At 43.5% G+C, this 57,671-nt stretch carries 47 protein-coding genes (2 of these 47 running past the window's edge); 23 read left to right on the forward strand and 24 right to left on the reverse strand.

Annotated features, from left to right (window positions below):
• Together LEP1GSC058_RS18015 and LEP1GSC058_RS18020 are read right to left on the reverse strand one after the other, a co-directional pair.
• On the reverse strand, nt 1-250 hold the start of the coding sequence (locus LEP1GSC058_RS18015; RefSeq protein WP_016551283.1) for a polysaccharide deacetylase family protein. Its footprint begins 1,184 nt before the window's first position; 250 of the gene's 1,434 nt are visible here — the first part of the coding sequence; its start codon is at nt 248-250; its stop codon lies beyond the left edge, outside the window.
• A gap of 212 nt (nt 251-462) precedes the next feature.
• Nucleotides 463-975: an LB099 family protein gene (locus LEP1GSC058_RS18020; RefSeq protein WP_010568553.1), complete on the reverse strand. Its 513-nt coding sequence runs from the start codon at nt 973-975 to the stop codon at nt 463-465.
• 1,069 nt (nt 976-2,044) lie between these two features.
• On the opposite strand from LEP1GSC058_RS18020, the gene LEP1GSC058_RS18025 reads away from it, so the two are divergent.
• The 5 genes from LEP1GSC058_RS18025 to LEP1GSC058_RS18045 all read left to right on the forward strand — a co-directional run bounded on the left by LEP1GSC058_RS18025 (nt 2,045) and on the right by LEP1GSC058_RS18045 (nt 6,415).
• Nucleotides 2,045-2,884: an SDR family oxidoreductase gene (locus LEP1GSC058_RS18025; RefSeq protein ID WP_016551292.1), complete on the forward strand. Its 840-nt coding sequence runs from the start codon at nt 2,045-2,047 to the stop codon at nt 2,882-2,884.
• Between the two features lie 106 nt (nt 2,885-2,990).
• Nucleotides 2,991-3,416: an RrF2 family transcriptional regulator gene (locus LEP1GSC058_RS18030; RefSeq protein WP_016551209.1), complete on the forward strand. Its 426-nt coding sequence runs from the start codon at nt 2,991-2,993 to the stop codon at nt 3,414-3,416.
• Between the two features lie 170 nt (nt 3,417-3,586).
• Nucleotides 3,587-3,946 (forward strand): YciI family protein, encoded by a 360-nt coding sequence (locus LEP1GSC058_RS18035; RefSeq protein ID WP_016551351.1) that lies wholly within the window; start codon nt 3,587-3,589, stop codon nt 3,944-3,946.
• Between the two features lie 76 nt (nt 3,947-4,022).
• Complete coding sequence (locus tag LEP1GSC058_RS18040) at nt 4,023-5,303, forward strand: RNA polymerase sigma factor (protein WP_016551342.1); 1,281 nt, start codon at nt 4,023-4,025, stop codon at nt 5,301-5,303.
• A gap of 278 nt (nt 5,304-5,581) precedes the next feature.
• Entirely contained in the window at nt 5,582-6,415 is an 834-nt protein-coding gene (locus LEP1GSC058_RS18045) for an AraC family transcriptional regulator (RefSeq protein ID WP_016551074.1), read from the forward strand.
• A gap of 61 nt (nt 6,416-6,476) precedes the next feature.
• Here LEP1GSC058_RS18045 and LEP1GSC058_RS18050 read toward each other — a convergent pair whose 3' ends face one another.
• Genes LEP1GSC058_RS18050 through LEP1GSC058_RS18065 form a run of 4 tightly spaced genes read right to left on the reverse strand, consistent with a single transcriptional unit; the run spans nt 6,477 to nt 11,559 of the window.
• Nucleotides 6,477-8,528, reverse strand: coding sequence for an ATP-binding response regulator (locus LEP1GSC058_RS18050; RefSeq protein WP_016551325.1), 2,052 nt, complete (start codon nt 8,526-8,528; stop codon nt 6,477-6,479).
• 2 nt (nt 8,529-8,530) lie between these two features.
• On the reverse strand, nt 8,531-8,947 hold the full coding sequence (locus tag LEP1GSC058_RS18055) for a response regulator (RefSeq protein WP_016551188.1): 417 nt from the start codon (nt 8,945-8,947) through the stop codon (nt 8,531-8,533).
• Nucleotides 8,948-8,989: 42 nt separating this feature from the next.
• Nucleotides 8,990-9,370, reverse strand: a complete 381-nt coding sequence (locus tag LEP1GSC058_RS18060) for a response regulator (RefSeq protein WP_016551094.1) — start codon at nt 9,368-9,370, stop codon at nt 8,990-8,992.
• Entirely contained in the window at nt 9,367-11,559 is a 2,193-nt protein-coding gene (locus LEP1GSC058_RS18065) for a PAS domain-containing protein (protein WP_016551317.1), read from the reverse strand. The genes LEP1GSC058_RS18060 and LEP1GSC058_RS18065 overlap by 4 nt, the downstream gene beginning before the upstream one ends.
• Before the next feature lie 528 nt (nt 11,560-12,087).
• Between LEP1GSC058_RS18065 and LEP1GSC058_RS18070 the strand changes: the two genes are divergently transcribed.
• Nucleotides 12,088-13,071 carry a sodium-dependent bicarbonate transport family permease gene (locus LEP1GSC058_RS18070; RefSeq protein ID WP_016551319.1) on the forward strand — a complete coding sequence of 328 codons (984 nt, stop codon included), beginning with the start codon at nt 12,088-12,090 and terminating at the stop codon, nt 13,069-13,071.
• Nucleotides 13,072-13,097: 26 nt separating this feature from the next.
• Here the strand turns inward: LEP1GSC058_RS18070 and LEP1GSC058_RS18075 are convergent, their stop codons facing one another.
• On the reverse strand, nt 13,098-14,345 hold the full coding sequence (locus tag LEP1GSC058_RS18075) for an NHL repeat-containing protein (RefSeq protein ID WP_232224745.1): 1,248 nt from the start codon (nt 14,343-14,345) through the stop codon (nt 13,098-13,100).
• Between the two features lie 270 nt (nt 14,346-14,615).
• Here LEP1GSC058_RS18075 and LEP1GSC058_RS18080 point away from each other — a divergent pair, with 270 nt between their 5' ends.
• Genes LEP1GSC058_RS18080 through LEP1GSC058_RS18090 form a run of 3 tightly spaced genes read left to right on the forward strand, consistent with a single transcriptional unit; the run spans nt 14,616 to nt 17,279 of the window.
• Complete coding sequence (locus LEP1GSC058_RS18080; protein WP_016551374.1) at nt 14,616-15,017, forward strand: YciI family protein; 402 nt, start codon at nt 14,616-14,618, stop codon at nt 15,015-15,017.
• A gap of 24 nt (nt 15,018-15,041) precedes the next feature.
• A complete protein-coding gene (locus LEP1GSC058_RS18085; protein WP_016551197.1) occupies nt 15,042-16,022 on the forward strand; it encodes an alpha/beta hydrolase in 981 nt (326 codons plus the stop codon).
• A 3-nt stretch (nt 16,023-16,025) separates the two neighbouring features.
• Entirely contained in the window at nt 16,026-17,279 is a 1,254-nt protein-coding gene (locus tag LEP1GSC058_RS18090) for an RNA polymerase sigma factor (protein WP_016551241.1), read from the forward strand.
• Between the two features lie 19 nt (nt 17,280-17,298).
• Here the strand turns inward: LEP1GSC058_RS18090 and LEP1GSC058_RS18095 are convergent, their stop codons facing one another.
• The gene (locus tag LEP1GSC058_RS18095) at nt 17,299-17,658 is read right to left on the reverse strand and encodes a hypothetical protein (RefSeq protein WP_016551363.1); all 360 of its coding nucleotides are present in this window, start codon (nt 17,656-17,658) and stop codon (nt 17,299-17,301) included.
• Nucleotides 17,659-17,949: 291 nt separating this feature from the next.
• A complete protein-coding gene (locus LEP1GSC058_RS18105; protein WP_016551095.1) occupies nt 17,950-18,948 on the reverse strand; it encodes a GlxA family transcriptional regulator in 999 nt (332 codons plus the stop codon).
• A gap of 158 nt (nt 18,949-19,106) precedes the next feature.
• On the opposite strand from LEP1GSC058_RS18105, the gene LEP1GSC058_RS18110 reads away from it, so the two are divergent.
• Nucleotides 19,107-19,493, forward strand: a complete 387-nt coding sequence (locus LEP1GSC058_RS18110) for a DUF1304 domain-containing protein (RefSeq protein WP_016551067.1) — start codon at nt 19,107-19,109, stop codon at nt 19,491-19,493.
• Between the two features lie 180 nt (nt 19,494-19,673).
• Here the strand turns inward: LEP1GSC058_RS18110 and modC are convergent, their stop codons facing one another.
• From modC to LEP1GSC058_RS18130, 4 genes are all read right to left on the reverse strand, one after another.
• Nucleotides 19,674-20,747 carry a molybdenum ABC transporter ATP-binding protein gene (modC, locus tag LEP1GSC058_RS18115; protein ID WP_016551096.1) on the reverse strand — a complete coding sequence of 358 codons (1,074 nt, stop codon included), beginning with the start codon at nt 20,745-20,747 and terminating at the stop codon, nt 19,674-19,676.
• A gap of 1 nt (nt 20,748) precedes the next feature.
• The gene (modB, locus tag LEP1GSC058_RS18120; RefSeq protein ID WP_198014434.1) at nt 20,749-21,432 is read right to left on the reverse strand and encodes a molybdate ABC transporter permease subunit; all 684 of its coding nucleotides are present in this window, start codon (nt 21,430-21,432) and stop codon (nt 20,749-20,751) included.
• Nucleotides 21,433-21,563: 131 nt separating this feature from the next.
• Entirely contained in the window at nt 21,564-22,334 is a 771-nt protein-coding gene (modA, locus tag LEP1GSC058_RS18125) for a molybdate ABC transporter substrate-binding protein (protein ID WP_016551150.1), read from the reverse strand.
• A 15-nt stretch (nt 22,335-22,349) separates the two neighbouring features.
• Nucleotides 22,350-24,227 (reverse strand): alginate export family protein, encoded by a 1,878-nt coding sequence (locus LEP1GSC058_RS18130; RefSeq protein WP_016551239.1) that lies wholly within the window; start codon nt 24,225-24,227, stop codon nt 22,350-22,352.
• A 140-nt stretch (nt 24,228-24,367) separates the two neighbouring features.
• Here LEP1GSC058_RS18130 and LEP1GSC058_RS18135 point away from each other — a divergent pair, with 140 nt between their 5' ends.
• Complete coding sequence (locus LEP1GSC058_RS18135) at nt 24,368-25,165, forward strand: TOBE domain-containing protein (RefSeq protein ID WP_016551089.1); 798 nt, start codon at nt 24,368-24,370, stop codon at nt 25,163-25,165.
• Nucleotides 25,166-25,265: 100 nt separating this feature from the next.
• Nucleotides 25,266-25,562 carry a putative quinol monooxygenase gene (locus LEP1GSC058_RS18140; RefSeq protein WP_016551154.1) on the forward strand — a complete coding sequence of 99 codons (297 nt, stop codon included), beginning with the start codon at nt 25,266-25,268 and terminating at the stop codon, nt 25,560-25,562.
• A gap of 37 nt (nt 25,563-25,599) precedes the next feature.
• Here the strand turns inward: LEP1GSC058_RS18140 and LEP1GSC058_RS18145 are convergent, their stop codons facing one another.
• The 4 genes from LEP1GSC058_RS18145 to ddlA all read right to left on the reverse strand — a co-directional run bounded on the left by LEP1GSC058_RS18145 (nt 25,600) and on the right by ddlA (nt 29,497).
• Entirely contained in the window at nt 25,600-26,544 is a 945-nt protein-coding gene (locus LEP1GSC058_RS18145) for a helix-turn-helix domain-containing protein (protein ID WP_016551175.1), read from the reverse strand.
• Between the two features lie 30 nt (nt 26,545-26,574).
• A complete protein-coding gene (locus LEP1GSC058_RS18150) occupies nt 26,575-27,288 on the reverse strand; it encodes an SDR family oxidoreductase (protein WP_016551329.1) in 714 nt (237 codons plus the stop codon).
• 261 nt (nt 27,289-27,549) lie between these two features.
• Nucleotides 27,550-27,969: an acyl-CoA thioesterase gene (locus LEP1GSC058_RS18155; RefSeq protein WP_039948855.1), complete on the reverse strand. Its 420-nt coding sequence runs from the start codon at nt 27,967-27,969 to the stop codon at nt 27,550-27,552.
• 442 nt (nt 27,970-28,411) lie between these two features.
• Nucleotides 28,412-29,497, reverse strand: a complete 1,086-nt coding sequence (gene ddlA / locus LEP1GSC058_RS18165) for a D-alanine--D-alanine ligase (RefSeq protein ID WP_039948803.1) — start codon at nt 29,495-29,497, stop codon at nt 28,412-28,414.
• A gap of 1,085 nt (nt 29,498-30,582) precedes the next feature.
• Between ddlA and LEP1GSC058_RS18170 the strand changes: the two genes are divergently transcribed.
• From LEP1GSC058_RS18170 to recD, 4 genes are all read left to right on the forward strand, one after another.
• A complete protein-coding gene (locus LEP1GSC058_RS18170; RefSeq protein ID WP_232224746.1) occupies nt 30,583-31,584 on the forward strand; it encodes a histidine kinase dimerization/phosphoacceptor domain -containing protein in 1,002 nt (333 codons plus the stop codon).
• A gap of 81 nt (nt 31,585-31,665) precedes the next feature.
• Nucleotides 31,666-35,106, forward strand: a complete 3,441-nt coding sequence (locus tag LEP1GSC058_RS18175; RefSeq protein WP_016551271.1) for an exodeoxyribonuclease V subunit gamma — start codon at nt 31,666-31,668, stop codon at nt 35,104-35,106.
• Nucleotides 35,103-38,816 (forward strand): UvrD-helicase domain-containing protein, encoded by a 3,714-nt coding sequence (locus LEP1GSC058_RS18180; RefSeq protein ID WP_016551071.1) that lies wholly within the window; start codon nt 35,103-35,105, stop codon nt 38,814-38,816. Before LEP1GSC058_RS18175 ends, LEP1GSC058_RS18180 begins: the two co-directional genes overlap by 4 nt.
• Nucleotides 38,813-40,606 carry an exodeoxyribonuclease V subunit alpha gene (gene recD, locus LEP1GSC058_RS18185; RefSeq protein ID WP_016551294.1) on the forward strand — a complete coding sequence of 598 codons (1,794 nt, stop codon included), beginning with the start codon at nt 38,813-38,815 and terminating at the stop codon, nt 40,604-40,606. Before LEP1GSC058_RS18180 ends, recD begins: the two co-directional genes overlap by 4 nt.
• 176 nt (nt 40,607-40,782) lie before the next feature.
• Here recD and LEP1GSC058_RS18190 read toward each other — a convergent pair whose 3' ends face one another.
• The 3 genes from LEP1GSC058_RS18190 to LEP1GSC058_RS18200 all read right to left on the reverse strand — a co-directional run bounded on the left by LEP1GSC058_RS18190 (nt 40,783) and on the right by LEP1GSC058_RS18200 (nt 45,439).
• The gene (locus tag LEP1GSC058_RS18190; protein WP_016551366.1) at nt 40,783-41,934 is read right to left on the reverse strand and encodes an IS481 family transposase; all 1,152 of its coding nucleotides are present in this window, start codon (nt 41,932-41,934) and stop codon (nt 40,783-40,785) included.
• A gap of 99 nt (nt 41,935-42,033) precedes the next feature.
• The gene (locus tag LEP1GSC058_RS18195; protein WP_016551099.1) at nt 42,034-44,880 is read right to left on the reverse strand and encodes an adenylate/guanylate cyclase domain-containing protein; all 2,847 of its coding nucleotides are present in this window, start codon (nt 44,878-44,880) and stop codon (nt 42,034-42,036) included.
• A 94-nt stretch (nt 44,881-44,974) separates the two neighbouring features.
• On the reverse strand, nt 44,975-45,439 hold the full coding sequence (locus tag LEP1GSC058_RS18200; RefSeq protein ID WP_039948805.1) for an STAS domain-containing protein: 465 nt from the start codon (nt 45,437-45,439) through the stop codon (nt 44,975-44,977).
• A 98-nt stretch (nt 45,440-45,537) separates the two neighbouring features.
• Between LEP1GSC058_RS18200 and LEP1GSC058_RS18205 the strand changes: the two genes are divergently transcribed.
• The 7 genes from LEP1GSC058_RS18205 to LEP1GSC058_RS18235 all read left to right on the forward strand — a co-directional run bounded on the left by LEP1GSC058_RS18205 (nt 45,538) and on the right by LEP1GSC058_RS18235 (nt 54,155).
• Entirely contained in the window at nt 45,538-47,427 is a 1,890-nt protein-coding gene (locus LEP1GSC058_RS18205) for a polysaccharide biosynthesis protein (RefSeq protein ID WP_039948856.1), read from the forward strand.
• Nucleotides 47,417-47,908, forward strand: a complete 492-nt coding sequence (locus LEP1GSC058_RS18210) for a ClpXP protease specificity-enhancing factor SspB (protein ID WP_016551162.1) — start codon at nt 47,417-47,419, stop codon at nt 47,906-47,908. Before LEP1GSC058_RS18205 ends, LEP1GSC058_RS18210 begins: the two co-directional genes overlap by 11 nt.
• The gene (locus tag LEP1GSC058_RS18215; RefSeq protein ID WP_016551087.1) at nt 47,905-49,512 is read left to right on the forward strand and encodes a membrane protein; all 1,608 of its coding nucleotides are present in this window, start codon (nt 47,905-47,907) and stop codon (nt 49,510-49,512) included. Before LEP1GSC058_RS18210 ends, LEP1GSC058_RS18215 begins: the two co-directional genes overlap by 4 nt.
• 72 nt (nt 49,513-49,584) lie before the next feature.
• Nucleotides 49,585-50,496, forward strand: a complete 912-nt coding sequence (gene htpX, locus LEP1GSC058_RS18220; RefSeq protein WP_016551117.1) for a protease HtpX — start codon at nt 49,585-49,587, stop codon at nt 50,494-50,496.
• A gap of 91 nt (nt 50,497-50,587) precedes the next feature.
• On the forward strand, nt 50,588-51,121 hold the full coding sequence (locus LEP1GSC058_RS18225) for an adenine phosphoribosyltransferase (RefSeq protein ID WP_010568512.1): 534 nt from the start codon (nt 50,588-50,590) through the stop codon (nt 51,119-51,121).
• 6 nt (nt 51,122-51,127) lie between these two features.
• Entirely contained in the window at nt 51,128-52,591 is a 1,464-nt protein-coding gene (locus LEP1GSC058_RS18230; protein ID WP_016551179.1) for a S1C family serine protease, read from the forward strand.
• Nucleotides 52,578-54,155 carry a S1C family serine protease gene (locus LEP1GSC058_RS18235; RefSeq protein ID WP_408605711.1) on the forward strand — a complete coding sequence of 526 codons (1,578 nt, stop codon included), beginning with the start codon at nt 52,578-52,580 and terminating at the stop codon, nt 54,153-54,155. Before LEP1GSC058_RS18230 ends, LEP1GSC058_RS18235 begins: the two co-directional genes overlap by 14 nt.
• Before the next feature lie 4 nt (nt 54,156-54,159).
• Here the strand turns inward: LEP1GSC058_RS18235 and LEP1GSC058_RS18240 are convergent, their stop codons facing one another.
• From LEP1GSC058_RS18240 to zigA, 4 genes are all read right to left on the reverse strand, one after another.
• Nucleotides 54,160-55,419: an AZOBR_p60025 family cell surface glycopolymer formation protein gene (locus tag LEP1GSC058_RS18240; RefSeq protein WP_016551338.1), complete on the reverse strand. Its 1,260-nt coding sequence runs from the start codon at nt 55,417-55,419 to the stop codon at nt 54,160-54,162.
• A 12-nt stretch (nt 55,420-55,431) separates the two neighbouring features.
• Nucleotides 55,432-57,000 carry a hypothetical protein gene (locus LEP1GSC058_RS18245; protein WP_039948806.1) on the reverse strand — a complete coding sequence of 523 codons (1,569 nt, stop codon included), beginning with the start codon at nt 56,998-57,000 and terminating at the stop codon, nt 55,432-55,434.
• Nucleotides 56,997-57,395 (reverse strand): Fur family transcriptional regulator, encoded by a 399-nt coding sequence (locus LEP1GSC058_RS18250; protein WP_016551288.1) that lies wholly within the window; start codon nt 57,393-57,395, stop codon nt 56,997-56,999. Before LEP1GSC058_RS18250 ends, LEP1GSC058_RS18245 begins: the two co-directional genes overlap by 4 nt.
• 83 nt (nt 57,396-57,478) lie before the next feature.
• Nucleotides 57,479-57,671, reverse strand: the final stretch of a protein-coding gene (gene zigA, locus LEP1GSC058_RS18255) for a zinc metallochaperone GTPase ZigA (protein WP_016551333.1). Its footprint extends 1,037 nt past the window's final position; the window shows 193 of its 1,230 coding nt (coding positions 1,038-1,230); its start codon lies beyond the right edge, outside the window — the gene reads right to left on this strand; it ends in the stop codon at nt 57,479-57,481.

Below are 57,671 nucleotides of genomic sequence, written 5' to 3' on the forward strand. Positions count from 1 at the left end.
CTTCTTTCTTGATCGTTGCTTTTGCCTCAAGATTCGGCTTTTCGGATTTTACAGTATTTCCGGACGATTCCGATTCCGAGACCGGCGGCTTCGGTAAGGGGGGCTTATCTTTCGTCGCATCCTGATCCTTTCTTTCCTTTGGAGAATCTGGATTCAAAAAATTTTTTACCGGAGTCGAATCGACGGAAAATGAGAAAAAAAATAGGGATATGAAAATGATGGCAAAGATGGGTCGTTGAAAACGGTTCATATTCTCTCAAAGAGGAAAGGTCACCGCCCATTTTTTTTGACTACCCTGGATCCGCAACTGTTTACCGCCGGAAGGCCCGCGGGAGAAGTCTCAGCCAGTGCAATCGATGTCGATTTGAAGCCTATCGATTTTCAAACCAAAATTTTTAGGTTTGGAAATCTATCGATCGGATGGAAAAACTCGCCCTCATGATCGTAAGAGCGAGTTGGAATTTATTTCTTTCCTTTTTCTTTAATCAAACGTTTTAGGACGGATTCCGAGTGATTGCTCAGTTTAATCACGGCCGCCTTCGTGGGTTTTTTCTTTTCTAACTCCAATAGTATGGTGGCGAATCTGAATTTTCTTCTGATATGATTCACCGCTGGAATTGAAGTTTTAAATAATTTTGCCAATTCGTGGTCGGCGTGTCCTTCTTGATTCAAATCGTAAAATCGAATCAACTTACTTTCATCCCAGATGATCTTTTCATCGGACTTATAGTAATTATGATGCTCAAGTCTCCGACTATTTCTTTCATAAGATCCTTGGTTTCTTTTCTCGCGCCAAAACGGATGCCGATTTCTTGCGTATTTTATGTCATCTATTGTATAACCTGATTTATTCAACCATTCTGTGGTAATACTAGATTTCTTCGGTCCTTCTAGTTTTGATTTTATGGAAAATTCGATATATTGCTCCGGTGTTTTGGCCGAGAGTAGTTTCTTTTTTTCCTTTTCGTAATCCATAGCCTTGCCTTGCGATCGCTGACTCACCGTGAATAAGGTGTTAGTTTCTGTTTAAAGTCGGTGGATAGTGTTCCTTACCTTTAGCTTTACCGAAACTCTTTTTCCGATAATTAACCGAAAAAACAAGCCAACTTGACCTTAGCCGTCATCTCAAGAGTCCGAATCATAGTAATCATTAAGTATACTAAGAATATTAACCGAACTTGACCCCTTTTCCACGTTCCTATTGTCGACTATAGCTTTTAGAGTACGCGATAAAGATGCGATCGATTCGGAGCCTTATAATTCAAAAGATTTTTATAAGCGAAGTCATTTATTAATGTGTTGCGAAAGCCTAGACGAATCGTAACTTCCGAAGGTTTTCGTGATTTCTTGTTAGGGGACTCTTGAGTGTGTATTTTTTAATCAGATAAACCGCAGTATCAAAACGAAACTTCAAAAGTTTCGATCCTTTACTCCGAGTTTTCTTCCGTTTACGTAATTTGAGTATCGAACGTAACTAATATTGTGACACAATCACCGCAATCGTTTGTGATGCCGCTTACAGAGAGAGTGTTGAGTTTTACCGATTATCAAGGCCCAAGCTCCGATTTCGGCTTTGTCTTAAATTTGATCGAAAGACCTCAATCGACTAACCAATGCCAAAGAACAAAACCGCAATTTTTACTTTAGAACTAGCTCTATTATAGCGGATATTTTCTTACTTCCTTTAACATTCACTTCCGATGCCCAAATTCCGATTATGCATGCCGAGTCGGTAACCGCTTGCTCGAGTCGAAAAATAATAAATCGGTTCGCCTCGTCATTTGAGTCAAGGAATAGATACGATTGTTTAAATAAGGCCCGAAAGCTAAAAATTCAACCCGGTTAAATCTATTTTTGATCCCTTGCAGAAGAAAAAGCCTGGTTTTCCCGCTCTTTTGTTATCTCCATGCAGAAAGTTTTTTCCCGAAACTTTCCGCATGGAGAATTACTGGAACTCTCTTTTTCCGACTCGGTCCAATGATTTGTTCCCACTTCAGTCTAACTTATGTCAGAATGAATCCATACTTTAAGCAGGAAAGATAAAATGAAACACGCGGTAATTACGGGCGGAACTGAAGGTATCGGCAAGGCAACTGTGAGCGGTTTAGCCGATCGGGGTTGGGCTGTCACGATGGTAGTTCGAAACCCAATGAAAGCGGAAAAGACGATTTCGGAAATTCGAAACAGAACGGGAAATGAGAACATCGATTTTGTGACAAGTGATCTTTCTTCTCTGGCAAATGTGGCGAGCGCAGCAACGAATTTAAAGAAGAAAATTCCTAAAATAGACGCATTAATCAACAATGCCGGAGTAATGTCTCCGGAAAGAAAAATTTCCGAGGACGGATACGAGCTTAATTTCGCGGTAAACCACTTGTCTCACGCATTATTAACCGAAATTCTTTTATCGAATATAAAAGCGGCGTCCCAAGGGCGGGTGATTTCGGTCAGTTCCAAATTATACAGGAATGCTAAACCGGATCCGGATGATCTCTCAAAGGAGAAATCCTACGGATGGATGGGAGCCTACTCCGATTCCAAGCTATATAACATTTTTTTTACACAGGATTTAGCCGACCGTATGAAAGGCACTCAGGTCACTGCAAATGCTCTGCATCCCGGAGTAGTGAACACGGAGCTATCCCGTGACTTAAAAGGTCCCCTAGGATTTATTTTTTCCGGAATTAAGAACCTTCTTTTTATCTCACCCGAAAAAGGCGCGCAGACCTCCATCTATTTGGCGGACGCACCGGGTCTAGAAACCGTTTCCGGACAGTATTTCGAAGATCGAAAACAAGTAAAGTTAGGCGGCCCGGCGCTCAACTCGGAACTTAGAGAGAAAATCCGGGAAGAAACCCGGAAAATTATTTCCAAGTTTATGTAACCTTGCGCGAATTCGAATATCCGTCCGTCCCCCATTTTTATCCGACCGAAAATTCGAACGCGGTTGACCGACGGAAGTCTAAGTCTAGTATAGACGCCGAGTTCTAATGGCTACAAACAAACGATTTTCGGTGGCAGTCCATACGCTCGCTACTGTCGGTTATCACCAAAGAAAAGATTCTCTGCCGGTTACTTCGGAGGATGTGGCGAGAAGCGTCGATACGAACCCTGTCGTAATACGCAATCTGATTCGTTCGTTAAAGGCAGCCGGAATCGTGGAATCGAAAGAAGGGAAGGGCGGCGGACTTTTTCTTTCTCGCGATCCTAACTCCGTAACTCTCGGAGATATTTACCAAGCCCTTGAACCGTCTCCGGTTTTAAAGGAAAACGACGGTTCAATCTTAAAGGCCTGTCCGGTTAGTTCCAATATCAAACACATACTGAAACCTCTGCTAAAAGATGCAGACAAAGCGGTCGTTGAAGTTCTTTCCCATACTACGTTGGAGCAAATCATTCAAGCGATCCCGCATTGAATTCGAGCGACAAAACCGTCCTAGTATAAAGTCCGGCTCGGGATTTTCCGCTTGTTTAAAGCCCGTCTTTTTTTTTATTTTTTTCGGAAAAATGTCGATCCTGCTTGGCCGACTGCGTCGGTCCGGTAAGAAGCTGGGGAATACCCTTCTTCATTTAAAGGAGCAAAACCATGAGATACCAACTACTTATCTATATCGATGAGAAAACCAGCGCTAACGTACCTATGGAAGAAATGGGTCAAATATCCGAGGCATATAAGGTATATGCCGAAGACCTTCTTAAAGCCGGAGTTATGTTAGGCGGAGATAGACTGCATCCGACTGCGTCCGCTGCCACCGTAAGAATCCAAAACGGAAAGAAAGTGACTACACATGGCCCGTTTGCGGAAACAAAAGAGCAATTAGGCGGCTATTATTTAATCGAATGCAATAACTTGGACGAAGCGATCGACTGGGCATCTAAATGTCCGGCCGTCCACCGCGGTTCCGTAGAAGTCCGTCCTGTTTTTGATATGGCACCTGTGAAATAAACAAAATCGTTTCAAGGAAGCGACGGTTCATTTTTCGGAGATTGTTACCTCGTCGCTTCCGATACGTTACTTTACGATGAGCGAATTCGCAAGGCAACTTTTAGAGCGGGTCCACAAGCAAGAGTATGGTCAAATTCTCGCGACTCTTATCGGATGGTTGGGGGATTTCGAGTTAGCGGAAGAAGCCCTCCAAGATGCATTTCTCGCAGCGGTCGAACATTGGGAGAGACTGGGAGTTCCTAATAAACCGGGGGCTTGGTTAACTACTACTGCTCGTCGAAAAGCGGTGGATCGCATTCGAAGAAATCGTTCCTATTCGATAGATCCTCTTTCGCTCGAAATTATGGATTCCGTTCAAACCCTCGAGGTCGAAAACGTATCGGACGATTCAGAGATTCCCGATGAACGCTTAAAACTGATCTTTACCTGCTGCCACCCGGCCTTGCCGATAGAACATCAAATCGCACTGACACTTCATACGCTCGGTGGACTTACTACTGCGGAAATCGCTTCCGCCTTTCTTGTCCCGATAGCGACTATGGCACAGAGGCTGGTACGCGCTAAACGAAAGATAAAAGATGCGCGCATTCCTTATTATGTACCTCCGATTCATTTGCTCGCGGAAAGAGTAGATTCGGTTTTGGCGGTACTTTATCTTATTTTTACGGAAGGTTACGCTGCGACCTCAGGCGATTCGCTCATCCGGCAGGAGTTATGCGATGAGGCGATCAGGCTATGCAGAATTATCGAACTTTTGATTCGCAGAAAAAAAGTCCGGACCGATGTTCCGGACCAACAATACGCCGAAGTTCTCGGATTATTGTCGTTGATGCTTCTGACTTATTCGAGACGAAGAGCCAGAGTGGGAGAGGACGGAGAATTGATCGTACTTAGCGATCAAAAACGTTCTCTTTGGGAAAAAGCGGAAATCCAGGAAGGATTGGTCTTATTAGATACTGCCTTGCATTTAAAACATATCGGACCTTATCAACTTCAAGCCGCAATCAATTCTATCCATGCAAGTTCCCCCGATGCAGGATCGACAAATTGGAGGCGAATTTCCGAACTGTATAGACAACTTCTTCTCTTTAACGATACTGCAATCGTACGGCTGAATTGCGCGGTCTCGATATCGATGGCAGGCGACCCCGCCGAAGGTCTTCTTTTATTAGAATCGTTAAACGAAGAGTTAGACTCATTTGCTCCGTATCACCTAGCTCGCGCGGACATGCTTACTCGTATGAATGACAAAAAGAAAGCGAAAGAGGAATATCGTTTGGCATTGAACCTGACCCAAAACCAAGTGGAACGGGAATTTATAGGCCGGAAAATCGCGGAATTCTCCGACCTAGAGTAAGATAAACATTTCATTATACTTCTTTCAGTATCGTACTCGTGGATAAAGATAACCGAGATAATTCAAGCACCCGAATTATTTTCATACATATATATCCATTTGATTTTTTGTTGAATGAATGCCGGCCCGATCAACTGAATTCGAAAGTAAATCAAAGGTAGGAAATTTATTTGAATTGAATTGACTCCTTTTCGTCTTTTTTTTAAAGATAGCAAGAACTATCAAGCGGGCAAGCGGCGCCTCGCGTATTATCTATTTAAGCAGAAAGCGAGACTATCATGGATTTTGTCCAAAAGGCGCTTTGGTTTGTCGAAAGCCATAAACGGGATACTATTTCTCTCGAAGAGATAGCCGATGTGTGCGGAGTCTCTCCATTTCACCTAACCCGCACTTTCGCGACAGCCATGGGAGTCTCGTTAATGCGATATGTTCGGGCTCGCCGATTAAGCGAGGCAGCGAGACAACTTGCGCTAGGAAATAAGGATATCCTCTATCTAGCGCTCGATGTCGGTTACGGTTCACACGAGGCTTTTACTCGTGCCTTCCGCGATCAGTTCGCTCTGACACCGGAGCAGATTCGAGCTCAAGGCCACCTGAACAATATTACTTTAACGGAGCCTATAACAATGAATGCCGTCCCAATTTCAAACATGGACCCGCCTAGATTCGAGACCCTGAAACCAAGAGTTTTCGTCGGTCTCGTAGAACGTTATGATTGTGAATCGCCTGGAGGAATCCCCGACCAATGGCAACGTTTTTCCCCTTATATAGGAAACATTCCTGGTCAGGTAGGAGATACCGCATACGGTATTAATTTCAACTTCGATAAGGACGGAAACTTCGAGCATATGAGCGGAGTCGAAGTTAACGAACTTTCTAGTATTCCGAAAGGATTGAATACTCTTCGTATACCTGCACAACGATACGCGGTTTTTTCCCACAAGGATCATATCGCCGGAATACGGGCAAGTTTTGTCGCGATCTGGAATAAATTACTTCCTGAGTCGGGAGTAAAAGCGGTCGAAGGCCCGAACTTCGAGTGCTATGGCCGCGAATTTAATCCGAAAACCGGCTTAGGCGGTCTTGAGATTTGGATTCCGATCGAGGGTTAAATAAATCTCCGTGCAATTGTTTACTTCAATTGCACGGAGTAATCCTTCACTTCACTCAAATTTACTGTTCAATTAACTCTAATAATTCGGTAAGCCTATACGGCTTTTGAATAAACTCGACCGGTCCTTCACGAAGCATTCGTTCCTTAACTTCCAATCCGATAAATCCGCTAGCAACGACCACTCTTACGTTCTCGCCAAAGGATAAAATTTTACGAATGACTTCTTCGCCTCCCAAATAAGGCAACCCGAGATCCGAAATAACAATGGATATTTCAGCTTGATATTTTCTATAAATATTCAATCCTTCTTCCCCGTCGCCGGCCAGTAATATATTATAGCCTTTCGGCACCAAATAATCATATATTAAACTTCTTAACATCTCTTCATCTTCGATAAATAGAATAAATCCTTTACGTTTATGCAACCCATGGCTTTCCTCTTTTAAGACGGGCGCGATAAGTTCAGGCATATTTTTCTTTATGGGTAAAAAGATCGAAAATGTCGTCCCGGCCGATAATGCACTATCGATTTCGATCAAACCCTCGTGGTTTTCCACAATTCCATAAACTACGGACAGACCTAAACCAGTCCCTTTACTAGCTTGCTTCGTAGTGAAAAAAGGTTCGAAAATTCTTTCCTTCGTTCTTTCGTCCATGCCGGTTCCCGTATCCGAAACTTGAATCGCCACGTAGCGATTGTATTTTAATTTCGGATTCATCTCGTTTGGATCGGGTTCCTCCATGATTTTAGTGACGATCGTAAGAGTTCCCCCGTCCGGCATCGCGTCTCTCGCATTAATCGAAAGATTAAGCAGCAATTGATGGATTTGAGTGGCATCACATCTTATCGAGGGAAGATTATTTTCCAATTGAAAATCAAGTCGTATAGTTTTAGGAATCGTTTCGATCAGAAATGCCCTGATCTCTTCGGCGACCGCATTTATATTTGAAAGTCCGAAGATGGTATCGGTCTTTCTAGAAAATGTAAGTAATTGTCTTACGATTCCAGCGCCTCTCTCACATCCTTTTTGAATAGCATTAGCACAACGTTCGATTTGATTTTGGTCGTCCCGCTTAGATTGCAAAAGAAATGCGTGGCCGGAGATAATGGATAAAATATTGTTAAAGTCGTGAGCGATACCGCTAGAGAAATTTCCCAATGTCTCCATTTTCTGGGCTTCCCTAAGTTGTTTTTCAAGCGAACGCTCTTTCGTCCTATCGATAAAAATTTCGCAAATTGCCTTTGTTTGTGAATCCGTAATGAACGGGAAAATATGCAGCATAACCTGAAGCGGACGTTCATCTCGCCGTTTAAGGACGACTTCCCGGTTTAAAATGGCACCGCTTACGGCTTTTTGAAACAACGATCTCGCCTCATCCATATTGGACAAAGGCACTATATACTCGCATAGATCGTTTCCTTTTAAACTCTCTTCCGTAAACTGAAACATTTCCTGGAACGTTTTATTCACGGTGATTACTCGGCTCTCAGTATTTAAGATTGCTAAACCGATAGGGGATACGTCAAAAAGGAGATTAAAATTATATTTTTGTCGAACCGATTCTTCTTCCGCTTTTTTTCGCTCCTGCATTTCAAAGTTTAGTTTGTTATTCTGCTCTATGAGCTTCATATTTTGTTCTTCAAGTTTTTCCACGAGGCTGTGACTATATTCGCGGAGTATCGTCTCGTTCGAATAATTGATCGGAGACAATATTCGATCTTTTGCATTTTCCCGGATAGAATGAATCGATTCTAGAATCGCCTGAACCGGGGAAGGTTTCTTGAAGAATCGATCGGCGCCTAGTTTTAAAGCGAACTCTTCATCCCCTGCGGATGTGTAAGTGGCGGTATAAAAAATAAAAGCAATTGAATCATATTTCTTATTTCTTCTTATATTCGCGCAAAATTCGTACCCGTCCATATTAGGCATAAGAATGTCGGATATTATAGCCTCGACTTTATTATTCTCCAAGATGGACAAGGCCTTTATCCCGTCCGAAGCTTCATATACCGTATAGCCGTCTCCTTGCAAACGGACTCTCAATATCTTAAGATTCATCGGTTGGTCGTCGACTATCAGTATTGAAATCGGTTCCTCGAGTGCGTTCATAGTTAGAACTCCGTCTCGAAATGGAGGTCTATTAAATTCTTCTGATGACGCATTTTAAAATCGCGTTTAGTATCTTCGATCGCCTTAGATAGAAATCGAGTATCGATCGGCTTTACCATATATGCCGAACAGCCGGCTTTCAAAGCTTCAAAGCGCGTATATCGATCCGGGTAAGACGTAATTGCTATGATCGGTATCTGGCAAACGTTCCGGTCGTTCCTAATCATCCGAGCTAAAGCAAATCCATCTATTCCCGGCAACGAAAGATCTAATAGTATTAGCGTGGGACGGTTCGTTTGCAACGTCTCCCATGCTTCTTTAACCCCCCGCGCTTTCGAAACATTATAGCCGGCGTACGAGAGTACGACATGCGCTAACTTCATTTGCACTAAGTCATCTTCAACGATCAGAATATTCATAAAATTATCAGGACTCGGCACATTAATGCGGAAAATATATCATCAATCATGGCGAACATTTCCTAAAAATCCAATCACCTGTGAAGGGAAGATTCGCGTGTTTATCGGTTTAGTGATATATCCGATACAGCCCGACTGAAACGCTTTTTCTTGATCCCCTTTCATAGCGTACGAAGTTAGGGCGACTATCGGGATATGTTTAGTTTTGTTATTTTCTTTAAGCAATTTTGTAAGAGTAAGCCCGTCCATACCGGGCAATTCGATATCCATTAATATAATATCCGGCAGAAACATTTCTAAATTATGCAATGTGTCTTCCGCATCGATCGCGCTTATAATTTCGAAGCCGGCCGATTTTAGTACATTACAAGCCAATTTTAAATTGGTCGGATTATCGTCGACTATCAGGACTTTCGCGTTCATAAGGCTTGGCTCGTATCAAGGACTCTAGGTAAGTTAATCGTAAACGTGGAACCTTTCCCGAGTTCGCTTTCTATCGCGATGGATCCTTGTAGTAGCTCGACAAATCTTTTTGTTAGCGCAAGACCGAGACCCGTCCCTTGGTATTGGCGATTCATTCCGGAATCTAATTGCTGGAACTCCTTAAATAAACGACTTAAATCCTCTTCCTTGATTCCTATTCCGGTATCCTTGACTTGAATTTCCAGTCGATCGAGATTAATAAAGGATGAATAAATCTCCACTTTTCCCTTTTCTTGCGTAAATTTTACGGCATTGGAAAGCAGATTGAATAGGATTTGTTTAAATCGTTGGTGGTCAAGGGTTACATCGTCATTTCCGTTCGAAATAACTTTGCTGATATCTATTTGCTTTTCGTGAGCGAGAGTAGAAACGATCGCGATGGCGTCTTCTATCGCATTTGCAACCGAGAACGTTTCCGGAAAAAGTTCCATTTTACCGGCTTCAACCTTCGACAAATCGAGGACATCATTTATCAGATTCAACAAATGTCTTCCGCTTTGCAGCACATCTTCAAGATATTCCTTTTGCTCGCCGTTCAATTTTCCCGGCTTCTCGTCTAGAAGGAATTCGGAAAAACCGATGATCGCATTTAGGGGAGTACGTAATTCATGCGACATGCTGGCAAGGAATTCGCTTTTCAGACGACTCGCCTCTTGAAGTTTTTGCTCGAACCGTTTTCGCTCGGTTACGTCCCGGATAGCGCTGGAAACGAATAGTCCCTCTTCGGTTTCAAGCGGACTAAGACTGATCTCTACAGGAAATTCCGTACCGTTTTTACGAATCCCCAACAGTTCGAGATTGGCCCCCATAGCCCGAACTTTCGGATTCGAAAAAAAATCAGTTCGATGTCTCGGATGTACCTCTCGAAATTTCTCCGGGATTAATATTTCGATCTTTTGTCCCAATAGTTCGTCTCTTTCCCAGCCGAACAATTTTAATGCTTGCGAATTAACTAATACGATGCTTCCGGTACGATCCACTATCACCATGGCATCCGGTGCGCTTTCCAATAGATCTTTAAATTTTTGCTCGGCCTTTTTTCTATCGGTAATATCGCGAATTGCACCCGTTACGAGTGTTCCTTCTTCCGTTTCAAGAGGACTTAGACTGATTTCAACCGGGAATTCGGTACCGTCTTTTCGTCTCGCAAAAAGCTCCTGCTCCGCGCCCATAGATCTAGCGATAGGGCGCGTAAAAAAGCCGTTTCGATAAATCTGATGATTTGCGTGAAAGCGATCCGGAACGAGAATTTCGACTTCTTCTCCTAAAAGCTCTTCTCGTTTGTATCCGAATATTTTTTCAGTCTGAGAATTGACTAAGATTATCCTGCCATCTTTTCCGACGATGACCATCGCGTCCGGAGCAGATTCGAGAAGACCGCGAAACTTTTGCTCCGCTTTTTTCCGGTCGGTTATATCGCGCACTGCGCTCATAACCATCATACCTTCATCCGTCTCTATCGGGCTAATGCTGATTTCGACAGGGAATTCTTCTCCGGACTTACGAAGGCCGTATAATTCCAAACCCGCGCCCATGGTTCGGTTTCTTGGTTGAACAAAAAAGCCGGCACGATGGTTTAAATGATTTTTTCGGAACCTTTCCGGAAGAAGGATCTCAATTGGCTGACCTATTAGTTCGGTTATTTTATAGCCGAATGTTCGCTCAGCTTGGGCATTCGCAAGAACGATTCGACCGGTTATATTTACCATTACGATCGCATCAGGCGTCAAATCAAGAAAGTGGCTATATTTCGCTTCGACTAATTTGGCGTCTCGAAGCACTTTCAAACCGGTTACGTCCTTTTTTGCGGAAAGAAAGTACATTAGTTTATTATTATCGTCAAATACACCTTTAGTGGATGCACTCACGTGAACCAACGAGCCGTCCTTTTTCCTTCGAACCGATTCGTAGACCACAAGACCCCGATCCAAGGCTTCGCGATAAATTTTCTGTTCTTCCTCCCTTCGATCTATCGGGAAAATAAGATCGGTCACTAATTTTCCGACCGCCTCCTCTTCCGAATAATCGAATATCACCTCCGCCGCCCGATTCCAATCCAAAACCCTTCCGTCCAAGTTCGTCGTAATGATCGCATCCGGCGTCGTTTTAAATAATTCTGAAGTATCCATATATCCGAACGACCTTTTGACCTAACGAAAAATACCTACATCTCGGCCTTGTTGCTAAAATTTAAGCAACCAATCTGCAAATCAGAGTAAACTACGAAATTGAAACTATCAATTAAAATATTATATACTTAATCATTAATTAATTTATTATTATTTATTTTTAGAATTCCCGGACTAGTGATTTTGATCGGTCTAAATTCCAGGAATAGCCGAGTGATAGAACATAACGTTCGTTTACTAAACAGGGCGCAGCCGCTCCCGCCTGCAAAAACTTCCGCGAAGATTCTTTACCTTATCGAATGCGTTTGCGCTTACGGTTTGAAATTAACGGACACAGAATGGAAAATTATCATATATAAACATTTGATTACACATGGATTTTTATGAAATTATCGATACTTTAATTTTATAAAACCTTAAAATATTGATTCCAATTTTGAAACCGTTGTAGATAAATTAGGATCGAAAATACGCACCGGCAATTCTTTAAGAAGGATCGAATTGCGGCTCGAATTTTCGGGAGATTTCATGGATATTCATGCCATTACCGAGAATGTGCTAAATCCGCCCGTTCTTTTCTTCTTTTTAGGGATGGGCGCCATTCTTTTTAAATCCGACCTCGCTATTCCCGATCAAATCGGAAAGTTCTTTTCAATTTATCTGATGTTCGCCATCGGGCTCAAGGGAGGACATGAATTATTTAAAACGCCGTTTACCGACGAGCATCTTTATGTCCTCATAGCCTGCGCAATTATGGCGACTGCAATTCCCGTTTACGCATACTATATCTTAAAAATGAAATTAGACCGTCCTAACTCCGCCGCGTTGGCCGGTTCGTTCGGCTCGATTAGTGCAGTAACTTTCGTCACGGCCGGCGCTTTTTTACGCAATATCGGACAGGAATACGGCGGATTCATCGTGGCGGGAATGGCATTGATGGAATCTCCCGCGATTATTGTCGCCGTTTTGCTAGATCGGGTGAATAGAACTCGGGAAGCAGGGATCGGGGAGGCGGGCTTTTCATGGAAAAGCCTTTTGCATGAGGCTTTCTTCGGCTATTCCATATATCTGCTCTTAGGTTCCCTTTTTGTAGGATACTTTACAGGGGAATCCGGATGGAAGAAAGAATCCCCTTTTTCCGAGAATTTATTCCAAGGAATTTTAACATTATTCCTTTTGGATATGGGGATTTCAGCGGCGAAGCGATTCAAAGAAATACGGAAGGTTGGCGTATTTCTGATAACAGCGACTCTCTCGATCATGGCAATTAACGTTATATTGGGTGCGACTTTGGTAAAAATAATAGATATGCCGATCGGAGACGGTTTAATGTTTCTCATACTTTGCGCGTCCGCATCTTATATTGCGGTTCCGGCTGCGATGAAAGATTCCATCCCCGAAGCGAATCCGAGTATCTATCTGACCGTAGCTTTGTCAGTGGTTTTCCCGATCAATATTATCGTCGGTATACCTCTATATTATTATATTCTAACTATTATTCTCGGAAAGTGAAAATTGGAAGAGCGTTACTTCACGAATTACGGATAAAAAAGTACCCGATTTAAACTGTAATCGGTCACCCAAAGCTGCCCGCAAGGAGCGACTGTTACATCAAAAGGGTTTACCGTCGTCGAGGCAGAAGCCGTAAGATTAGGATTAAAAGAAACGTAGTCCGGTTCGCCCAAAACATTATCCGCATTCATTCCATTTGAGAACGGAGGAGAGTAATGAGTGACTCGACGGAACTGCCCGTCGGTTACCCACATTCCTCCTTTCGAATCGAGCGAAACTCCGCTCGGAGCCCAAAGTGCATTCCCGGTATTGATCCCGTTGAGCGTACTCGTAAAGTTCGTGGAACCTACTACTATATTCGCATTCATTCCATTGGTAAAAGGGGTAGAGTAGTGTAAGACTCGAGAATTTCCGGTATCAGAAACCCAAACTCCGCCGCTGGAATCGACTTTGACCGAAGCTGGCCCGCCCAAATTCGAGGCAGTAGGAGGGCTGCCTGCGGCTCCAGTGGTAAAATTCGGTTGCCCGAGAACTCGATCCGCGGACATTCCACTGGTTAAAGGAGCAGAGAAATGCAAGACCCTAAAGTTTGCATAATCAACTACCCAAAGCCCACCCGAAGCGTCGACGGTAACTCCGGATGGATTGTTCAATAATGCATTCGTTGTTCCATTTACACCGGTAGTTCCGATTACTATATTTGCACTTCCGCCAGTCGTAATTCCGTTCGGGAAATGCAGTACCCGATGATTCGTTCCATCCGCGACCCATAAACCTCCGGATGAATCCAGGGCTATCCCCCCTGGAACTTTAAATTGGTTTAATGCTGTTCCGGAAACCCCGCCCAAGATGATATCCGGATTCCCTCCGGACGCGATAGTGGATGGAAAATGCAAAACCCTATTGTTTGAACCATCCGCGACCCAAATTCCTCCGTTGGAATCGGCGGCGATTCCTTGGGGGCTATTCAATCGATTCGAGGCCGAACCGAAGGAACTGCTCACGTAATCCGATTGGCCGAGCACGATCGTAGCGCTTTCTCCTAAAGTCAACACAGGCTGGGTGGCGCAGGAGGAAGCAGCGGGTCGATTTTCAAGGATGAGCGAAAGTAAAAATCCGGCTCCGTGACTCATGTCGATGCTCAGAGGCAGAGCTTTATTGCACCCGTAAAATAAAGATGTAAAGACAACCGGTAGGACGACCGCTAAGACCTGTCGAAATTGCAGCAAGAGATACCGACCGAAAGACCCGTTTTTCATTTCACATAACAACACGATAAGTTACCTGCTGAACGATTCAGGATAATTAACAATTGAGACAGAAAAAATTGAGAAGAAATCTTGGAAATTCGCCCGGATTTTAGAGTTGGTTCATCTTCGCGTCATTATGACGGTTTGCATTAAGCGCGCGGATACACCGTTAGAAGCGTTTTTTGGACCTCTAAAATCGCGGGAAAATTCTATTGGATATGTCGAGACCTTCTAAATCGCTACGACTATCCATAGACGCGTTCAATTAAATGCGTCACCTAAAGGAGTAAATCAATGAAGTACATATTAATGATGCAATTCCCGGTTGTAGACTGGAAAACGAGCAATTTAGGCACTTGGCCACCGGAAGATGTTAAGAGAAATATCGATTTCTTAGGCCGTTTCAATACGGAGCTTCGTAATTCAGGAGAGCTGGTAAGCGTAGAGGCTCTAGTGGGCCCGGAAGAAATAAAAATTATACGGGCAAAAAAGGACGGATCGCCGGCAATTACTGACGGACCCTTCCCCGAATCAAAAGAGTTTCTAGCGGGCTATTGGATCGTCGACGTGGATAGTCCGGAACGCGCATATGAAATTGCGGCAAGCGCATCGGCAATGCCAGGGAAGGGTGGAACTCCCGCGAATATTCCGATAGAAGTGCGCGCAGTGATGAATATTCCGAACGGCGATCTCTAAGAGCGATAAAGGAGATTTCAATACATGAAAAATGGAAACTCATCGTTCGGTTTCATACTTAAGAACCGCAAGAAAGTATGGATCCCTATCGCTTTATTTATTTTAGTATTCGTCTTACCGGCAGGAGGTCTTTGGGATGCCAGCAATCAGTTACTTTTTCCGGTTTGGAGAGGAGTAACGAAGGACTTGTCCGTTTGCAAAGAGGAAACCGCAAAGTATTGGGGAAGAGAATGCGGTAATCTTCGGAACACTCATGAGTTCAAATTTAGCGAAGTCAAAATCGGATCGGTTAGCGGCTATGAATTGCCGGGTTGGCTAATCGTTGCGGCGGAAAATGGAATGGCGCCTGCGAATGCCGGCATCTTGCTGATCCACGGCGGGGGCGGGGACAGACGGGAAGTTACGAAATACATTCGGTTTTTTTTAAGCCGTAAATTCGATGTTCTCACGTTCGATCTTTCCTGCCATGGTGAAGCTTATTGCGCGGTTCCGGGTTTGACATACGGACATCGGGAATCGAGGGATGTGCTCGCCGGATATCGTTACCTCTCGGATAGATATTCAAAAGTATATGCGATGGGTTCTTCAGTAGGAGCAGCGTCGATTTTGATCGCGATGCCAGATATGCCCAAACTAGCTGCGGTGATTGCGGAGAATCCGATCTTCAATTTTCAACGATTGATTATTGAATCTCCCTCTGCACCCGGATTTCTTCCAAATTGGTTCAAGAATCTCCTCGTTCAGCTTACGATGCTACGCGGGAGATTCGACGGATTACTAAGTCCCGCAAATTCCGTTCGTCTTGTCAAATCGGTGCCGATATACTTTATTCAAAGCAAAGCGGACATGGTGAATCCTTTTAGACATACCCAGGAACTTGCAGAATTGTATGCAGGACCAAAAACGCTTTGGTTTCCGGAAATCGGAAGTCATGGCGCGATATGGGATGTCGACGCCGTCGAATATGAAAAACGGCTCGAGGATTTTCTAAAAAGAATACGATAGCCGATGAGGAAAGAATCTACCCGTGACAATTTGCTCGGAGAACTTGCGCCACAGGTTCTGGGCGCGGTGATCCGACGATTCGGGGATTTCTCCGCAGCCGAAGACGCAGTGCAGGAGGCTTTATTAGCTGCCGCTATGCAATGGCCTTTGGAGGGAACGCCGAAAAATCCGCGTGGATGGTTGATCCAAGTCGCTTCCCGTCGTATGATCGATCATATACGGAGCGAACTTGCGCGACGAAGACGAGAAGAAGCTTGGATTCAGGAAGAACCGTACGAAGAATCGACGGTAGAATTACGGGATTCGACGGACGTTCGAGGCCAAGACGACACATTGATATTATTGTTTATGTGTTGCCATCCGGTACTCAACTCTTCGTCTGCGATTGCACTTACATTACGTGCCGTCGGAGGTTTAACGACGGCTGAAATCGCAAACGCCTTTCTGGTGCCGGAAGCGACGATGGCACAGCGAATCAGCCGGGCAAAGAAGCGAATTAAAGATTCGGGCATTCGATTCGATTTACCTTCCGATAAGGAAAGATCGGAACGGTTGGACTCCGTTTTGCACGTTCTATACTTGATCTTTAATGAAGGCTATGCGAGCAGTATAGGTCCAAATTTGCAACGTTGCGATCTTTCGAACGAAGCGATACGGCTTACACGGGCAGTTCATAATCTTCTTCCGACTGACGGAGAGGTTACAGGCCTTCTTTCATTAATGCTATTGACCGACGCCCGACGTACAGCTCGCACCGGTCCGGAAGGCGAGTTGATTCCGCTTGCGGAGCAGAATCGAACTTTATGGGATCGGGATGCAATTACGGAAGGAATCAGATTGATAAGTGAAGCACTTTCGAGAGGATCGATCGGAGCTTATCAACTCCAGGCCGCAATTGCAGCCATTCATGACGAAGCCTTACGTTCCGAGGATACCGATTGGCAACAAATCTTAGCTCTTTACGGTTTACTTAAGCGTATGTCCGATAATCCTATGGTTACTCTCAATCATGCAATCGCGGCAGCTATGGTCCAAGGACCGAATATCGGTCTCGAATTATTGACGACTTTGGATGCCGATAAGCGACTTGCCGAACATTATCGGCTCGATGCCGTTCGCGGGCATCTAAACGAGATGGCAGGGAACCGTCAGGCTGCAATTAAACATTATCTTACGGCCGCCGGAAAAACAACGAGTGTTCCGGAGCGAAACTATCTAAACACCCAAGCCTCTCGACTCGCTTCCTTGAATAAATAGGAAACGTTCCCATGAGCAATTATGAAGCAAGCAGGAGTTTTGCTTTACCGGCGACGGAGTTTTCGGATTTGCGGATCATCTTATCTTTTTCATAACCAATTTCGTCGATAATGCTGTCGGTAGGATCAATCAATAGTTCGTTAGTATAATTCATAAAACATACGAGCGCCTCGAGCCGAAAGGGAAAAGCTTCACAAACTCGAAGCTTTTCCCTTTCATTATATTCGAACCGGTAATATTCACTCCAATCAGCTTCCGATACGTTCCACCAGTCGGGAATGGATTCATGCCATTCGAATTTATATCTGATACTTCGTTCCAGTAATATGCAAATCGCTATCGCCAGCTTCTTTCCGGCTTCAGCTTCTCGTTCTTTCATAAAATCGCTCTCACAATCCAGCAATGCATCTCTCTTAAATTAAGCAAGGTCACTTGTGTTAATTTGGAGTTGGACTTATAAGCTTGCTTTCTTGATAATACATAAGACACAAATTACTAATTAATTACATGATTCATCAATAAAAATAACAAAAGATCGTCGAAACCTAAAGGATGATAATCATCAACAAACAAGAAGATTATAATAACTAAATATTGATGCATATCAAATTTCGAATATTCTCTTGGCAATAGCGTGAACTCTTTGCTAGGAACAAACGGCGAAGAAATACTAAGACCTAGCGGCATTAGTCGGGAAAATCTTCAGAGAATGCTTTCTTCGGTGTTCAAGCGGAGTGCTTCCGGTATACCGTTTAAAGAGTAGTCTGAAAAAACCTACATTCTCATATCCCGCGGCATAACTAATCTCCTCGATCGAATCGCCGGTTTCTTCCAGACGACGTCTTGCCCATTCGATGCGCAGACGCTGCAAATACGTAGACAACGGGTCTCCCGTCGCTTGTTTGAATCTTCGCTTTAAAGTGCGAGGACTCAAGCCGACTCTGCGTGCTAAAGTCTCCATTGAAATTGAAGATGCGAATTCCGTTTCTAGAATTGCTTGAGCCTCCGCGACCGGGGAGTCGTCATGATGTTTTTGAGCCGCAAACACCATAAAAGGCGTTTGGGAAATTCTATCCGAGTCGAGTAAGAAATGCTTCGCACATTTGAGCGCAACTTCCCTTCCAAGCGACTGCTCTAACACGTGGAGACCGAGGTCGTAGAAAGCGTTACTTCCTCCCGAAGTCAGAAAGTTACCCTGATCTATGACGAGTCGATCTACGTCAAGATGGACCGACGGAAACATTCTTCGAAAAAGAGGAGCAAACAGCCAATGAGTAGTGGCACGACGTCCGTCAAGTAGTCCGGTCGAGGCCAGTACGAATGCGCCTGAACAAACGCTTGCGATACGAGTCTCCCTTGAGGCCATTTCTTTAATCCATTCAATTTCGAGTCTACATCTTCGCTTAACATTTACAACGTTCGGCCCAATTGCGGGAATAATAACCAAATCGACTTTTTCACATCTCCCGATTAGATCGGGCTTGATTTGAACACTGCCATGAAGTTGAACCGGTTCCGATTGCATGGCCGCGGTTCTTACCCGGGAAATCCTTGGTTTGCGGCGATTCTCCATGTCCATACCGGCAAATTCAAAGAACTCAAATAACCCGGTAATAACGGAAGCAGGTGAGTCCGGAATGAGTAGAATAATCACGTCCATATTCAGCATTTAGACGAAAATATGGCCTAATCGCAACGAAAACATATTTTTTACAAAAAATAATATGGCACAATCACATCGAAAATTGGCGGAGCTGGACCTTTACAAAAGGTGCTATATCCGCTAAACTCACGGAATTAATTTAAAATCTCAGGGAGATTAATGAAATGATAATAGCTGCAAGGATTATTGCCGGAATCGTCGGCGCCCTTCATGTATGGATATTTTTGATGGAAAGTGTTCTCTGGATGCGCCCGGCAATTCATCGACGCTTCGGGGTATCGGATGTAAAGACCGCCGAGATGATGAAAAGTATTTTCCTAAACCAAGGTTATTATAATTTATTCCTCGCAATAGGTGCACTTTATGGCGCGATTTTTTTCCAAATCCACGCAAACTACGCCCCTCCGATCATGTTGTTCGCTTGTCTTTCCGTTTTCGGTGCGGGGATGGTCCTGTTGATATCCAAACCTTCAATGGCGCGCGCCGCAATTATCCAAGGTCTGCCTCCGCTGGTCGCAGTAGTGCTTCTAAGCATTTCAATATGTAGCTAAAATTTTAGATCGAACGCTCCTAACGTAAATCCTAGGTCGATTTTCGTTAGGAGCTGAAATGATTTTAGGCGCGACTTCAAATATTAAGAAATATGAAAATATTAAATTTCTCCACATATTGGAACTATCGTTGATCCGTTTTATATCCTTCTATTCCCGTACGTCGAAACATTAGTCCACTCATTCCATTAAGCTAGTCGCGGAATTTACTTGAAACAGCATTCGTTTCCCGACGGAAATACCCGATTCCTTCGATTCTAATTTAGTTAGATTGGCGATAAAGACGGCTTGTCCTACGCGAAAATGAACGAGCAATAGGCCGGGGTGATCGCTTTCCAGAATTGCCTCGACTTGTCCATGTAGAATATTACGAATATTACTTTCTTCCGAATATTCCCGAATAAGAGTTATATCTCGCGCAAATACTCTCACTTTCATTCGCGAACCTAGACTAAATTCTCGATTCAGTATCCATAGATTTCCACCCGGGAAATCCAATCGGACTAAATGCCAGGCGGCGTCAATTTCTCCGACGGTCGTATCTAAAATTACTCCGACGTTTTCGCTAAGTCGATGAACGAGGTCTGCTCTCGAAAGAGTTTCGGATACGGGTCCGGTCGCCAGCACTTTGCCGTCATCCATTACGATAATATGATCCGCTAATCGTACAATCTCATCCAAAGAATGACTCACGTAGAGGACGGGAATTTTCAATTCTTTGTTTAATCGCTCTAAGTACGGCAGAATTTCCTGCTTTCTTTTTTTATCCAAGGAAGCCATCGGTTCGTCCATCAGTAGGAGCCGAGGATTAGTCACTAATGCTCGTGCAATAGCGACTCGTTGTCGTTCGCCACCGGATAGATTATCGGTTTTTCTTTCCAGAAGGTGACCGATTCCTAATAGCTCGATAGTTTGATTCAGATTAATTTGCCGATCGCCTTTGGTTCGTTTTAATCCGTATGATAAGTTGCCTAGTACTGATAGGTGGGGGAATAAACTAGGCTCCTGAAATACATAACCAAGTTCGCGTTTATATGTAGGTAATGAGTAATTATCGTTCTGCCAGATTGTTCCGCCGACGCTCAAAAACCCTCGCGTCGTACTCTCCAGCCCGGCAATACATCTAAGTAGAGTCGTTTTCCCCGAACCGGAAGAACCGAAAAGACCGGTGACTCCTCTTTCCGGTAGAATAAGATCCACACTGAGTGCAAATTTTTCACGATCGAGAAGTAAGCGAATAACTATTTCGTTCACATTATGCTCTCTTTCGAGAATTCGGCTGCAAGATATAAAGGGCCAGCAATGCGGAAAATGAAAACAGCAATAATATTATCGCCAACCTGCGTGCCTGGAGATATTCCAACGCTTCAACATAATCGTAAATTTGAACGGAAGCGACCCTAGTGATGCCCGGAAGATTTCCTCCTATCATGAGAACCACGCCGAATTCTCCGACAGTGTGTGCAAAAGATAGGATGCAAGCATTCATAAATCCGGGAAGAGTGAGAGGTACCGCGACCGTCAAGAAAGCATCCAAGGGAGATGCGCGCAATGTAGCCGCAACTTCCAAAGGGCGATCGCCGATCGCTTCGAAAGCAGTTTGTAAAGGTTGAACCATGAAAGGAAGAGAATAGAATACGGACGCGATCACAAGTCCCCAAAAAGTAAACGGCAATTCTCCGAGACCGAGTCGACTCGTAAGATAACCGATCGGACCGTTCGGCCCCATTGCGTATAATAAATAAAATCCAAGAACCGAAGGAGGTAATACCAAGGGCAATGATACCACCGCTCCTACAGGCCCTTTCCAAGGCGATTTTGTCCGGGCTATCCACCAAGCCAATGGCGCCCCTATAAATAGAAGAATTACGGTAACTACGCTAGCTAGCTTGACCGTTAACCAAATAGCTTGAAGATCACTGTCAGAAAGGGAAATCATTATCTACTCTCAATTAGTGAATCTAAAATTGTTTCCGAAAAATTACAAGCAGCGCGAGGAGGGTAGTGCGGATCAGAACTTAAACTCCAAAATTGTCACTATAGAATTTCGGTTTCGGATTTACCCAAGATTCATTTATCGGAAGATTCGCTAGGAAGCGCAAAACCGTATTTTGCCATCACGGTTCGTACGGCTTCGCCCATAACATACTCGGCAAATTTCTTCGCTAGCGGATTCTTAGATGCTCGTTTTGTAACTATAAATCCTTGTTCTAACGGCTGGTGTAGGTTATCCGGTATTAAAAAATAACCGCCTTTCCCGGCTAACTCCGGACTGATCGCCAATGATAAAGCGATAATTCCGACTTGTGCATTCCCGGTTTGAACGAACTGCGCAGTTTGTGCGATATTTTCTCCGAACACTAATTTCGATTCTACTTTTTCCCATAAGCCTGCCGAATGTAAAGCTTCTTCCGCTCGCTTACCGTAAGGGGCGTGTTTGGGATTGGCTATGGCAATCCGAACAACTTTAGAATCCAGAAGATTATTCAAGGTCATTTTCGACGCGTCTTGGTTTGCACTCCAAAGCACTATACGGCCGATCGCATAAGGGATTACTTCGGAAGAGGCGAAACCGCTTTTCGCTAATTCTCGAGGATAGTTGATATCAGCTGAAAAATAAATGTCGAAGGGCGCACCTTCTCGAATCTGTGCCTGAAACTTTCCCGAGGAACCGTAAACGACATCCACTTCGTTTCCCGGATTGGATTTTTTGAAAGAAGCAATAATCTCATCCATCGCAAACTTGAGATCGGACGCGGCGGCAATCGTAATTTTTTCCGCCTGAACGGAAAGCGATAGCGACAATATGCAAAAGATCGTTAGTCGTTTAATAAACTTCATTTAAGGCCTCTATGTTTAAATTGCAAAGACTGTTTGTAAAAAGAAATAAGTCGAATTGGGTTGATTAGTGTATTGTAAAGCCGGATTCGAATTTGAAAGATTGACTTTCGAATTCGTAATTGCATCCCCCGCGCGTAAGAACGCAATTCCAGCCCAGACCGAAAGATTCTCATAAGGAGTCACTTGATAAATCAGATCGATTTCGGAGGCTATTTTTTTCCCTAAGTGAGTAGCGTTCGCATTATTCGCATTTTGATTAGTTGCATCTTCCGTGCTTCCCGCAACATATCCGTTATTATTATAATAACCGTCCTGAAGTTTGGCTTTATAATAAAAATGAGATATGAACGTAAACGTTCCCCATTTCCCATAATCGTATTTAATGTTTATCGAATAATCTTTTATGTTCTGCCAGAAAACGACACCCGAAAGATTCGCTCCCGACCAAGGAATAGAACCGCCTGCCGCTCTGCGTGCACCGAATAGGGGATTCCAAGTCGAAACCGAAGAATCGTTTCGATTAGGATCGCCCGAAGCGTACACATATTGAATGCCGATTCGCAGAGGATTAATCGGCGCATATCCGGTTTGCAGCGCGAGAAAATGAGCGTCGTACTTTTGATTTTCATTTTGAATCGCTTGCCCATTGACGTTAATGCTAGTTGTTCCCGGACTTTGTAACCAAGAAGTTCCGACTTTCTGACCGGTCGATCCTCCTTGCCATGCCGCCTCGACCGTCCAATCCCATTTAATAACCCCGTCGGGGAGAGAATTATTCTGAGTTCTATTGGTTAAGCGAAATCCGTAGGTGTTCAATTGGTCACTTTGCCGAGTACGTAACTCGGAATCGTAAGCCGGCGCGGTCGGACTGACTATTGCCCTCTTCATTAAAGTGAAATCGTAAAAATCGGCTCCGATCCAATTTGCGAACTTGATCCAATAATTCGTTCCGACAAAATACGCATCACCTACCGAATTGTTCGCGGCTCCATTGGCAGTCACTAACCCGCTTGCATTATTTTGAGAACTTATTACGAAACCGAAAACATCTAAACTCTGGATTCCCCGCTTTGCGGTAAATCTTAACCCGTCGAAAGAATTTCCGATTTGGTTAAAGTTTCTGGCGCCGACGATCCTTCCGTCCCCGAATTCCACAATCTGTCGTCCGATTCGAAGCCTGAAAGATTCATCCGAACTGCGAACATCCAGAAATGCTTCTCTAAACGAAGTAGGATTCGAAACGGGGACCGTTTTTTGAGTCGCAGTATTGTACGTAACTCCGGCATTCCCCGCTAAACCGAAGCGCCCGTCACCGGTTCCGCTCGGGAATTGGCTTCCCCCCCATTGGCGGATATCTTCGAGCGTAATTTTGAATATTAAATTTTTATTAATATCTCCGATCAGATATGCCTGGGTTTGATTGGTAAAAATGTTCTTATTGTCCGGGGTGGTCTTATCGAAATCCGGATTGAACAGAGATTCGTATCTAGGCCTGAGTGCAAATCCGACTCGATACTTCTCTTGAAACCAAAGATCTTTGTTTGCTCGAACTGCTTTATTTTGATCCGGAGTTAATTGTAAAGAACGTAGATATTCTCCCGACAACTTCCCGACCATCGGACTCTTATAAGGTGCTTCCTGCGCAGGAATCGGATCCGAAGATAATGCCGGCCCGGATATGGCGTCCTTCGGCTGAGCAGGAATCGTAGATTCCGGAATCGGCGAAACTTCGCTATTATTTTTCCGAAGGTTCTCTTCTTTTGCGTCGGAAGCGGGTTTATTTTGAATCGGTTCTTCGGCGACGAGCAGGCTCGGTATAATGATAAGCGAAATGATCAAATAACGTACAAAAACGATTTCGATTTTCTTCAATTGTTTAGGGGCGTTTTTCATTTTTCTCTTTCAAATATTTATAGGGGCGCTATATTATCAAGTATATAACGGTTGTAACCGAAATTTTCTGAAAAATCCTCCTTTAGGAAAATTCTTAATTTTGAAATCTTGGGTCTATAGAGAGTTAGTTATACGAACTTATGAAGAATAAGATGCAGATAGACGGAAATCTTTGGTTGAAATATAACAAAGAGAACACCTTGGGTAAGGAAAAGATCAATTTATTGCGCGCGATCGAAAAATGCGGATCCATTTCCAAAGCGGCAAAAGAAGTCGGAATCAGTTATAAAACCGCATGGGATTCGATTGATTTAATCAACAACTTGCATAAGGAAACGTTAGTTGAAAAAAGCGTCGGAGGAGCTACCGGAGGGGGCGCAAGATTGACCGTAAAGGCGCGGGAAATCATCCAATTTTATCAAGTTGTAGAGGAGGAACATAAAAAATTTTTGAATCGATTGAGCGAACGAATGGATAATCCTCTCGAACTCCTGAATTTTTTAAATAGAATCGCAATGAAAACAAGCGCAAGAAATCAATTTTATGGAAAAGTAAAAAGCGTCCAAAAAGGCGCGGTGAATTCGGAGATCCTGATTTCCTTAAAAGGAAATCAGGAAATTATCGCGACTATTACGAATCATAGCGTGGAAAATCTGGGTTTAAAGATCGGAGCTTACGTGTATGCGCTTATTAAAGCCTCCTTTATCTCAATTTCAACGGATTCTATCGCTTCACTTAGTTCGGAAAACAAATTGTTCGGAAAGATTTTTTCCGTTTCTAAAGGCAGCGTAAACGATGAGATCATCGTCGAATTGCCGGGGGGAAATAAACTAGTTTCCATCATTTCAAGCAAAGCTACGAAACTATTGAATTTGGAAGCCGAAAAAGAAGTACATGTCTTCTTCAATTCATCCTCGGTAATTCTGGCCGTAGAATGATTTCGTTTGAATCCTTCGACGTCAACTATCGTTCACCAGTCACAATATTTTGATAGTCGCAAAATCAAATAGGACCTTACATAGTTTAGCGGAGTAGAAAATGGCATTCGTTAGAATTGGTAAATTTAAAGCAAAGCCGGAAAGGGTAGTCGAGATCTGTCGGACTTACGAAAAGGAAGCGATCCCGATGATTCGCAAGGCCGAAGGGAATATTAGCGCGGCGCTCTTACAGGAAAATTCCGCTCCGGATAGTTTTTTGGCGATTACTATTTGGCAAACCGAGGAAGATGCTGTGGCGTACGAAAAAAGCGGTTTGGCCGAAGAGATGGTAAATAAAATCCGACCAAGTTTTGCTGCGCCTCCTACGCTCGTGACATATAATGCTTTTGGCATTTAATTCCGATCTACGATATTCTGTTTTGGATTTGGCCGAATTATACGATCAAACCCCGATTCTTTAAAAATTCACCGGGGGTGATGCCATATTGGTCCTGAAAAGATCGGATGAAATGAGAGGTATTCTCGTAGCCGATCACAAATGCGATATCCGCTACGTTAGCTCCACCTTCTTCCAATAAATTTTTCGCCTTTTCCAGCCGACGCGAGATCAGCCATTTTTTGGGACTGACACCGTATCTACGCTTAAAGTCTCTTTGAAAGGAAGAAACGCTTCGACCGGTCAAAGCGGCAAAATCCTCGACAGTAAGAAGTTTATCGAAATTTTTTTCCATAAATCCTTTCAAATCCCGATGCTTATCCTTCGAAACTTTGAATAACCAATCCGGGAAAATTCCGGTTTTATCCGAGCTTGCGAAAATCTGCAGAGCTTCCAGAAGCTTGATCCGAAGCAACGCATCCGTGTTGCGTCCGATGCTCGTGAATAAAGGTCTGAGGTTTTCCGCATAAACCTTTAAACCGCCCCCGTAAGGAATCCGAAAAAGATCGCCTACAGAATCGGAGACAAGCCGAACCCGTTTCGTCTTTAAAAATTCTTCAATTACGGAATCCTGAAAAAAGAAAACATAACTTTCAAATACGCCGCCGCCTTTTGCCGGAAGTAATTCTGAAATCATGTAAAGGTCGGGAGGGAGAAAAATCGCCTCGTTTTCTCCTAACTCAAAAAAATCTCCGCCGGAAGACGTGATTCTCTTTTTGCCGCGACATACGATCGTAAGAGAAGCAGCCTTTGCGAAAACTTCACGCTCCGGAAAATGATTTATTAATTTTTTATAAACAATTGCCGAATTCCCGCCGGCAGCAAAAGCGATCATTTCGACATCGGGCATGCCTATCAACTTCTCAGGTGTGATTAAGACTTTTATCGCCGGAGTCTGCAATCCGGAAGTCTGTAACTGACTTTTACTATCCTTTAATTTCATTGCAAACTCCTAGGACGACTTGAACGCACATTACATCGAAGCGAATTGTTTTTCGACCGCTTTATGATCCTTCTTCCAGGCATCGTAAATGGAAACGGACATCGGATCCGGAAAAATATCCTCTTGCCCGGACTCCAAGCCTGCCAGGACCGCATTCGCCACATCTTTCGGACTGGTTTTTGGGATTTCGACTCCGGCCAGCATATCCGTATCAACGGCTCCCGGAAAAACATTGCACACGCTGATTCCACGGCTTAGCAAAGTAGCTCGGAGAGACAAACTCATAGACCAAGCCGCAGCCTTGGACGCATTATATACCGATAAACCGGGCATGCTCGCAAAAGACAATAATGTCAGAATGTTCACCATCATTCCGTCCGAGTTTTTCTCCAAGATAGGCGTAAATGTCCTGGCCATATTCAAATTTCCGAAAAAATTTACGGAAAAGTTACGATCAAATTGGTCCTCCGATGCGTTTAAAATATCGTTAAAATCCAAAACTCCGGCATTATTGAATAGTATGTTCACGTCCGTCGCTTGGCGTGCTAATTCTAAAATGCTCTTTTTGTTTGTGACATCTAATTCGACGGGAACAATCCTTTTATCCAATGGAATTGTTCCGTTCCAAGTTCTTGCTGCGGCATAAATTTTCCGAACGCCTCTCTCTAACAGACTTTCCACGAGGGCCTTTCCGATTCCTCGATTCGATCCGGTGACTAATGCGATTGCTTGATTTACTTTCATATCTTCCTCTATATATCAAATACTATTTATCATTCGAAGCCTTTCCCGAATAAACGGGATCGCTTCCAATGGTTGAAAAGAAAGTAACCTATATTTCCGGAACCTGTTAACTAGAAGTCGGACAAAATAGTCGGAATCGGTCAAAATTAGAAATAAAACGTATCTTGAGTGAAAAATGGGGAAGGACGGAGGAGTGTCGTTTATAGTTTACCACAGGAAAAGTGCGAAACGTTTCGGATTGTTTTCATTGGAATTCGTTTTTTAAGTATGGTGCCAATATTCTTCTAGCTTGAGTAATAGATTATTCGGCCAATCGGCCAGGGCCATCGTATCAAGATCCGCAAAGCCGTGTAGTACATCTGCCATGCACCTGCGCTCAGCACCACAGAAACCTTCGATATTAACAAGGAAATTGTTCCGTCGAAGCCGTTTGATTTTAACATGGAAATCCAGGACATCACCTAGTCTTGAGGGTTTAAAGAATTTGGCTACGAAACGCATTACGGGCAATCCGTGATTTTTTTCCATGACCATCTGAGGAAATCCAAAATCGAGTCCTTCACGGAACCAATCTTCCAGAGCTTCTACGAAAAGGTTGAAATATTGCGGAGTGAAAACAACTCCCGCAGCATCGCAATGTTGCATTCGAATTATTTTAGAGACAGTATAGACTTTTGACACTTTTCCTCCGAACACAATCCGTGGCTTCTAACGAAATGGAAAATCGACATTCCGCGACAGGCGATAACCGTATCGATACAAGTTTCAGGCTCACACCCTCCGAGAAATACATTATCCATTTTCTTTTCGTTGTTAAGAATCGCAATTTATACCAATTTTAATATCCTGAAGAAGTTTCTAATCTCGTATTCCGAAGGCAACCCTGATTGTAGGAAAACAATCTTTCAAAGCTCAAGCAATCGATCAAAAGTGTATTTTAGCTTTCACCTAGCGAAAGAGTATTTTCTAGAGTTCTTCGGATCCAAAACCGAATGGACTTTGTGCAAATTTGCTTTGCAAACCAAAGGACCCTCAGGGGAAGGCTATAAAATTAAATGCCGCACTTGACTTGTTACCTATGCGGTTGTTCGTTTATAAGTCGGCAAACTCGAAAAAGACATAGTTAGATTTCTAAGTAGTTTTCCCGATTGAATCTTTCCGAGGCCAACTCGATTAACCGGCTAATCAAGTCCGTATAGCCGATGCCGCTTTCGCGCCACAGAATCGGATACATGCTGACGTTGGTGAATCCTGGCATAGTATTAATCTCATTAACCAGGACGGCACCATCTTCCTTCAGGAAGAAATCAACCCGAGCAAGACCCTCGCAGCCAAGCGTCTTAAAAACCTTGATGGACAAGTCTTGAATGATGTTGCTCGTATCCGAAGAAATGGCGGCAGGAACGGTTGAAACGGACCCTTTCTTATCGGTGTACTTTGCCTCATAAGAATAAAAATCATGATAAGAGGTGATTTCCCCAACCACAGAAGCTTCGGGAGTTTCGTTACCGAGAACTCCGCACTCTATTTCGCGCCCATCGATAAAGGCTTCAATCAGAATCTTCTTGTCATACTTGAAAGCCAGTTCGATTGCATTCTTAAGTTCATCTTCATTCGTAACCTTGCTAATTCCAATGGATGACCCAAGATTTGCCGGCTTAACAAAAACCGGGATTCCAAGTCTTGAGATGATTTGATCCAGATTAATAGTATCGCTCCGATGAACTGTTACAAAGTCGCCAATGGGTAGTCCTGCATCGCGTAGCAGGCGCTTTGTAAAGTCCTTATCCATTCCTGCCGCCGATCCCAGCACACCGGATCCAACAAACGGTGCGCCGGATAGCTTCAAAAGTCCCTGCATCGTGCCGTCTTCACCATAGGGGCCATGTAGCAATGGGAAAATTACATCCACGCGCTCATATTTTGTGTTGGTTGATAAATTGATCAAGTCACCGCCGCCATAGGGCACAAGCGCCACATATTCGCCGTCATCTTTGTTATTGCTGATTTCACCAGGATTATCTGCATTGATCAGGAATTGGGATGAATGGTATGCACGCCATTTTCCATCTCGATCAATTCCGATCGGGATAATTTCATACTTATCTTTATCGATGGCATTAATGACATTCTTTGCAGACTGCAAGGAAACCTCACGCTCGGCAGATTTTCCACCAAACAGAATTGCGACTTTTGTTTTTGCGTTCATACATGCTTCCCTTTTTGAATCCAATAATTGATAAGCGGTTTCTGTGCCGGTACTTACATAGTTCTGTTGCCTTATGAAGGCCTCTGGCATTAAACAGAACCGTGTATTGTAAACTACAATTCATAGCACACTTAAGCTGAAATGTTCAAATCAACCGCAAAGCAAATTATGGATACCCGATTTCTTTCAGGAATTTCTTCGTTGTCTCGATTTTATTCCCTGCAAGTAAGCCGCCTAAGATATTCTATTCTTTCATCAACGACTGGATTTTTTTGAAAAAATTGAAACTTCGTCGGACGTATCATCTGCTAGGTCTTTTTAAAAATTCCAGGTTAAAAGTGTAACCCATGTGACTGATCTAAAGTGTTACCTATGTGGTTGTTCGTTTAAACTGGAACATAATTTCAAGCGACATAATGTCGATTATCGGAAGTTAGAGTAGAACCAGGAAAATTAAATCTCTTCGAAATGAATTTATAAAGATGAATCCGTCCCGCTCCGCTTAAAAAGCCACCGCTCGACCGATAAGAAAGAATCGAGTTTGATAGGACGAGCATTTTGGTCAATATATTGTTTCATCTCGGTTTTCGGTTAATAAGGGAAGTCAATTTATCTTCAGTAAGAGCTAGTTCGATTCGAGAAGATAGAAATTAAAAATACGAAATCATTGAATGCGACAAAACTCTTGCGAACTTCTTTTCTTCAAGAATTAGAATCGGGTCGTCTCATCGTCAGTCATCTTTAAGTATACTATATAAATGGAAATCTTGTACGCACTTTGTACGAAATTCAGAATTATAGCAAATTCTAATTTCTCATAATTGTTTGAGGTAATATTATCTCACGACAAACAGAACCAACCCGTTTAGTATACTTTACTTTCATCTAAAATAAAAAAGAATCTACCTCTTTTTGCAAATCAGCTTGCTCTTCGAATAATTAGAGTATACGAGTGTAAGCCTCTCCATTAAAACTGCGTCCTAAACGAAAATTCTTAAACTGAGATCATGTTGAACGAAAAGAATGAATCTGGCATCGGAATCACTTCGAGGTTTTGTAGAAAAAAATTTCTTCTACCCGCCTCGTTGTTATTTTTTTTTATTTCGGCCATCGTCCCGATTGCGGATATGATTTTAGGGTATTCCTTTCAAAGACTCGGTTTAATCATCGGAGGAATTGCGTCCTTCATTAGCATCATATTAATTTTACGCGGGAAATATGCAACCGCCGTTTACATTTGTTCCTTTAGTTTTTGTTTGGCTCTCTGCGTCGGAATTTTTTGGGGCACTCATAATATCGCGTTCTGGTTTCCGACCGTAGTGTTGTTTCATTTATTCTTCACCTCGAAAAAACATACGATCCTTGTCTTCGGATTTTGCTTATTACTTTCCTTTATCCAAGTATACATAAGAAGCAAAGAATTAAATTTCGGAGAATTAACGGACTCGATCGGTTCTCTAATTGTTCTCTCTGCAATCGGATTAATGATCGCCACCGATCTTGAAAAACTTCTTCTGCAAAAGAATACATTGATCCAAGAATTGAATCACAGAGTCCGAAATAACTTACAAGTAGTTTTAGGATTGATTTCGCTCCTGAAAACTTCCAATGAATGGGCCGCACCGACGCTAAATGTTCTGGAGCGTAGAGTTCTTGCCTTGTCCAGCGTTCATAGCATCGAGGGTGATCCGTCCGACCCGAGTAAGGTTCCTATGAGAATCGTATTCGCAGACTACCTAAATCGAATCGCGGCCGAAATGATTCGATTTCCAAAGATAAGTATCCCGAAGAATGAAACCTTTCTGACGATTAAAGACGCGATTTTTATGGCGATGATTGCAGGAGAAATTATCACTACCGGAATGAATTCACAAATCGAATCGACCGTATCCGAACGATTTATCAATATAGAAATTGACGAATTAGAAACGGATTTTGTGGAGTTGAAGATTACCGGGATTGCGATCGTTTTGGGGCAAGGCATGGAATTCATTGAATTGTTGGCGGAACAATTAGGCGCTAAATTACAGGTGGCACATGACGAAGAAAAACCGATTAGCATCGTCACCTTTAAAAAGTCTGCTTAAGATTACGCTTGGAACCATAATTAATGAAATAATCTCTTTTCCCTCAAACTCCCTTCGGCAGAATTGGAACCTGCTGAAGATATGCCTATCAACGTTTTTTCTTCCGACGACTTATCTCTCTTAACGGAAAATCTACTTTCTTCCGTTTCTTCCGACATTCGGAAAGAAGACGGATTGTATAGCCCGATTATAGTGATCCCGAATCAAAGCATGGAGACCTGGCTGTACTTGGAATTTGTGAAACGAGCCGGCATCGTCTTTAATATCCGGTTTCTCTTTCTAGAAAAGGCAATCGAAGAATTTCTATTAAAGAAATACTCGCCGGATTCGAATCCGACTTCTCGTCCTTTTTTGAAACCCGAGTCTCGCCGGTTTCTAATTTACGAATATATTCTTAAAAAACCGAGCTTTCTTTCCGATTATCCCATTCTGAGCGCTTATCTTCTACCTTCCGGAAGAAAGAATATAGATCCAGTTCGACTATTCGAATTATCCGGTAGACTTGCGAAATATTTTAAGGACTATGAACTGCAAAGACAAGATTGGATTCGGAATTGGATAGGCAATCCTTACGAAATGCTCCGTTTAGGAACAGAAGACATCGAGGAATGGAACGCTACAAAATCGCCGGTATTTTTTTTACAAAAAGAATTATACGCGGCAACGGCAGAGAGCGCCAGCACGGAAACACTTATTCAATTTGCTATGCGAACTCGCTCTTTAGCGAAAACGGCAAATGCTAAGTCGAAGCCGGGTAAATTATATCTGTTCGGGCTTTCGCAATTATCTTCCACCTATATCGCGCTGTTTAACGAACTCTTGCCCGAAATTTCCGTGGAAGTATTTCAATTCGGTCCGCCTCGGGACACACTTGTTACCGATGCATCGGAGCTAACCGCTTGTCGGAGTTGGGCGACCCCGTTCCGAACACTTCATCAAAGCTGGCTATCGTCCGGCGCCCAAATTCATACGATTCAAGACCGAGCTAAAAAGCGAGAATCCGTTCTTGAAGCGTTTCAGACGTATCTTTTGAGCGGAAAACAGGCTCTATCTGACCGAGGACTTCCCGCCGACGAAAGCCTAATAATAGCCGAGGCACCGGGAAAATTAAGGGAAGTGGAATCGGTTTTTCAAGTAATTCTTTCCAAGTTAGATGTCGACCCGACACTTCGCTTAACAGACATCGGTATTTTCTGCGTAAATCTTCCCGATTACCGACCCGCAATCGAAAGTATTTTTGAAGGAGGAATTCTTGCAAAGCTAAGGAACGCAAGCGGAAAGGAGGAATTTACTCCCAAGACTCTTCCGTATACGATCCGGGACGTGCGAGCAGGAGACGCAAGTTCCTTTTTGCGGGGATTACTCTGTATTTTCCCGCTGCTCGCCGGCAAAAGATCAAGACAGGAATTCTTCGATTTATTTCGAAATTCCTGCTTCCAAGCAAAATGGAATATCGATCCGGAAACGGTTCAAGAGTGGAAGATATATGCAAAAAACCTAAATCTTTACATAGATGATTCATTGGAAGGGCGCCCGCAATCATTTTCTTTTCGGAACGGATTCATTCGCTTGGCAATGTCCGAAGTCCTACCCGAATCCGCGGAAGAGGGCACCGGTATCTCGCCTTACCCTTCGCAAAATAAAATTTCCGTCGAAAATTGGATCGGTATATGGAAGAAAGTCGAGTCTCTTCTAAATTCCTTCTGCAATCGTTTATTGAATCCAAGTCTTTCATCGGATGAATTGTTGGATTCGTTCCTAAGATTCGTGCAGGCAATGCTCGTTCCCGCGGAAGAAGAACCGGAAGAAACTGCCATTGCTCTGGAATTGTTTACCCGACTGGAATCCTTAAAAGGAGTTTCGTGGGACTCGGGCGATGCTAAGGACAGGATTCGATTTTTTGAAACTTTTGTTCGCGAATCATGCGATGGAATTCCTGTCAGAAAAGGAAAATATCTTACCGGTGGGATTACGGTGTCCGCTTTACAGCCGATGCGCCCGATTCCGTTTCGACACATATTTATACTTGGGCTCGGGGAAGGGGCATTTCCGGGAATCGACGATCGATCCGCCTTCAACCTTAGACATCTTTCTCCGCGCATTGGCGATATAACAACTCGACAGACGAACGAATCCCTGCTATATGAAACGATCTTATCCGCAAAAGAAAGCTTAAATTTTTCATTCGTTTCGCAGGACACAGGCAAAGACGAAGAGCTAGCGCCCTCCCCTTCCTTATTACAAATCGAGCAAGCGTTAAAAGAATTTATCCTGGATCCGGATGAAAGTGTGCGGATTACCCTCCCTTTAAATAAGCATAGTAAACAATATTTCGAAGCCAGGGCGGTTTCGCACGAAAGGGATTTCCGTATCCCTTTCTTTAAAACGTACGACGCGTCCGCCGTTACGGCTTACGGGCAAGAAGAAGGAAAAAAGGAATACGTTAAAAAAATATTGAATTTCGGAACCGTCTCACAATCTGCGCAATCTTTATCGGCGATCGGAAAGGAACTTACCATTGATTTGACTGAACTCATGCAATTTTGGAGATCTCCTCTTTTTTATTTTCTTAGGAAAAATTTCGGGCTGTTCGTCCAAGACTTCGAAGAAGAAGAATCCATTTCACAAAGAGAGCCGTTTCGAATTTCGGAAAGTTTTTCCTTAATCTCGGAAACTTGGAAAATTTTCGGAAAAAAATTCTCCGGAAAAAAAATACCGGATGATTCTCTCCCATTATTTTTACAAGGATATGAGAGAACGATTCAAAATTTCGGCAAACGCGGTTTGCTCCCGCGAGGAACATACCGAGATGTAGAAGAAATACTCAACGCGGAAAAGTTCGAACGGTCTTGGGTAAAAATCGGACCGATGATAAATCAAAGTCGTTTTTACGATGCGCTTTCCTTCGGCGAGACAACAAAACAAGGAACCATCCTTTCTCTACCGAACCCATACTTAGATATCTCCGAAGGAATTCGAGTACGCTTTAGCGGGCTGAAGGAATCGATATTCGTTTCGGACGAGAATGCAAATATGGTCTTAATCTATCCCAACTTGAAAAAGAACCTGAAAAACGGAATCGAGCCCCTACTGATACAATCACTCTTGGACCTTCTGCCTGAGGAATCAAAGAAGCAAAAGACCGTGCAAGCGCTATTCGGTTACATCTCAAAAGAAGGGGCTCCCGAGGCGTATCAATTGCAATCGGAAAGTTCCGAAAGAAAAAATTTCCTGAAAGATCTTGTTGAAGAATACCTTCGTCCTTGCACCGCATTACTTTCACCGCAATTTTGGGAAGATTTCCCTCTCCGAAAGGAAATCACACAAAACATGAAGAAAGAAGATCGAGAAAGACTTTCCCACGAATACTCTCTTTGGATTCGAGAAACTTTGGAATATGACTTATCCGAATATTTAAATCCGACGCTTAGGCTCTTACCCTCTCCTAAAGATCATATCCCCGCAAATGCTTTGGATTTATCCGAGAAATTATATGAGCCAGTTTTACGGAGTCTTTCATGAAGCCGATTTCAATCGATTTTCCTCCTTCTTTCGCAGATGGAATCGATTCCGAAAAAAACGGTTTTATCGGCGCCTCTGCCGGAACCGGGAAAACCCATACGATCGTATACTTGGTATTGAAATTGTTAAGAGAATCGTTTCTTGCCTGGGATGCCGAAGCAGGAACTTCTGCTCCACTCGGAATCGACTCGATTTTAGTTCTAACATATACCGATAAAGCCGCTTCGGAATTAAGATCAAGAATCCGAGCCGGAATTAAGGAAAGAATTCGGAACTTGGAGGAATCGGTTCGAACTAATCCGATTTTAGAGCCGGAACGACAATTTTTTTTGGCGCAAGCAGGGCGACTCGACCAGGCTTACATATCCACTATTCACGGATTTTGCAGTAAGATTCTTAAAGAGTATTCCCTGGAAACGGGTTACCCCGCGAATGCGAAGCTTGTTTCCGAATTCGAACCTTTCAATAGAATTCTATATTCCAGGATGCATTCGGAATTTTCGGACGAGATACCTAAAGAAAGTTTAGCTTTAACTTTATTAGAATTACGTAATTTTTTTGATAACGGATTTACCGGAAATACTTGGGAAGATTTTGTATCGGAATTAGCGGGAAAAAAGGAGATCTCTCCGAATAACGTTAGGTTAATACCTCGCCCGAATCCATTACCGGGGAAAATAGAAATCTGTCGATGTATTCAGACATTATCGCGCGAGTATTCAACCATCTTGCCGCTACAAGAATTGCTTTTGAGATACGTCCACGCAAATACCAAGAAAGCGTTTTTGGATCGAGAGCCCGCTTTCAAAAAGATTCTAGCGAAGGCCCTATCCGCGATAGAGCGATTCGATCCTATTATCATAACGAAAGCGATCTTAGAGATCGGACGTCTCAAAAGAAAAGAATCAGGAGTCGGAAGCGTTCTTTTCTCCGACGATGAATTAAAGAAAGGAGAATCCGATCCCGCATACGGTACTTATATCGCGCAAAGGGAAAAAGTAAAAAAAGCTCTTTCGGATTTGGAAACGATAGCTGTCTCATTCGTCGTTCAAATTTCGGAAACTATCGTGAAAGAAACTCCGATCGAAAAAGCCGAAGAAGGCGAAGTTACTTACGGCGATATGATCCGTAATTTGTCTCGATCCCTGTCCGTTAATCAAGTATTATTAACCGAATTAAAGAACAGGTTCCGGTATGCGATCGTAGACGAGTTTCAAGATACGGATTCCGAACAGTACGGTATTTTCCGAAATCTTTTCCTAGAAAAGAATAGCATCGACGATTCCGAGACTCGTTTGTTTCTGATCGGAGATTCCAAACAGGGAATTTATGGATTTCGTGGAGCGGATATCGGCACATATCTATCGGCAAAAAATAATTTAGATTTAAACGGAAAGTTCGGGGACCGATCCGTCGTTTATCCGGAATTAGATACGAATCGACGGTCATTACCGGAATTAATCTCGGCATATAACGACCTTTTTTCCGCCTCGAAAGGAGATTGGTTTCCTTTAAGAGAACCGGGCTTCGATCCGATTCCGTACTTAAAAGTGAATGCAGCTATGTCGGGGAGAAAGGCCGTTCTATATTCGGATAAGAGCGAACGAGGCGCCCTTAACGCATTCCAATTGCCCTCCACTTCCAGTAAAGAAGCATTAAGAGATCCTTATGCTAGATTTATAGTTTCGGAAATTCGACACTTGGTGTCTCCCGAATCGAGAATCTTAATCCGGAAGGAACGTCCGGGACGGCCTCCATATGCCGGGAGAGTGCGTTACGGAGATATCGCGATTTTAATCCGAAACCAGGATGATTCGAAAGAACTGGAAAATTACCTAAGAGCCGAAGGAATTCCATACACTTATAACAAAAAGAGAGGACTATTTTCCTCCAACGAGGCTTATCGTTGTAGACAAATTCTTTCTTGCATAAACGAAGAAGGAAGTCCCGATTCATTTTATAAACTTTTGCTATCGGATTTATTTGAAGTTCAACCGACCGATTTGCATAGATTCGACGAGTATTCCGTCGAGTCCAAAGAAAAACGGTTGCTGGAATCCTGGCGTCGGTATGCCAGAAAAAAAGAATACGCAAATCTTTTCCGTTCCTTATTAACCGAAAGTTTGCTAGCAACACCCCGAGATAAGGAGAAAACGAGGGAATGGGAACGCAGGATCACGAATTTTCGCCAAATCTTTTTTCTTTTATCGGAACAAGCGTCCTTAAGTAATCTTTCGCTGCGCGAGCTGATCGAGCATCTCGATTCTTGCATAACGAATTCATTAACTCAGGATGAAAACGATTACTTAGAAAGAGAAACCGAAGAAGATCGAATAAAAATTCTAACAATCCATTCCAGTAAAGGCTTGGAATTTCCTTTCGTTTTCCTTTTAGGCGGTTTTACTGGATGGTCCTCCTCTCAAAGAAAATACTTCGAATATCGGGAAACAATAAGAGGCGCGAATCAAGAATTGCAGAGCGTAAAAATAATCGATCTGGAAAAGAAAGAACAGGAGAAATTTAAGGAGTATTTAATAAACGAAGACAAAAGATTATACTACGTGGCGGTCACGAGAGCCATGTATAAATTTTATTTTCCATTATTATCTTCGCCCGCAACGGATCGGCCTTTGGAACTATTTCGCAGGTCTTTCGAAGCGGCGATGCCGAATTTCGATCAATCCTCGAGCGTAGCCAAGATTTTTCCGAACGAAACGAAAACGGGCTATGAAGTTAAATTTATAACCCGTTTTCAAGAAAATACGGATTCCCCGGAGGATACCGAATCGGATCGCCCTGAATCGAAAGCAACAAGAGACGTATTGCATTGGCCTAGCGGTTGTGAGAAACGAACGATCCTTCTCGAGAGTTATTCCTCTTTAGATCGCTATATGAACGTTCGGCAGGAAAAGGGATACCGCATAGAGACGGCAGACGCTAAAAGCGACGAACTCGAATTCTTCCAGTCAACGGAGGATGATCTACCTTCCTCCAATCAAATGGGAAATCTCCTTCATATGCTATTAGAAACGATGGATTTTTCATATTTCTTACAGACAAACGGCCCGCAAGGACTGAAGAATTTTCCGGTCTGGAATGAAATAAAGAATTCCCTTCGAATACAAGGATACGGTAAGGACGAAGATCAACTCGAATTTTACACTGAAAGAGCGACAACATTCCTTTGGAATACTTTACGAAGCCCTCTTCCCAATACCCAAAGCTTGAATTGTTTAGCCGAATTGAGCCTAGAGGAAAGAAAGCACGAAGTCGATTTTTTTCTACGGATCACCGGTAATACCCGGAGAGGAGACGAAGGGGAATTATTAAACGGGACGGTGGATTTTATTTTCTTTTCCGGCGGAAAATATTGGATCGCGGATTGGAAATCCAATAAACTCGGCCAGCCCGGGAATCCGACTTCCTACTCGGAAAAAAATATAAAAATTAAGGTCGATGAATCGTATTCGATTCAGTCGGCTCTTTATTCTCTCGTTCTAGACGATTGGTTACGCAATAAATACGGGGCGAAATACGATCCGATTTTATTAGGAGGTATGTATTTTATTTTTCTGCGAGGGATGGATCCCTTACAAAAAGGCAACGGGATATTCTTCCAGCATATAGATCTTCCTTTTATCGAGAAATCCAAAAGTCTACTTCAAGACGCACTCGAAATGAAACATACCGATTTGCGAGGAAAAGAATGAGAGAAGAATCTCAGCTCGTCGACCCTGATTACGTCATGTTTCTTTCGGACGAAATGTTTCGCGTACAACCGGAAATCGAGAAAGAAGACTTGTACGAATTGAATATGCGTTTATTGCAAGCCCTGAGAACCGGTAACTTAGGAATCTTCGAAAATCAAATCGAGAAGAATTTCGAAAGCCCCTTTTTTCGATCCCGCAACGGAATTTTATATTACAGAAAAACTTTCGAAACTTTAACCGAAGTCGAAGATTCCTTTCGAGATTTATTATCCCGTGAAATCCCAGAAGAACAGCGAGATAGAATTCAGAAAGTTATCGAGGAAATCACCGAAAATGACCCGTTGGAATTCCAGAAAAACGGGATAAAAATAACTCTTTGCGGCGAAGGGGAACAAAAGGAAGCGTTGGAGACCGCACTCAAATCTTCATTCTTCGTGCTAACGGGCGGTCCCGGAACCGGAAAAACGACGGTGATTACGAGTCTTTTACGAGCGCTCGTTCGTTTAGGTTACGAAACCGAGAAAATCGGTTTGGCTGCGCCGACAGGCCGTGCGGCGCAGAGGCTAAAAGAATCTTTGGAAAATACCTTAAGCCTTAACCGACGTATAAACGAATTGGATCAGAAGCTGCTGAATTTGCCGACAGCTACGATCCATCGACTCTTAGGTTATAACCCTAAGAGCAATTCTTATAAATTCGGAAAAGATTTTCGACTTCCGTATGATGTCATTGTGATCGATGAAGTTTCAATGGTCGATCTCGAGCTGATGTCCAATTTGCTGCATTCTCTACCCGATCGGGAAAGGGAAAAATTCAGGTTCATTATTCTAGGAGATGCGGATCAATTACCGAGCGTAGAAGCGGGAGCAATATTATCGGATGTAGTCGCTTCGATTTCCTCATCGTCGAATTTCTTTCGTTTAAGCAAGAGCCATCGACAGGAAGGAAATGCGTCTCCAATTTTCGCAGCCGCTCGAGAATGCATCCGGAAAAACTCGAGCGTCGATTCTCTCTTAAAATCCATTTTTGCAGTTAGAACCGACATTTCCTTAAATGAAATAATAGACTCAGCATCGCCAGAAAATGAAGCCGGGTTTTATCGAATTCAATCGGATTTTCCGAAGGATCGAACCCGCTTTTTGGAAAAGTATGTGGAGAATTGGATTCGACCTCGATTAGCGAAACTCCCGGATCCGAACAAGGAAAGCATTAAGTTAATTGAATATATTGCGAAGGATTTGAATCATTCAAGAATACTAACTATTCTTAGACAGGGAGATTATGGAAGCGAGGGAATCAATCGAGATATCAATCAGATTCTAATTAAGAAAGGGTATAAAAAAACCGTAATTATCGGAAACCGTACATATTTTCCGGGCCTTCCGATCATGATCACGAAAAATGATCGCACCCGAGGAATGTTCAACGGTGACACCGGGGTTATTTTAGACGCTAAAACGATTACGGGAGATCCGGAACTTCGCGCGATATTTCTTTTGGACGGAATGATTCGAGACTTTGCTTTGGATACTCTCCCCTCGCACGAACCTGCTTTTGCGATTACCGTTCATAAATCCCAAGGTTCGGAATATGATAATATATTCATTCTTTATCCGCCGGATCCCGAAAAACCGGAGAGTAAAAATTTGACTAGCGAACTGTTTCGAACGGAAATCCTTTACACCGCGTTGACTCGTGCAAAGCGAAGGGCCGTCCTGCTTGCAGGTGATGAATTGCTAGGTTTGTCCCTGAGCAAAAGATCGGAAAGAGTTACCGGATTTCGACTTTAAGATAATCAATGTTCGGACTTTGAAGGAACTCCAACAGAATTTATATTTTCAAAAAAGACTTTTCAGATTCCGAAAGGTGTGATACTAGCGACTTTGCAAAACCGCCGCTCCGGCCCCCGCCCAGGAAGGGCTGTACGTCCTGGAACATAGGTAACACTTTAGACCGGAGACATGGGTTACACTTTCAAAGTCCTAGATATTTTCTTTGTGCTCTCATTCAAATAACCTATTTTCACAAAGCTGAAATAAATGGCCCATATACCGTCGTCGACAGGTTCAAGGCCGATATTCTCTCCACCTAAACTCTTCGTAATAAAGAATCTTTGATTTTTCCAATAAAAATTACCGTCATCGACTTTACGAATTTCAAAATGATCTGGATAAAATATCTCGGATAGACGATTCGGATAGGATCTTAGGGAAGGTTTATAGATCTTCGCAGGCGGCTTCTGACCTAACGCCTCATGGGGACGATCATGGTTATATTCCGCTCTAAAACGATCGAATGCCTTTTGCTGCTGTCTCATATTAGAACGAATCGGATAAACCGCTTCTGCCTTCAAAGTCCTATGCATTCTTTCATGCCTTCCGTTCTCTTGTGGTTTCCCCGGATGAATCCTTTCCGGAAAAATACCTAATTTGATCCACCACATTGATAATAGGGAAATTCCCGACCCGGCAGCAAACGGAATTCCATTATCCGTTCTAATCGCATTCGGAAGGCCGTATTCTCGAAAACACTTCTCAAATTCCTTCTTTGTTTCGTAAGTCCTTGTGCCTGATAGCCCTTTGCAACTTAGAAGAAACCGACTGTAACCGTCGGATATTGTTAAGGGATAACAACGGATTCCGTCTCGCATTTTAAAATCACCTTTGAAATCAGCACACCAAACCGCATTCGGATGATCATAACCTCGAAAAGGTTCCGAAAAACGAACCATTCCCCCTCTCTTCTTACGGGGCTTTACTAAACCTCTTTTCTTAAGAATACTGCCGATCGTGCTCGCTGCAGGCCAAATAATTTCCGGATGACTTCCCTCAAGTATTACAAGCAATTTGCGAGGTCCCCAAGTAGGGTGTTGCTTACGAACTGCAAGAATCAACCGCTCTTCCGCAAAACCTACTCGGTTCGGGTTTGTGTGCGGAACCCTACTTCTCTCCAAAAGACCTTCAGGGCCTTCCTTCCGATACCGTTCAAGCCACTTGTATCCCGTCTTTCTACTTATTCCAAATGTTTCACAAAGAGAACTTATGGAAACCGTTCCGTCGCATACTGCGGCAATAAATTTTACTTTCTCGTCCATAGGGGACACCTCTTTCCACGGCAAAGGATTTTCCTCCATTTGCCTAAATTTCAGTGTTACCTATGTCACAGGTCTATTCTGTTACCGATGTCTCCGGTTTGTACCGGGTGGGGAATCCTCATTCTATTTATGATCTCTCGTAGATACTCCGTCCCAGTTGGAAGCCGGAGGAGTTACTTTGTGTTCCTTACATCTATCGATAAGCAAAATTACCGCTTTATCAGAATGACCTTTCGCAGTTTGAGATTCTTGAAATTTACGAATCGCTTGATCCCATTTTCTATCTAGATAGAGGCCCAAACCTTCTTCATAGAGTCCGATCGATTCTTTTAGTGAGGATGGAATTTTATCGCCGATTTCAGCCACGGCTTCGTATAACACTACCGGCTCGTTCTTGCCCTTAACTCTAACTAAATCCAATTTTCGAGTGATGATTTGATTTTTAATTTCTTCATAAACGGAATCCGAAACGAGAATCGAAACTCCGTAATCTTTTCCGGCAGCTTCTAAACGAGCCGCTAAATTTACGGTATCGCCCATCATCGTGTAAGAAGCCAATGCATCCGTTCCCATAAATCCGACTTTCGCCAAGCCGGTATTCAAGCCGATTCGTATATTCATATCCCTGGCTTCCGGAATATAACGATGTTCCTTATTCCAAGTCTTTCTGAGCTCCTCCAATTTTGCGAGCATCCTCAAAGAAGCCTTAGTCGCTTTTATACAATGTTGTTCCACGTCCACAGGCGCGTTAAAAATGCCTACGATCGCGTCTCCGATGTACTTATCCAAAACGCCTTCGTGCTCCTTTAAAATTAGAGTCATTGCGGAAAGGTATTCATTTAATAATTCGGCAAGTTCTACAGAGCTTAACTTTTCGCTGATAGCCGAAAAGCCCGCAACGTCGGAAAAGAAAGCAGTGACCCTTTTTTCAGTCCCGCGCTTTAAGGCGGCTAGATCCTTCATCGCTTCGCCGATAACGACCGGATCGATCATGCTACCCAGAATTCCTTTGATCTTTTCCCTTTCCCGCAAACCGCTTACCATGTGATTGAGTGCGATCGATAAATTCCCGAATTCGTCGTTCCCGCCGGGCTCAAACTCAACGTTCAGATCTCCTTTTCCCACTTCTTCCGCATTGCGAATCAATCGTTTAATTTTCTGAACGACTATGCCAGATATGAAGATCGCTAAAAAGATGGAAAACCCGCAAATTCCCAATGCGGAAAGCACCGCTCTGTCTCGATTGCTCCGGATGGATTTTAGCCCCTCCGTTCTATCGACGATGGTCCGAATCAAACCCGAAAAATTGGATGCAAGTATTACGGTGGGGACGTCGTCCACATCTTCAGCCAATAAAGGAGTAGTATCCAATTTCCAAAGAATCTGCTCCGCTTCCGTTCTGCTATTACCGATGATGCCGTCCGGAAATAAACTTTTCAACTTTGCAGTCGGGGTTTCACTTTCTCCGGAATAAATCCAATCTCGTAAGGCATTCCATCTATCTTTGAATATCTGACTTCCCTCGCCCGACTGGATCGATTTTTCATAATCCGAACCATCGGGTCGAAAACGGAGAAGAACTTGATCCTCAAGCGCCGAGTTTCTAGCGGAGCCTAAAGCTTCCACTTTCTCTTCATCCTCTTCTTTAGGCGGATTATTTCTCCGATAAGTGGCGAATAGTAAGTCTCGTTTCCGAACTAAGGAAGAATAGTTCGCATAATGGTTTTTAAATTCCTTATCCTTAAAAGGAGGAATCGGAGGTTTCTTTTCTCTCAAGACCTTAAGTCTTGCTTCTAAAAGAGAAGGAATATTGCTTAGTTCCGATAAGATCACTCTCTCTTCGTTAAGGTAAGCGCTCCATGTACCCGGATGTCTTCGAATGGATTCGATCAGTTTGGCTCTTTCGGTTGAAGCCGGATTCCGAAAATGCGGAGAATACAATGCTTGTAGCTCAAGACTCGATTGTTGAAAAGAATTGGGAGGAATTTCTCCGGTAATTCCGACTTTATCCACAAGAGTCGTAAGGGCGGTTTTGAGACCGTCCTCCAAAGTATTATCGAACGAAATTTCGTTTAAGGGAGAATCCGGATCGAAAATTTTCGTATCTAAGGTGGGCTCCGATGTTTCTCCAGGCACGATTCCCGTCAAAGCAAAGGTTTGGATTCTAAAACGCCCCGTGTCCAATCCTAAATCCTTGATTTTCTTGCGACGTGAATCCGCCAAAAGCTGAACGATCGCGGAATCCATTTTAGAACGATGCTTTCGAGCGATTAAAATTTTACTTTTAACTTCCTCTTCCAATGCGGATAATTCCGTTGGATCCGTTTTTTCCTGACTTTCTTTGATCTCGTACAATCTCTTACGAAGCAAAGATGCGTCTCGATCGGCAAATACGAATTTTCTCGCCAATGATTGTAGTTCGGAAAAATCCTTTTCCCCTACGCGCTCGGTCCCGTCTTGCTGCAGCTGTGCCTTAATATTTTTTTCTAGAATTTCGATATCGGCCTTAGAAAGATATTCCGAATAATAGGTGTCGAGTGTCTTACGTACTTTACTTTTTCCTAATGCTCCAAAAAGACTGGTCTTGATTCCGAACAGGGAAACCTTCTTTTCCTGGACCAGCGTTTTCGTGGTTCTGTATTTCTTAAGAGCTTCGGTTTGTTTACTCACGCGATCCCGAAATTCTTCGATCCGAATTAGACTTTGAGAAATATTGTCCATTTCCAAAACGAGGGACGATATGTACCGTCTGGAAATTGCGGCTTCCCGCTCGTAACTTTCGGTCAGAATTTCGGTTTGTTGGCGAACATAAATGAAAGAAAGAATTAGAATGGTTAAAGCGATCAAGCTTCCCGTAAAAAAGGCAAGCTTTGCTCGAATCCCGGAATATAAAAGGCGAAAAATTCCGAGTATACTGTCAAGAATGCGATTTACTAACCCGCTTACGATCGCGGAAGAATTCTTGTTCATAGGAAAAACAAGTCCTTAAAGGGATGCTATGGCAAGCAATATACTTTGAGAAATTTATTTACCGATTCGATTTTTTCGAGCTACACAAAAGACCTTAAAAGAGTTTTTCGAAGGTGGCAGTTCGATAGTCGGAAGTTAAATAAAAAATATGAGAGCACGCAGGACATCGATAATTCCCGTGCCCCTGAACCCGTAAAAATTGGAAACAAATCGGACAGGCAACCATCCCTTCCTCGGTATCCTTCTTCTTATCTTCCGTTAAGAAAGCCTTCGCCTCCTCGCGCGTCGGAAAAAAAGGAATAACTGCTTCGAGTCCGAGCTTCTTCCAATCGTCGGTCAGCGCGGTAGTCAAAGAGCAGGCCGAGAATTTAGATTGCGGGTGATTTATTGCAGAATTCTTAAGGAGGAGCAACCCTTCTTGGTCCCAGGCGGTCAGCCCGCCCGCATCCAATAAAATTCGATGAATTTCCGACGATAGGATTTGCTCTATCTTTTCCCGAAAGGCGGTCCCAAGTACCGAATCGAGTTTGCCTTGGAGATTGACAATTAATTCTTTCACAGGTTGCACTCAGAAGAATCGATAAGATCCGGGATTTCCGCAACCGAAAAAACCCAAAAAGGTTGGACTTTTACCATTTAGGGATATTTTTTTCCTTAATGGAACATTGGAATCGCCGGACCTTGATATTCCCTCTAGACCTCTGCTTTATGGTCCTGTCCTATTTTTTGGCACATTTAATTCGATTCGAATCCTTGTCCTTCCTGCAAAAACCGGACACATTTCTTATTCCACTTGCGATCGTAGTCGCATGTCGATCGGTTGTATTCTTATTTTCGAATATTTATCGTTCTATCTGGGCTTATGCTTCGATTCACGACCTTCTGGAAATCATTAAAATCACGGTTCTTTCCTCATTTATCGCCACCACCGTATTACTCTTCTATAATCGCTTCGAGCAAATGTCTCGAATGGTCCCCGTTCTAGATACCATCCTTTTACTAAGCTTCCTATGTCTCCGAAGCCTTTCCTGGAGAATCTTTCGGGATCAATATATTATCAGAAAAACTAGGGAACACGGGGCTCCGACTCTCATTCTCGGTGCAGGAAAAATGGGAGCTTCCCTATTATCGGAGTTCAGAAGGCATAGCGAATTGAAATTAAATCCGGTCGGATTTTTGGACGACGACGAAAGTAAGATCGGCGCATTGATTCAGGGAGTCCCGATTTTAGGGAATATCTCGAAGGCCGAAGAAACCATTCGTAAACTAGGCATTAAACAAGTAATTATCGCGATTAAAAATCCGGACGGAAAGCTGATCGGTCGATTGTTGAAGACCTTCGAATCCACCGAAGTAGGTTTTAAAATCCTTCCCTCTATCGGCTCGCTTTTCTTCGATTCCCCTAAAATTCAACAGCTGCGGGAAATCCGAGTCGAGGACCTTCTTGGAAGACCCGTAGTCGATCTGGAAATCGAATCCATTCGTTCTTACATCCGAGGAAAATCGATCTTAGTTACGGGCGCCGGAGGATCCATCGGAAGTGAGATTTGTAGACAGGTCGCCATCTTCCAACCTTCAAAGTTAGTCCTTGTAGATTCTGCGGAGACGCCCCTCTACGAAATAGATTATGAATTGCGCAAAATTTTTCAACATTCCGGAATCGAGTTCTTTCCTGTCGTCGCAGATATTAAGAATCTTTCGCGCGTGAGCTCCGTTTTCGAAGCGCATTCACCGGAAGTAGTATTTCATTCCGCCGCATATAAGCACGTACCTATGATGGAGACGAACCCATCGGAAGCGGTTTTGAATAATATATTAGGCACTAAAAATGTTGCGGATATCGCCCGTTTGTCCGGAGTAGAGCGTTTCGTACTCATCTCTACGGATAAAGCCGTTAATCCGGTTAATATCATGGGCGCTTCCAAGCGTGTAGCCGAATTATACATCCAGCATGTATCTCGAGAGACCCGAACTAAATTCATCACGGTTAGATTCGGCAACGTCTTAGGATCCAACGGTTCCGTGATTCCGAGATTTAGGGAGCAAATCCAGGCTGGCGGACCGGTAACAGTGACGCATCCGGAAGTCATTCGATATTTTATGACCATCCCGGAAGCCACCCAATTAGTTCTCCAAGCCGGTTCCATGGGCGAACGCGGCGAGATCTTCTTATTGGAGATGGGAGAGCCTGTACGAATCCTCAGCCTTGCGGAAGAAATGATTCGTTTATCCGGCTTACGACCGTATGTCGATATTCCGATCGAATTCACCGGATTAAGACCGGGGGAAAAACTTTTCGAAGAGCTGCTATTGGATTTAGAAGGCATCAAAAAAACTCACCATCCAAAAATCAGGATTGCCGCCCCTTTAGAAGATAGCGATGCTAGCAGCTTCCAGGCCAGGTTTCAGGCCCTTTTGAACGCCGCTCGCTCCAACCAGGAAAAAGATATCTTTACCCGGTTTAAAGAGCTAGTACCGGAATACAAAGTTCATAAGGATTACATTACTGAAGAAGAGGCCAGGGCCCTAGAAAAGAATGGATCATAACCCCGAAGATATCACCGTACTTCGCGAATTTAAAAAACAACTCTTCTCTCTCTATTGGGAACGGTTCGGTACTTTCTATCTGCACGCAATGCCTCATCCCGATTTAAAGATCGGAAAGAGGGGCCTAATCGGAGATGAACCTGAATCAGGAATCATATTAGTTATAGGTCCGCGAGCCGCTCGGGACATTCGTATAGAACAAGATTGGGCTTATGCGGAACTCCAATTCGGATATACTTGGGAGCAAGTTTTCATTCCTTGGGACGCCGTATTTCGATACTTTGATAAATCTCAGCAAACCGTTTCGCAAATGAGAATTTTCTTAGGTAAGCTGCAATCTCCAATTGAAAGCGACTCCGATTCCGCCGAAAACGATTCCTCTCTCTCGTCGGGAGAAGTCGCCACCGAATCGAAAGGAAGAGGAAAGAGACGCAAAGACAATGTCATTGAAGTGGATTTCGGGGGTAAAAACAAAAAATGAATAATTACAGATGGTTCGTACCGGGAGATCTCGACGGTTTCTTCGGCCTAATGATCGATAATTTAATTCAAATCTTAGTGTTAGTCGCTCTCTGCGTCGGACCTTGCGGAATGCCTCAGGAATTCGTTTTTCGAGTTATTATCCCGGGGGCGGCAGTATCTCTGTTATTAGGAAATTTATTCTATGCCTTGCAAGCAAGACAACTTGCCAAAGCGGAAGGCAGAACCGATGTCACTGCTCTACCCTATGGGATTAACACGGTATCCCTTTTCGCCTTCGTATTTTTCGTAATGTTTCCCGTTTATTTAAAAACGGGAAGTTACAAAGCCGCCTGGGCGATGGGCTTATTAGCAAGCTTTCTCTCGGGATTAATCGAAATGTTAGGGGCCTTCGTTGCGGAAAGGATTCGGAAAGCGACACCTCGCGCCGCGCTTCTTTCCGCTCTTGCAGGAATCGCTCTAACATTCATTTCGATGGATTTTTTAATTCGAACCTTTCAGAATCCTTTGGTAGCCTTCGTACCTTTCGGAATTATCCTATTACAGTACTTTGGGCGGGTAGTTTTTCCGTTTAAAATTCCGGGCGGTTTGATTTCGGTAGTAGTCGGAACCATTCTGGCTTGGTATTCTCCATATTTTTCGGGAAAGCCGATTATGGATCCTGAAGCGTTAAAATCCTCTTTCGGCATCGGATTGTATCTACCGGTTTGGAGCGCAGGTGAAATTTTTTCCATATTTAAGGAAATGGATATCAGAGAGTATCTTTCGATCATCCTGCCAATGGGAATTTTCAACGTCATAGGATCGCTTCAAAACATAGAATCCGCCGAAGCGGCCGGAGATAAATTCAATACTCGGAACTCTCTTTTAGTGAATGGAATCGGAACTGTTGCCGGTTCATTCTTCGGTTCACCCTTCCCTACGACGATTTATATCGGACATCCCGGCTGGAAAGCGTTAGGGGCAAGAGCCGGTTACTCGACATTAAACGGAGTTTTTATGACCGTCGCGGCCTTCTTAGGGCTAATGGGGTTTCTTTCCAAACTCATCCCGATCGAAGCCGGAATGGCAATTGTTCTCTGGATCGGAATCGTAATCGGCTCCCAAGCTTTTGAAGCAACTCCCACTCGTCATGCTCCCGCAGTCGTAATCGGTTTGCTTCCTGCAATTGCCGGTTGGGGTGTGCTCTTAATTCAAAGCGCTTTTAATTATGCGGATCCGATTTTAACAAAGGCGATCGAGGGCACTGCTGCCGCTTCTCAGACTCCGAATATTTGGTTATCTTTAGTTCCGGCAAATCAACCCATCTTTCCATATCCGTTAGAAGGACTCTTGAGTTTATCTCAAGGATTCTTATTATCTTCTATGGTTTGGGCCGCGATTGCAACGTTTGTGATCGATCGAGATTTTAAGAAAGCGATTCTGGCAAGTTTAGCGGGAGTTTTTCTTTCCGCGACCGGATTTATCCATGCATATTCCTTGCGCGGAAACGCAATTTTAACTCCATTTGAGCCGAATTTTGGCCCGTTTGTAAAAGGATATTTACTTTTAGTCTTACTTTTTCTGTTAGCTTCCTTCTTACGGAAGGAACCGAGAGCGGTCTAATAAGGTATCGGGAAGAACGCCCGGGGATAAAATTGATCCCGAACGTTTCTATATAAGGAGAAAAAGTCACCTATGTGGATGATTCGTAGATTCGGATTGTTTGCGATAACAAACCTCGCAGTAATAGCGACGATCGCATTCATAATAAGAATTACCGGTCTCGCCAGTTATCTGGAAAAATCGGGTATTTCGTACGGAGGGTTGCTTCTTTTCTGCACGATATGGGGGATGGGCGGTGCATTTATTTCGCTCTTCATTTCCAAATTTACCGCTAAGATGTCGATGGGAGTCGAGATTGTAGATCCCCGTACGGCGACCGGATGGCAAAGAGATTTAGTCGCACGAGTAAAAAGACTCGCGGACGCGGCCGGCCTACCGATGCCGGAAGTGGGATATTATCAATCTCCGGAAGTGAACGCCTTTGCCACCGGGCCAAGCCGGTCTAGCGCGCTAGTGGCCGTTTCTACCGGACTTTTAAATGGAATGGATAGCGGAGAAATCGATGGAGTTCTAGGACATGAACTTTCTCACGTAGCAAACGGAGATATGGTGACTATGACCTTAGTACAAGGCGTAGTGAACTCGTTCGTGTTTTTCTTTGCCTGGATTGTGAGCACTCTAATTGCTTCTCAACTCAGTAGGAACGATGACGATCGCGGGGGCGGAAGCTTCTTTATGCGGTTTATGATTCAACAAGTACTCGTGATGGTGTTCGGATTATTGGGTTCCATCGTGGTAGCCTATGTTTCAAGAGCGAGAGAATACCGTGCGGATGCCGGCGGTGCAAAATTAGCCGGAAGAAGTAATATGATTGCCGCACTCGAAAGGCTCAAGGCTGCCTTTACTGTAGATCCGGTAGATCAGAGAGGAGAATCGATCGCGACTCTGAAGATATCTAATCGCGGGGGCGGATTAGCTTCCTTATTTGCTACCCACCCTCCATTAGAGGAAAGAATTGCTGCCTTAAGAGCGAAAGCATATTAAAATTAGGTTGATAGCCGCCCTAAATAAGGGCGGCTTCATCAAAAAAGAATTGTTCCCGCGCTTCCGAAGATTGGAATAGGACTTCGAGCCTATGTCCATCGTTAAATCAAAAATTCGTACCATTCCCGATTATCCCAAAAAAGGAATCCTTTTTCGCGATATCACTTCTCTCCTATTGGATCCGGAAGGTCTAGCACTTACTATCGGAACTTTTGTGGACAGGTATTCCAATCAAGGAATCACGAAAGTCGCAGGAATCGAAGCTAGAGGTTTTATTATCGGTGCTCCTGTCGCTTTTCAGTTAGGAGCCGGATTCATTCCGATTCGGAAAAAGGGGAAATTGCCTGCGGAAACCGTAGCTCAAGAATATGATCTTGAATATGGAAAGGATATCATTGAAATTCATAAGGATTCCGTATTTCCAGGCGATAAAATTCTGCTTATGGACGATCTAATTGCTACCGGAGGCACTATGATCGCTGCAACGAAACTTTTGCAGCGTTTGGGTGCGGTGGTCACCGAAGCCGGCGTGATTATCGACTTACCCGATTTGGGAGGAGCTTCCAAATTGAAGAAGGAGTTAGGAGTCGATGTCTATTCTATCTGCGAATTCGAAGGCCATTGAAGTTTGATGCCCATTCTTAAAGTCGCATTCGTTTCTTTTGTTCTTTTAGTATTTTCGCTTCCCTCCTTTGCGGAGGAAAAAACGGACTTTGACGGCGTTCGAAAAGCGGTCGTTCAAATCAAAGTTTATTCCCAAGCGATTAATCCTTATTCTCCTTGGACGACGGACGGAGTGCGCGCGAGCTCCGGAACAGGTTTTCTGATCGGAAAAAAACGAATCCTTACGAATGCCCATGTGGTATCGAACGCAAAATTCATCCAAGTTCAACGCTATAATCAGACCGAATGGTATCGAGTAAAGATTCTCTTTATCGCTCACGATTGCGACCTTGCAATCTTGGAAGCCGAAGACGGACAATTCTATAAAGATTCCCGCGATTTGGAACTCGGAGAAATTCCCGAATTAAATTCTCCTTTAATCGTCGTAGGATATCCGATCGGAGGCAATAAGGTTTCCGTTACTCGAGGCATCGTTTCAAGAAAAGAACAATCGGAATATTCTCATTCTTCCGTCGACAGTCATCTTGTCCTTCAAGTAGACGCCGCAATCAATCCCGGTAACTCGGGCGGTCCCGCTATTCAAGGCGACAAAGTCGTAGGCGTCGCCTTTCAAGTGGCCACCAAAGGAGAAAACATCGGATATCTAATACCAACGAACGTTATCCGACATTTCTTAGTGGATATTGAAGATGGAACTTACGACGGCTATGTCGAGCTTGGAATCAGTTTTTTGAATTCTTTCAATGCTTCTCTTCGGAAAGCGCAAGGGGTCCCCGAAGGCCTGGAAGGCGTATTTGTTACTCGAATCCTTCCTCACGGTTCCGCAGACGGCTATTTACAGGAAGGGGACTATCTCACCGAGATCGACGGAAGTCCGATCGGGAGAAATGGAACCACGACTCTTGATAAGGATGCTAGAGTCGATTTTACCGAAAACGTCGACAATAAGCATGCCGGAGATAGAATTAAATTCAAGGTATTTCGGGGAGGAAAGCTCATCGATATTTCCTTTGAAGCTAAGAGAATGCCCGATTTTGATTTTATGCGAAATCGGTACGACTCGCCGTACGACTATGCTATGATCGGCGGTCTTCTCTTCCAAGAAATGTCTCAGGATCTTTTAGCGACTTGGAGTCGGGCCGGAAGCACTTCGGGCGGTAGCCAATTTTTATACAGGTATAAATATTTCATCGCAGACCGAATCAATCGTTATAAGAAAGCCGACGTAATTCTTTATAGAAAGCTTGCTCATCCGGTAAATTCATCCTCCGATTATTTTCTCAATTTGGTCGTAGAATCCATCAACGGAACCCCCGTGAATAGTCTGGAAGATTTGAAAAAGATCCTCTCCTCGACAAAGGATCGTTACTTACGATTGAAGTTTCTAGACGTAGAACTCCCGTTAATTTTAGATCGGAATGAAGCGGAAGCCGCCGATCGTCAAATCCGTTCCACATATGGGTTGGAGTAACACTTTGAAATTCCGTAATTTCTCTATTATTTTTACGATATTCTTTACCTTCACGATTACAGAGGCTAAGGCCGGAAAATCTTCCAAAGTCGCAACGGCAAAAAAAGTTCATGAATTAAAGACATCCTCTTCGAATGTCTCAGCCAAGACTAAACCGGAAGATGGATTCGAAAAGAGCATCGTTCAGATCAAAGTTTCCTTTCAAGAACCGGATTATATTTCTCCCTGGAAGAAAAAAAACCCGCGAGTTCGAAGAGGAGTCGGAATCGTCGTCGATGGAGAGAAGATTCTAGTACCGGCGCAAATTCTTCAATACTCGACTCTAGTGGAAGTTAAAAAATTTTCCTCCTACGCGGAAACCAAAGCCACAATCTTTCGAATCGATCCGGAAACGAATTTAGCCCTGCTAAAAGTGGACGAAAAAGGTTTTTTCCAAGATCTAAAACCTTCGGAGTTTCAAACGAGTATCTCCTATCCCAAGCAAATATCCATCTACCAATTGGATAATTCAGGATCTATCCAAAGCGCGACCGGAGCATTACTCAGCTTGGACTTGGATCTCTATCCGCAAGGCCAAATCGAACTTCCCATCCTAGACGTTAACTCGACGGAAACCTTAAACGGAAACGGAGAAGTCATCGTTGAAAATGGAAAAGTCGGCGGTATATTATTCGATTTTAGCGGAGATAAAAACGCAGGCAGGGCTATTCCTTCCTTTTTAATCCGTAAATTTCTCGGGCTTTCCGGAAACTCGCAAATCGCCTACAAAGGATTTCGACATCGGCCGGTAACCGACGAGGCAACGAAAGCATATTACGGAATCAACGGAAAGAATGAAGGAATTCTCGTTGCGGAAATTCTTCCCGGAAGTTCGGCAGACGGAGTTTTGAAACCGGGGGACGTGATCCTTGAATTCGGCGGAAAAAAAATCGATTCCAAAGGCTATTTTGAGCATCCGTCTTACGGTAAGCAGGTTCTTTCCTTTCTCGCGCATATCGGCGATGAATTCGGATACGAAGTTGGTAAAAATATTCCGGTAAGTATACTTAGGGAAAAAAAGAAAATAGAAGTAAACCTTCCGCTAAAACCGTTTCCTTATACTTCTATCAGAATTCCCCATCGTGATCCTTCCAATCGACCAGATTTCTATTTGGATGGCGGCTTTCTTTTCGTTGATCTTTCGGAAAATTACCTGCTCGAGTGGGGAAAGGATTGGCGATCGCGAATAGACAAAAAGCTTCTATATTTGTACGATTATCATAAGTTCAGATCATCCGGAGATAATGAGGGAAGAATCGTTCTCTTATCGCAGGTGATACCCGACGAATCCAATAACGGTTATCACGAAGTTTTTGCAAGAATTCTCGAATCCGTGGAAGGAGCTCCCGTTCTTTCCGTAAAAGATCTCATGCGAAAAGTGAAGGAATCCAAGAAGAATTACATTTCTATTGTGCTCGATGACGGAACCGATATTATTCTGAATAAAGCGGAACTTGCGAATACGAACGCTAGAATCAGCGCCCAGTACAAAATCCCACTATCTTCGATGGGAGAAAGAAAGTAATTCCTTACCAGATACTGTGCGTCAACGGTTTGCCGATAAACGCGATCTTAACGAAAAATAGGATCAGGACGACACCGCACAATCCCCAGTAATGCCATGGCGCAATTCGATCGTCTTCCGCCTGCCAAAGAATCAATAACGGGATGGAAACCGTAAACATACGGGAAATGTTTTCATACGTAGCCCAGTATAAAATATAGCCTGCGGAGAATATTGAAAACATAGTAATGGCGAATCCCAGTCGAAACGGAAATCCCTTTTTCCAATCCCCTCGGAAAAGAAGAAAGCAACCGCTTAAAAACAGAAGAAGCAGGGGAAATCTGGAAAACTTTTTAGCCAACGATCGAAACAACCCTCCGTCCAAAGGCACGGATCCCGCCCAAAGACCGTAAATCTCCCTCGAATAACCTGCAATTCCGCCTAACGGATCGAAAAATTCCGCGAAGCGAGTCGGTGTGGCCTCCGGAAATTTTAATTTTAAAAATATATTCCAGAGCCCGGGAAGAACTAAACAAGCAAGAATCCATAGACTGCGACGAAAGTCTTTCTTAAGAAGCGAATCGACGCCGAGAGGAAAAAGTAAAAATAATGCTTGTTCCTTCGTAAGAAGCGATAGTCCCCCTAATAATGCGAATAATGCATACCTTTCCTTTTTGTAAGCCCAATAAGTGAACACAAGAAGACTAATTAGAATCGTATCGGAAACTAAAAGTATATAGCTGCCAAGAGCAAAAGGGGAAAGTAAATAAAAGACGGCGAGAATCTTTTTCCGATTCGGCAACAAATCGCGAATCGCCAAAAAGGAAAAGATCATAAAAAATATGTGAAGGAAGTACATTCCGAAGATTGTTCCGTACGCCCCGAACCATCCGAACGGAGCCGCCAATAACGGGTATCCGATTCTCGGGGCTCTTACACTCGTTTCAAAACCTTTGGGCCAATCCAAAGCAAACCCTGAAATCATTCGGGAATAGAAATAGAAAATTTGGCCGTCATAACCGGCTCCTAAGTTTCCCTCCTCCCCGCGAAAAACGACCGCCCCCTTAGGTACCTGCGGAGAATTTAAGTCGCAATATTCCTTTCCGAAATTAATTTGCGCCGTCGGGTTCCAATCGTACTTTTTCCAAACCATCAAGGAAGAAACCGAATACATAAGAATAAAAAGAGCGATTAGGATATTCTTATTCTCTAATATATCATAAATTTTCCGGTAAAAATTCCCGGCGAGTAACGGAAACTTGCTTTCGCGCAGATTTTCTTGCACCCGTCGATCTCCTTATTTCTCAGCGTGAATTTCTTCGCCGATCCAGGATGAGAAAGTTTCCGTGGAGGCTTGTGCGGCCGAATAGGTCAGATGATGCGGATCCAGAAAATCCCTTTTATCCTTCGCTAAGGCCCTAGCGTCTCGGAAGGAGTAATGTTTCGAACCTAGCGATTGCAAATACGAAAGGTATCCTTTATACCAAGGGCTGTTTTCATATACGACTCTCTCCATAGGGTTTTCGGCCGAATTCACTATCAGTACCTTGACTCCTTGATCTTCCAGATACTGAACCCCCTTTTTTAGATATTCCAGTTCGGACCAGGTAAAAAAATGCGAAGAAGCGCTTAATTTTTCCTTGGCAATTTTAATCACTTTTAAACGAGTTAATGCGGATTCCGCGTCTTTGTTCCGGTAGATTCTTTTCTCATAATCTTCCGCATAAGTAGCATCGTCCAGATCCGCAATTCTAGAATCGTCTACCCCCGGAATTCTCGTGTAAGAGATATCGCTCCTGATTTCTCTGCGACAGAAATTCTGCGATAGTCGAATCCCGTAAATCTCTTCGGTCCCGAAAATTCGCGTGTCGACTTCGTTTGAAGAAACGGGCTTATCCGTTTCAAACCGTAGCAGTATCTTATCCGATATTCCCGGGAACTCTAAATCTAAATTGGCCCATCCCGTCTTTTCGAACGTCTTATCGAATATAAGAGTTTCCTCTGGCTTTTCCTGAAAGATTCTTATTCGAGTTTTTTCATTCTGAAGAAAGATGCTTTCCCGAAGGTGCCCGCTCTTCGTTTCACAACCGATCTGGAATTTGGGCTTGGTCCAGCCTCTCAAATAAATTCCTTCTTTCGGCAGAATGCCCGTATAATAATGATAAGACCGACCGCTGCGGAAATGATGCTCGATAAACGAGTCGAAAGGATCGTATACGAAACTTCGATACCGAGTTAAAAGAAATAAGGACCTGGATAAGAGCGCTAAAAATTGCGGTTTTCCTAGTTTCCAAATATTTGCGATATTTTCGCTCAGAAACTCCGCCGGATATAAGATTCGATTTTGGTGTCTGCCGGTACTAAAATCCGAAAATAATCTTTTTTCGTCGAACCCTACCGAAGTATCGACTCTTCCCGAATCTAGCTCGTCCTTGCCGACTAAGTAATCCAATTGAAAATCGGCAGGATTTAAAACATAAAAAACGAGTTTGGGTTTCTTTGACGCAATATCTTTTCGATAATAATAGAAATCCGACGGCGTAAGCGCCGGATGTGCGTAAAACTCGGCTCTTATTTTTTTGGAAGGATCGATTTCGGTTTTTTGAAAGTGTTCGGTAATTCTCTCCGGAAAAACGGAATATAGAGCAACGCTACTTCCTACGACCAAGACTCCATCTTCATTCTCGTTGAATTGAATCTTATTTCTTTTTTCTAAGAAGTTAAACCAAGGAGACGTGTCCCATTCCAATTCGTTCGGAAAATGAAATAAAACAAAAGGGAAAACGATCCTATCTAAAAAGGAAAAAAAGGCAAGGAACGCAATACTCATTCCGAGTACGCGTAGTTTGAAGATCTTTTCAGTCATTTGTTGGTTAGGTTACATTCGGAGCAAACCCCATAAAGAATGATCTCATGGGAGTCTACTCGAAATCCTTTAGGTAAGTTTTCGATCGGGAAAGGACAAACTTCCACATCGAACACTCGATCGCATTTGATACAATGGAAATGATGATGGTGTTCTAGATGGCTCGTTTCAAAACGAGAGGATTCCCCGGGAAGTTTGATCTCGTGAATTTTTTCGGATTCTAATAGATTGCTTACGGTCCGGTAGACCGTCGCTATTCCGATATTCTTTAATGTGATTTTGGAAAGATCGTAGATTTCCTTTACGGATAAAGGACCCTTCGCATCCTGGATCACACGAAAAATTTCTTCTTTCTGTTTTGTCTTCCGAGACGCGGTTTTCTTATCTTCGTTCATTTGGGGATCCCAAGTAAACTATGGGAATACAATTTACGATAAATCCTAGAATACGAGGGCAAATTCTCGTCGGTCTTGAAAATCTATCTGGACGGACTTTCGAGCTCTTCCTCTTTTCGAATTTCCCATTTCGGAAACGGATCCGAAAAGGATTCCCAACTTATCGGACCGCAGGAAAATTCCTCATCAGACACGAGACAACCGTCTAGTAAGCTTGTGATTTCTGCGTGGTCCATGTCAACTCCGATTAGAACGATTTCCTGTCTTCGATCTCCG

It is taken from the genome of Leptospira fainei serovar Hurstbridge str. BUT 6 (assembly GCF_000306235.2).
Lineage (GTDB): Bacteria > Spirochaetota > Leptospiria > Leptospirales > Leptospiraceae > Leptospira_B > Leptospira_B fainei.

Bases quoted from the DNA above. Each gene is read 5' to 3' on its own strand.
- LEP1GSC058_RS18025 (WP_016551292.1), top strand. From the start codon at position 2,045: ATGAAACACGCGGTAATTACGGGCGGAACTGAAGGTATCGGCAAGGCA.
- LEP1GSC058_RS18065 (WP_016551317.1), bottom strand. From the start codon at position 11,559: ATGGATACTTCAGAATTATTTAAAACGACGCCGGATGCGATCATTACG.
- LEP1GSC058_RS18175 (WP_016551271.1), top strand. From the start codon at position 31,666: ATGCCTATCAACGTTTTTTCTTCCGACGACTTATCTCTCTTAACGGAA.
- LEP1GSC058_RS18060 (WP_016551094.1), bottom strand. From the start codon at position 9,370: ATGAACGCGAAAGTCCTGATAGTCGACGATAATCCGACCAATTTAAAA.
- modA (WP_016551150.1), bottom strand. From the start codon at position 22,334: ATGAAGTTTATTAAACGACTAACGATCTTTTGCATATTGTCGCTATCG.
- LEP1GSC058_RS18245 (WP_039948806.1), bottom strand. From the start codon at position 57,000: ATGACTGAAAAGATCTTCAAACTACGCGTACTCGGAATGAGTATTGCG.
- LEP1GSC058_RS18070 (WP_016551319.1), top strand. From the start codon at position 12,088: ATGGATATTCATGCCATTACCGAGAATGTGCTAAATCCGCCCGTTCTT.
- LEP1GSC058_RS18215 (WP_016551087.1), top strand. From the start codon at position 47,905: ATGAATAATTACAGATGGTTCGTACCGGGAGATCTCGACGGTTTCTTC.
- LEP1GSC058_RS18205 (WP_039948856.1), top strand. From the start codon at position 45,538: ATGGAACATTGGAATCGCCGGACCTTGATATTCCCTCTAGACCTCTGC.
- LEP1GSC058_RS18230 (WP_016551179.1), top strand. From the start codon at position 51,128: ATGCCCATTCTTAAAGTCGCATTCGTTTCTTTTGTTCTTTTAGTATTT.
- LEP1GSC058_RS18135 (WP_016551089.1), top strand. From the start codon at position 24,368: ATGAAGAATAAGATGCAGATAGACGGAAATCTTTGGTTGAAATATAAC.
- LEP1GSC058_RS18040 (WP_016551342.1), top strand. From the start codon at position 4,023: ATGAGCGAATTCGCAAGGCAACTTTTAGAGCGGGTCCACAAGCAAGAG.
- recD (WP_016551294.1), top strand. From the start codon at position 38,813: ATGAGAGAAGAATCTCAGCTCGTCGACCCTGATTACGTCATGTTTCTT.
- ddlA (WP_039948803.1), bottom strand. From the start codon at position 29,497: ATGAACGCAAAAACAAAAGTCGCAATTCTGTTTGGTGGAAAATCTGCC.
- modB (WP_198014434.1), bottom strand. From the start codon at position 21,432: ATGATTTCCCTTTCTGACAGTGATCTTCAAGCTATTTGGTTAACGGTC.
- LEP1GSC058_RS18140 (WP_016551154.1), top strand. From the start codon at position 25,266: ATGGCATTCGTTAGAATTGGTAAATTTAAAGCAAAGCCGGAAAGGGTA.
- LEP1GSC058_RS18030 (WP_016551209.1), top strand. From the start codon at position 2,991: ATGGCTACAAACAAACGATTTTCGGTGGCAGTCCATACGCTCGCTACT.
- LEP1GSC058_RS18080 (WP_016551374.1), top strand. From the start codon at position 14,616: ATGAAGTACATATTAATGATGCAATTCCCGGTTGTAGACTGGAAAACG.
- LEP1GSC058_RS18180 (WP_016551071.1), top strand. From the start codon at position 35,103: ATGAAGCCGATTTCAATCGATTTTCCTCCTTCTTTCGCAGATGGAATC.
- htpX (WP_016551117.1), top strand. From the start codon at position 49,585: ATGTGGATGATTCGTAGATTCGGATTGTTTGCGATAACAAACCTCGCA.
- LEP1GSC058_RS18055 (WP_016551188.1), bottom strand. From the start codon at position 8,947: ATGAATATTCTGATCGTTGAAGATGACTTAGTGCAAATGAAGTTAGCG.
- LEP1GSC058_RS18085 (WP_016551197.1), top strand. From the start codon at position 15,042: ATGAAAAATGGAAACTCATCGTTCGGTTTCATACTTAAGAACCGCAAG.
- LEP1GSC058_RS18090 (WP_016551241.1), top strand. From the start codon at position 16,026: ATGAGGAAAGAATCTACCCGTGACAATTTGCTCGGAGAACTTGCGCCA.
- LEP1GSC058_RS18235 (WP_408605711.1), top strand. From the start codon at position 52,578: ATGGGTTGGAGTAACACTTTGAAATTCCGTAATTTCTCTATTATTTTT.
- LEP1GSC058_RS18225 (WP_010568512.1), top strand. From the start codon at position 50,588: ATGTCCATCGTTAAATCAAAAATTCGTACCATTCCCGATTATCCCAAA.
- LEP1GSC058_RS18195 (WP_016551099.1), bottom strand. From the start codon at position 44,880: ATGAACAAGAATTCTTCCGCGATCGTAAGCGGGTTAGTAAATCGCATT.
- LEP1GSC058_RS18105 (WP_016551095.1), bottom strand. From the start codon at position 18,948: ATGCTGAATATGGACGTGATTATTCTACTCATTCCGGACTCACCTGCT.
- LEP1GSC058_RS18050 (WP_016551325.1), bottom strand. From the start codon at position 8,528: ATGAACGCACTCGAGGAACCGATTTCAATACTGATAGTCGACGACCAA.
- LEP1GSC058_RS18045 (WP_016551074.1), top strand. From the start codon at position 5,582: ATGGATTTTGTCCAAAAGGCGCTTTGGTTTGTCGAAAGCCATAAACGG.
- LEP1GSC058_RS18150 (WP_016551329.1), bottom strand. From the start codon at position 27,288: ATGAAAGTAAATCAAGCAATCGCATTAGTCACCGGATCGAATCGAGGA.
- LEP1GSC058_RS18130 (WP_016551239.1), bottom strand. From the start codon at position 24,227: ATGAAAAACGCCCCTAAACAATTGAAGAAAATCGAAATCGTTTTTGTA.
- LEP1GSC058_RS18020 (WP_010568553.1), bottom strand. From the start codon at position 975: ATGGATTACGAAAAGGAAAAAAAGAAACTACTCTCGGCCAAAACACCG.
- LEP1GSC058_RS18110 (WP_016551067.1), top strand. From the start codon at position 19,107: ATGATAATAGCTGCAAGGATTATTGCCGGAATCGTCGGCGCCCTTCAT.
- LEP1GSC058_RS18210 (WP_016551162.1), top strand. From the start codon at position 47,417: ATGGATCATAACCCCGAAGATATCACCGTACTTCGCGAATTTAAAAAA.
- LEP1GSC058_RS18250 (WP_016551288.1), bottom strand. From the start codon at position 57,395: ATGAACGAAGATAAGAAAACCGCGTCTCGGAAGACAAAACAGAAAGAA.
- LEP1GSC058_RS18035 (WP_016551351.1), top strand. From the start codon at position 3,587: ATGAGATACCAACTACTTATCTATATCGATGAGAAAACCAGCGCTAAC.
- LEP1GSC058_RS18145 (WP_016551175.1), bottom strand. From the start codon at position 26,544: ATGAAATTAAAGGATAGTAAAAGTCAGTTACAGACTTCCGGATTGCAG.
- LEP1GSC058_RS18095 (WP_016551363.1), bottom strand. From the start codon at position 17,658: ATGAAAGAACGAGAAGCTGAAGCCGGAAAGAAGCTGGCGATAGCGATT.